This window comes from Pseudomonas sp. 06C 126 (assembly GCF_001855215.1).
GTDB lineage: Bacteria > Pseudomonadota > Gammaproteobacteria > Pseudomonadales > Pseudomonadaceae > Aquipseudomonas > Aquipseudomonas proteolytica.
On record NZ_MIFU01000092.1, the window covers coordinates 1 to 57,671 of the forward strand.

At 60.5% G+C, this 57,671-nt stretch carries 50 protein-coding genes; 32 read left to right on the forward strand and 18 right to left on the reverse strand.

Translation table 11 applies throughout. The features are described 5' to 3' along the window. Positions 1–146 precede the first annotated feature (146 nt). Positions 147–782: a response regulator transcription factor gene (locus tag BHC62_RS16950; protein ID WP_070995598.1), complete on the reverse strand. Its 636-nt coding sequence runs from the start codon at positions 780–782 to the stop codon at positions 147–149. A 213-nt stretch (positions 783–995) separates the two neighbouring features. Next, complete coding sequence (locus BHC62_RS16955) at positions 996–1,787, reverse strand: response regulator (protein ID WP_070995599.1); 792 nt, start codon at positions 1,785–1,787, stop codon at positions 996–998. A 502-nt stretch (positions 1,788–2,289) separates the two neighbouring features. Here BHC62_RS16955 and BHC62_RS16960 point away from each other — a divergent pair. The 8 genes from BHC62_RS16960 (at position 2,290) to BHC62_RS16995 (ending at position 9,986) form a co-directional block, all read left to right on the forward strand. Continuing rightward, positions 2,290–2,904 (forward strand): DUF1120 domain-containing protein, encoded by a 615-nt coding sequence (locus BHC62_RS16960; RefSeq protein WP_070995600.1) that lies wholly within the window; start codon positions 2,290–2,292, stop codon positions 2,902–2,904. Between the two features lie 32 nt (positions 2,905–2,936). Continuing rightward, positions 2,937–3,557 carry a DUF1120 domain-containing protein gene (locus tag BHC62_RS16965; protein WP_029297516.1) on the forward strand — a complete coding sequence of 207 codons (621 nt, stop codon included), beginning with the start codon at positions 2,937–2,939 and terminating at the stop codon, positions 3,555–3,557. Between the two features lie 36 nt (positions 3,558–3,593). After that, positions 3,594–4,217: a DUF1120 domain-containing protein gene (locus tag BHC62_RS16970; protein ID WP_070995601.1), complete on the forward strand. Its 624-nt coding sequence runs from the start codon at positions 3,594–3,596 to the stop codon at positions 4,215–4,217. Between the two features lie 2 nt (positions 4,218–4,219). Beyond that, complete coding sequence (locus BHC62_RS16975) at positions 4,220–4,891, forward strand: DUF1120 domain-containing protein (RefSeq protein WP_070995602.1); 672 nt, start codon at positions 4,220–4,222, stop codon at positions 4,889–4,891. Between the two features lie 38 nt (positions 4,892–4,929). Next, the gene (locus BHC62_RS16980) at positions 4,930–5,634 is read left to right on the forward strand and encodes a fimbria/pilus chaperone family protein (RefSeq protein ID WP_070995603.1); all 705 of its coding nucleotides are present in this window, start codon (positions 4,930–4,932) and stop codon (positions 5,632–5,634) included. Between the two features lie 184 nt (positions 5,635–5,818). Beyond that, positions 5,819–8,170, forward strand: coding sequence for a fimbria/pilus outer membrane usher protein (locus BHC62_RS16985; RefSeq protein WP_176770979.1), 2,352 nt, complete (start codon positions 5,819–5,821; stop codon positions 8,168–8,170). 11 nt (positions 8,171–8,181) lie between these two features. Next, positions 8,182–9,318, forward strand: coding sequence for a DUF1120 domain-containing protein (locus BHC62_RS16990; protein WP_070995605.1), 1,137 nt, complete (start codon positions 8,182–8,184; stop codon positions 9,316–9,318). Between the two features lie 23 nt (positions 9,319–9,341). Further along, a complete protein-coding gene (locus BHC62_RS16995; RefSeq protein ID WP_070995606.1) occupies positions 9,342–9,986 on the forward strand; it encodes a DUF1120 domain-containing protein in 645 nt (214 codons plus the stop codon). Here the strand turns inward: BHC62_RS16995 and BHC62_RS17000 are convergent. The 5 genes from BHC62_RS17000 to BHC62_RS17020 all read right to left on the reverse strand — a co-directional run bounded on the left by BHC62_RS17000 (position 9,983) and on the right by BHC62_RS17020 (position 15,507). Then, positions 9,983–11,239 carry a CynX/NimT family MFS transporter gene (locus tag BHC62_RS17000; protein WP_070995607.1) on the reverse strand — a complete coding sequence of 419 codons (1,257 nt, stop codon included), beginning with the start codon at positions 11,237–11,239 and terminating at the stop codon, positions 9,983–9,985. The two genes, BHC62_RS16995 and BHC62_RS17000, sit on opposite strands and share 4 nt — an antisense overlap. 98 nt (positions 11,240–11,337) lie before the next feature. Continuing rightward, positions 11,338–12,102: an amino acid ABC transporter ATP-binding protein gene (locus tag BHC62_RS17005; RefSeq protein WP_070995608.1), complete on the reverse strand. Its 765-nt coding sequence runs from the start codon at positions 12,100–12,102 to the stop codon at positions 11,338–11,340. Between the two features lie 11 nt (positions 12,103–12,113). Beyond that, positions 12,114–13,211 carry an amino acid ABC transporter permease gene (locus BHC62_RS17010; RefSeq protein WP_070995609.1) on the reverse strand — a complete coding sequence of 366 codons (1,098 nt, stop codon included), beginning with the start codon at positions 13,209–13,211 and terminating at the stop codon, positions 12,114–12,116. A 10-nt stretch (positions 13,212–13,221) separates the two neighbouring features. Further along, positions 13,222–14,403 carry an amino acid ABC transporter permease gene (locus BHC62_RS17015; RefSeq protein WP_029297937.1) on the reverse strand — a complete coding sequence of 394 codons (1,182 nt, stop codon included), beginning with the start codon at positions 14,401–14,403 and terminating at the stop codon, positions 13,222–13,224. A 72-nt stretch (positions 14,404–14,475) separates the two neighbouring features. Next, positions 14,476–15,507, reverse strand: coding sequence for an amino acid ABC transporter substrate-binding protein (locus BHC62_RS17020; RefSeq protein WP_029297935.1), 1,032 nt, complete (start codon positions 15,505–15,507; stop codon positions 14,476–14,478). Between the two features lie 343 nt (positions 15,508–15,850). On the opposite strand from BHC62_RS17020, the gene BHC62_RS17025 reads away from it, so the two are divergent. The 3 genes from BHC62_RS17025 to BHC62_RS17035 all read left to right on the forward strand — a co-directional run bounded on the left by BHC62_RS17025 (position 15,851) and on the right by BHC62_RS17035 (position 19,355). Next, entirely contained in the window at positions 15,851–16,507 is a 657-nt protein-coding gene (locus BHC62_RS17025) for an alpha/beta hydrolase (protein ID WP_070995610.1), read from the forward strand. A 96-nt stretch (positions 16,508–16,603) separates the two neighbouring features. Beyond that, positions 16,604–18,079 carry an ATP-dependent RNA helicase RhlB gene (gene rhlB, locus BHC62_RS17030; RefSeq protein ID WP_070995611.1) on the forward strand — a complete coding sequence of 492 codons (1,476 nt, stop codon included), beginning with the start codon at positions 16,604–16,606 and terminating at the stop codon, positions 18,077–18,079. Between the two features lie 148 nt (positions 18,080–18,227). After that, entirely contained in the window at positions 18,228–19,355 is a 1,128-nt protein-coding gene (locus BHC62_RS17035) for an FAD-binding oxidoreductase (RefSeq protein WP_070995612.1), read from the forward strand. Positions 19,356–19,422: 67 nt separating this feature from the next. Here BHC62_RS17035 and moaE read toward each other — a convergent pair whose 3' ends face one another. From moaE to BHC62_RS17060, 5 genes are all read right to left on the reverse strand, one after another. Beyond that, entirely contained in the window at positions 19,423–19,875 is a 453-nt protein-coding gene (gene moaE / locus BHC62_RS17040; protein ID WP_029297926.1) for a molybdopterin synthase catalytic subunit MoaE, read from the reverse strand. 2 nt (positions 19,876–19,877) lie between these two features. Beyond that, positions 19,878–20,120: a molybdopterin converting factor subunit 1 gene (gene moaD / locus BHC62_RS17045; protein WP_029297924.1), complete on the reverse strand. Its 243-nt coding sequence runs from the start codon at positions 20,118–20,120 to the stop codon at positions 19,878–19,880. Beyond that, positions 20,117–20,590: a cyclic pyranopterin monophosphate synthase MoaC gene (gene moaC / locus BHC62_RS17050; protein WP_029297921.1), complete on the reverse strand. Its 474-nt coding sequence runs from the start codon at positions 20,588–20,590 to the stop codon at positions 20,117–20,119. The genes moaD and moaC overlap by 4 nt, the downstream gene beginning before the upstream one ends. Positions 20,591–20,740: 150 nt before the next feature. Beyond that, positions 20,741–22,135 (reverse strand): PhoH family protein, encoded by a 1,395-nt coding sequence (locus BHC62_RS17055; protein ID WP_029297919.1) that lies wholly within the window; start codon positions 22,133–22,135, stop codon positions 20,741–20,743. A gap of 339 nt (positions 22,136–22,474) precedes the next feature. After that, positions 22,475–23,599 (reverse strand): polysaccharide deacetylase family protein, encoded by a 1,125-nt coding sequence (locus tag BHC62_RS17060; protein ID WP_070995613.1) that lies wholly within the window; start codon positions 23,597–23,599, stop codon positions 22,475–22,477. A gap of 514 nt (positions 23,600–24,113) precedes the next feature. On the opposite strand from BHC62_RS17060, the gene BHC62_RS29360 reads away from it, so the two are divergent. From BHC62_RS29360 to BHC62_RS17130, 15 genes are all read left to right on the forward strand, one after another. Continuing rightward, on the forward strand, positions 24,114–24,479 hold the full coding sequence (locus tag BHC62_RS29360; RefSeq protein ID WP_371128924.1) for a hypothetical protein: 366 nt from the start codon (positions 24,114–24,116) through the stop codon (positions 24,477–24,479). Positions 24,480–24,523: 44 nt separating this feature from the next. Next, on the forward strand, positions 24,524–25,426 hold the full coding sequence (locus BHC62_RS17065) for an EamA family transporter (protein ID WP_070995614.1): 903 nt from the start codon (positions 24,524–24,526) through the stop codon (positions 25,424–25,426). A 470-nt stretch (positions 25,427–25,896) separates the two neighbouring features. Then, on the forward strand, positions 25,897–26,676 hold the full coding sequence (gene yaaA / locus BHC62_RS17070; protein WP_070995615.1) for a peroxide stress protein YaaA: 780 nt from the start codon (positions 25,897–25,899) through the stop codon (positions 26,674–26,676). Between the two features lie 875 nt (positions 26,677–27,551). Continuing rightward, positions 27,552–28,868 carry a nucleotide sugar dehydrogenase gene (locus BHC62_RS17075; RefSeq protein WP_029297911.1) on the forward strand — a complete coding sequence of 439 codons (1,317 nt, stop codon included), beginning with the start codon at positions 27,552–27,554 and terminating at the stop codon, positions 28,866–28,868. Between the two features lie 148 nt (positions 28,869–29,016). Further along, entirely contained in the window at positions 29,017–30,498 is a 1,482-nt protein-coding gene (gene alg8 / locus BHC62_RS17080) for a mannuronan synthase (RefSeq protein ID WP_371128922.1), read from the forward strand. 38 nt (positions 30,499–30,536) lie between these two features. Beyond that, positions 30,537–31,706 carry an alginate biosynthesis protein Alg44 gene (locus BHC62_RS17085; RefSeq protein ID WP_029297907.1) on the forward strand — a complete coding sequence of 390 codons (1,170 nt, stop codon included), beginning with the start codon at positions 30,537–30,539 and terminating at the stop codon, positions 31,704–31,706. A 98-nt stretch (positions 31,707–31,804) separates the two neighbouring features. Beyond that, a complete protein-coding gene (algK, locus tag BHC62_RS17090; protein WP_070995617.1) occupies positions 31,805–33,250 on the forward strand; it encodes an alginate biosynthesis TPR repeat lipoprotein AlgK in 1,446 nt (481 codons plus the stop codon). Further along, positions 33,247–34,734 (forward strand): alginate export family protein, encoded by a 1,488-nt coding sequence (locus tag BHC62_RS17095; protein ID WP_070995618.1) that lies wholly within the window; start codon positions 33,247–33,249, stop codon positions 34,732–34,734. Before algK ends, BHC62_RS17095 begins: the two co-directional genes overlap by 4 nt. After that, positions 34,734–36,323 (forward strand): mannuronan 5-epimerase AlgG, encoded by a 1,590-nt coding sequence (algG, locus tag BHC62_RS17100; RefSeq protein ID WP_032867246.1) that lies wholly within the window; start codon positions 34,734–34,736, stop codon positions 36,321–36,323. Before BHC62_RS17095 ends, algG begins: the two co-directional genes overlap by 1 nt. Before the next feature lie 11 nt (positions 36,324–36,334). Beyond that, positions 36,335–37,783 carry an alginate O-acetyltransferase gene (locus BHC62_RS17105; RefSeq protein ID WP_029297898.1) on the forward strand — a complete coding sequence of 483 codons (1,449 nt, stop codon included), beginning with the start codon at positions 36,335–36,337 and terminating at the stop codon, positions 37,781–37,783. Positions 37,784–37,791: 8 nt separating this feature from the next. Beyond that, entirely contained in the window at positions 37,792–38,892 is a 1,101-nt protein-coding gene (locus tag BHC62_RS17110) for a mannuronate-specific alginate lyase (protein ID WP_070995619.1), read from the forward strand. A 217-nt stretch (positions 38,893–39,109) separates the two neighbouring features. Continuing rightward, the gene (locus BHC62_RS17115; RefSeq protein WP_029297894.1) at positions 39,110–40,642 is read left to right on the forward strand and encodes an MBOAT family protein; all 1,533 of its coding nucleotides are present in this window, start codon (positions 39,110–39,112) and stop codon (positions 40,640–40,642) included. An 11-nt stretch (positions 40,643–40,653) separates the two neighbouring features. Further along, positions 40,654–41,844, forward strand: coding sequence for an alginate O-acetyltransferase (locus BHC62_RS17120; protein ID WP_029297893.1), 1,191 nt, complete (start codon positions 40,654–40,656; stop codon positions 41,842–41,844). A 16-nt stretch (positions 41,845–41,860) separates the two neighbouring features. Continuing rightward, entirely contained in the window at positions 41,861–42,514 is a 654-nt protein-coding gene (locus BHC62_RS17125) for an alginate O-acetyltransferase AlgF (protein WP_029297892.1), read from the forward strand. Between the two features lie 220 nt (positions 42,515–42,734). Further along, entirely contained in the window at positions 42,735–44,186 is a 1,452-nt protein-coding gene (locus BHC62_RS17130) for a mannose-1-phosphate guanylyltransferase/mannose-6-phosphate isomerase (protein ID WP_029297891.1), read from the forward strand. Between the two features lie 78 nt (positions 44,187–44,264). Here the strand turns inward: BHC62_RS17130 and BHC62_RS17135 are convergent, their stop codons facing one another. After that, positions 44,265–47,066 (reverse strand): dermonecrotic toxin domain-containing protein, encoded by a 2,802-nt coding sequence (locus tag BHC62_RS17135; protein WP_070995620.1) that lies wholly within the window; start codon positions 47,064–47,066, stop codon positions 44,265–44,267. 202 nt (positions 47,067–47,268) lie between these two features. On the opposite strand from BHC62_RS17135, the gene BHC62_RS17140 reads away from it, so the two are divergent. Next, the gene (locus BHC62_RS17140; RefSeq protein ID WP_070995621.1) at positions 47,269–47,733 is read left to right on the forward strand and encodes a multidrug transporter; all 465 of its coding nucleotides are present in this window, start codon (positions 47,269–47,271) and stop codon (positions 47,731–47,733) included. Positions 47,734–47,757: 24 nt separating this feature from the next. Next, a complete protein-coding gene (locus BHC62_RS17145; protein ID WP_070995622.1) occupies positions 47,758–48,570 on the forward strand; it encodes an SDR family oxidoreductase in 813 nt (270 codons plus the stop codon). Between the two features lie 77 nt (positions 48,571–48,647). Here BHC62_RS17145 and BHC62_RS17150 read toward each other — a convergent pair whose 3' ends face one another. Beyond that, positions 48,648–49,556 carry a LysR family transcriptional regulator gene (locus BHC62_RS17150; RefSeq protein WP_050492959.1) on the reverse strand — a complete coding sequence of 303 codons (909 nt, stop codon included), beginning with the start codon at positions 49,554–49,556 and terminating at the stop codon, positions 48,648–48,650. Between the two features lie 112 nt (positions 49,557–49,668). Here BHC62_RS17150 and BHC62_RS17155 point away from each other — a divergent pair, with 112 nt between their 5' ends. The 4 genes from BHC62_RS17155 to BHC62_RS27465 all read left to right on the forward strand — a co-directional run bounded on the left by BHC62_RS17155 (position 49,669) and on the right by BHC62_RS27465 (position 52,817). Continuing rightward, a complete protein-coding gene (locus BHC62_RS17155) occupies positions 49,669–50,850 on the forward strand; it encodes an MFS transporter (protein ID WP_070995623.1) in 1,182 nt (393 codons plus the stop codon). Next, on the forward strand, positions 50,850–51,254 hold the full coding sequence (locus BHC62_RS17160) for a hypothetical protein (protein WP_029297885.1): 405 nt from the start codon (positions 50,850–50,852) through the stop codon (positions 51,252–51,254). The genes BHC62_RS17155 and BHC62_RS17160 overlap by 1 nt, the downstream gene beginning before the upstream one ends. A 188-nt stretch (positions 51,255–51,442) precedes the next feature. After that, positions 51,443–52,366 carry an NAD synthetase gene (locus tag BHC62_RS17165; RefSeq protein ID WP_070995624.1) on the forward strand — a complete coding sequence of 308 codons (924 nt, stop codon included), beginning with the start codon at positions 51,443–51,445 and terminating at the stop codon, positions 52,364–52,366. Further along, positions 52,356–52,817: a hypothetical protein gene (locus BHC62_RS27465; protein ID WP_224791122.1), complete on the forward strand. Its 462-nt coding sequence runs from the start codon at positions 52,356–52,358 to the stop codon at positions 52,815–52,817. The genes BHC62_RS17165 and BHC62_RS27465 overlap by 11 nt, the downstream gene beginning before the upstream one ends. On the opposite strand, the gene BHC62_RS17170 is transcribed toward BHC62_RS27465, so the two are convergent. From BHC62_RS17170 to BHC62_RS17185, 4 genes are read right to left on the reverse strand one after another with little or no spacing between them, the layout of a single operon-like run. Further along, positions 52,814–53,674, reverse strand: a complete 861-nt coding sequence (locus BHC62_RS17170; RefSeq protein WP_070995625.1) for an HlyD family secretion protein — start codon at positions 53,672–53,674, stop codon at positions 52,814–52,816. The genes BHC62_RS27465 and BHC62_RS17170 overlap by 4 nt on opposite strands. A gap of 10 nt (positions 53,675–53,684) precedes the next feature. After that, the gene (locus BHC62_RS17175; RefSeq protein ID WP_029297878.1) at positions 53,685–53,885 is read right to left on the reverse strand and encodes a DUF1656 domain-containing protein; all 201 of its coding nucleotides are present in this window, start codon (positions 53,883–53,885) and stop codon (positions 53,685–53,687) included. Beyond that, entirely contained in the window at positions 53,875–56,058 is a 2,184-nt protein-coding gene (locus BHC62_RS17180) for an FUSC family protein (protein WP_070995626.1), read from the reverse strand. Before BHC62_RS17180 ends, BHC62_RS17175 begins: the two co-directional genes overlap by 11 nt. Before the next feature lie 11 nt (positions 56,059–56,069). Further along, positions 56,070–57,581: an efflux transporter outer membrane subunit gene (locus BHC62_RS17185; protein ID WP_070995627.1), complete on the reverse strand. Its 1,512-nt coding sequence runs from the start codon at positions 57,579–57,581 to the stop codon at positions 56,070–56,072. Positions 57,582–57,671 lie beyond the last annotated feature (90 nt).

Below are 57,671 nucleotides of genomic sequence, written 5' to 3' on the forward strand. Positions count from 1 at the left end.
CCTCCTGACCATGCGTATTAACCTGTAAACCATGTCCCCGGTTAGAAATGTAAACGATGTCCCCGGTTTGTACCGGGACAAGCCCCCTCGCCACAAAAAGCCCCTATTCCCCCCTTCAGCACAACAGCAGGCTTGCCAAGATCCACCTAAGGCACCATCCCGCAATTACGCGCATAGGCGAACAAATCCACATCGGTGGAAATGCACAGGCGTTGCATCGCGGTACTTTTCTGTTTGCTGATCGTGGAAATACTGCGATTGACCCGTGCGGCGATCTGGCTGACGGTCAAGCCGCTGGCCAGCATCCGCACCACTTCCCGCTCTTTGCCCGACAACTGCGGCAGTTGTGACTGGTCCCCCGTCCCGGCTTCCACCAGTTGCACCCGCAGGCACTCGCTGGCAAAGGTCTGGCGGCCGATCACGGCGTTGATGGCCTGTGGCAACTCCCTGGCCGAAGCGCTCTTGGCAACGATGGCGCGGGCGCCATGGGCGAGGGAGGCCCGCAGGGTGGCGACATTGGCGAACATGGTCACCAGGATGACCGGCAAGTTGGGATACTGCCGAGCCAGCAGGCTCAACAAACCATAACCATCTGCCTGCTGCCCTCCAGGCATGGCGAAGTCGGTGACCAGGACATCGCACGGCGTGGTACTCAATAACCTGAGCAGCGCGTCGGGGCCGTCGGCCTCCCCCACCACTTTGCAGCGACCATTGGCCTCGATCACCACTCTCTGCCCGATACGCACAATGGGATGATCGTCAGCAATAATTACTCGAAGCATAGATACCCACGGATGATGGCAACTTGAATCCGCGCAAAATAACCCCGCTGGCGATCCTCAACAACCGTCCAGGATAAGCCCCACAAGGCGGCGCCCCCTGTTTGGTAGTTACCAGTTCTTACCCTACATAACAAAAGGAAAACCCCTACAGCCAAAAACCAGACAGCCAGATTGCCAAATGCATCTCGACACAAGTCACTCCGTCCACTGCGCTTACACACTGCGCAAATATTCCAGACACCGCCGCAAGTCCGCCCGGAATGCCTGCAACGCCGGAGCGTGGGCCAATACGCCATTGGCGTGAACCAGCTCAATCAACTTCACCCCTCTTAACTCAAGGTCCGTCCCGCCCAAAAACGCCAGGCTGCCTACCAGGCGATGCAAGCGCTGCGCGGTCAATAAAGTACTCAGGGTGCAACAGGCTTGTTCCAGGATCGCGAAGTCTTCCCAGGCTTCGTCCAGCAGGCCGGGGAGCATCTGGTCGACGACCTGCTCATTGCCGAAGGTTTGCACAAGCTGCGCACGCGTCGGCCATGTCCCGGCAGAGCGCCGGCCCCATGCCGAAAAAGTACCCGGCAGCCAGCGCACCAACACCGCATGCAATTGCTCCAGCGCCAGCGGCTTGAGCAACCAGGCATCCATGCCGGCGTCGCGGCAACGTTGTGGGTCGTCGTTTTGCAGATTGGCGGTCAAGGCAATGATCGGCACGCGCTTGAGCCCCCTGCGCAGTTCATGCTGGCGAATGGCGCGAGCCATGCGGTAACCGTCCATCTCCGGCATTTGGCAGTCGCTGATAATCAGGTCCGAAGGCCGGTTGATAACGGCCAACAGGCCCTGGCGGCCATCGGCCACGGACTGATGGGCAACACCCAATTTTTGCAGGAAGCAGCCCAGCATCGCGCGATAGGCTGAATGATCATCCACGACCAGTACGTTCAGGTGCGGTGCGGGGGGTGGCTGCGACGCTCGGCCCTCGCCGGTGGTTGAACGTACCACAGAGCCCATGGGCACCCCTTGTGCGCGATCGGACTGGAGGCAGGCAGCCCCGAGTCACCTCCGGCAGCGCTGGCGTAATAGTCAGGAGGGCACTGTGCAGCGCCTTAAGTGACACCGGTGACTATCATCGCGGCAAAAATATATCCTTTTGGATACTCCGACGCCGATACAACAACTACGAAAAACAACTTTCCTACGTCACTGAAAACCTATTCTTACGGACTTGCCGCGGATTTCCGTACGACCGCCCATTGTCGTATTTTTTGTATTTGCCCCCCGCCCTGCCCTCGCTAAATTGCGCCCCACCCCAGAGAGGGACGGCTCGCCACTCGGCGTGCCAGCCACAACAAACAACGCCTCGCACACTGCCAGCCCATTGGGGGCCAGGCATTGCCGTGCATCTTTTTTATCGATCAGCCTTGCAATGGACAATTGAAATGAACGCCTCCCGACACCTGATGAGCACCACCTCCCAAGCCTTCCCAACAGCCGCAAATCAGGTCCTGTAACCATGAAAAACTTTGCCTCGCGCCTCATGCTCACCTTGCTGTTCACGCCTTCGGTATTTGCCGCAAGCTCCATCGAACTGGCCGTCAGGGGGACTATCACCCCGAGTGCCTGCACACCCGCATTCGCCGGTGGCAACGTCGTCGAGCACGGCAAAATATCGGCCAAGGATCTAGTACAGAACGGCTCTACACACCTGCCTAAAGCCACCATGCAATTGTCGATCACTTGCGAAGCCAGCACGCTTTTCGCGATCAAGCCCATCGACAATCGTAGCGGTACCTCCACCAGTTCCAGCGATTTCGGCCTGGGATTTGTCAACGGCAACAAAAGACTCGGCGAGTTCTATCTGACCGCCCAGAACATGCTTGCCGACGGCGTCAGTGCACAGCCCATCGCTTCGATGGACGGGGGTAGTAACTGGCATGCCGACATGTCATGGGAACTGGGAACCCTGTGGGGCGCTGGAGCCATGGACGACGCGACCACCCTGCTGCCGTCCAGGCTGCTGGTAATCGACCTTGACGTCGGTACCACCATCGCCCGCGCCGATCAATTTGACTTGAGCGATGAGGTTGCCATCGACGGCTCCGGCACCCTGGAAGTGCTGTACCTGTAGTTCCCGTTTCACCCACAAGGAAGGTCCATCGAATGAAACTCTCCAGCGCAGTACCTCTGGTTGCACTGTTGTACGCCACCGCCTCAGTGGCGTTGGCCGCCAGTGACACAGAGCTGGCCATCAAGGGCTCGATCACCCCCAGCGCTTGTGAGCCGCTGGTCTCCAGTGATGGGATGGTCGACTTCGGAAAAATATCTGCCAAGCAACTCAACGGCAGTTCTTACACCTCCCTGCCCGATGAAAGGCTGCTGTTGAATGTGCACTGCGATGGGCCGACCTTTTTTACGCTCAACAGCATTGATAACCGCTCGGGCTCCTCGGCTCACCACGACATGTATCACGGCCTGGGCATGACCCCCGACGGTGAAAAGCTGGGGGGCACAGGTTTTGGTTTCTACGAACTGATGGCCGACGGCGTAAGCCGGCACTCGATTATTTCAACCGACGGCGGCGTGACCTGGAAACCCGCCGCCGTGATAAGCCCGATGTCGCTGACGGCCGTCGCAGCAGGCCACGATTGGGTCCCCATTGCCGTGCAGAATCTGGACGCGAAATTGACGCTTTACACCCACATCGCCCCCGCCGACGGCCTGACGCTTATTGACGAAGTCCCTCTGGATGGCCACGTCACCGTGCAAGTCAATTACCTCTGATGGCTTGAACAGGCCCATTTAAAAGGAGCTCCTCCGATGAAAATCCTACTGACCACGCTTGCCACCAGCGCCCTGCTGCTGGGTAGCGCCACCGCCTTTGCCGCCTCGACCGTCGACCTGGTCGTCAGGGGCAAGATTATTCCTGCCGCCTGCGTTCCCGGCCTCTCCAGTAGCGGGGTGATCGATCACGGCAAGATTTCCGCCAAGGACTTGCGAGCGGACAACCCAACGCTGATCGGCACGCACCTGCTGAACATGACGGTCAACTGCGACGCCCCCGTCTTGTTCGCCCTGCATGCCATCGACAACCGCGCCGCCTCGGCAGCGATGCCCAGTGACTACGGCCTGGGCTTTATCAACGATAACCAGAAACTCGGTTGGTACACCCTGAGCCTGCTCAACCCGGTGGCTGAAGACGGCGTGGTGGTGCAACCGATTGCCTCCGGCGATCAGGGCAAGACCTGGTACCGGGAAAGTGCCTGGGAGCCGACCCTGTACATGTCGGTCGCCTCGATGGACGACGACACCCAGCCGCTGCCGGTCAAGGAGCTGCGGGTAGGCCTGGAAGTACGCACGTCGATCGCCCGCACCGACTCCCTGGACTTGAGCAATGAGGTGACCATCGACGGCTCGGCCACCCTCGAAGTGAAGTACCTGTAACCATGGCCGCCCATGCCCTGGACACTTGCGGGCATGGGCTGCGCGTACCTGCGCCAGTGATCGCCCACGTTGCAGCCGTGCTGCTGTGTATGGCAATCACGACACAGGCCAATGCGCTGTCCCATGTCGACCTCACGGTGACCGGTCGCTTGACGCCGGATGCCTGCCATATCGAGCTGTCCGACCTAGGCACCATCGAGCATGGAGAGATCCCGACCCACCAGCTAAATACCCACGAACCCACGGTACTGCCCAGCCAGAAGCTGGACCTGACGGTGATCTGCGAAAGGCCGATGCTGTTTGCGCTGGTGGGCATCGACAACCGCCAGGACTCCGCGCCGGCCCCCGACACGTTCGGCCTGGGCGTCAACATTTATGCCCCGGACCAGATGCTGGGGGCCGTGAAGCTTTCCTATCGCGCAGCCCTCGGCGATTTACAGCCGATGCAGGTGCTGGCCTCCAGCGACAACGGCGAAACCTGGACACCCCAGGCTGGCGCCCATCCCCACGCGTACATGGGCTTTGCCCTGCCGGGCGACCGCCAGCCGGATTTCATCAGCCAGCTGTTCACCCAGTTGTGGGTCGACACCTCCATCAATGCCGCACGCCTCCTGACCCTGGATCAGGAAGTGCCGCTGGATGGCTCCATCGTCCTGGATCTGCGCTACCTCTGATTCGCGCCCTTTTTGTTGCACCAACGGAACCTGCTGTCATGACCACGACCTTCTCAACAACCGCTGTCGGTCTCATTGCCCTGCTGCTTGTACTCGGCAATCACGTCAAAGCCGACGGCATGGTGCCCGACACCTCGGTGGTGATCGTTCACGAAGCCGATGGCGAAGTCGCCGTGTCGGTGACCAATACCGACAGCAAGCTGGCGCTGCTGCACGTCACCTTGCAAGACATCCCCGAAGACACCGAGCCGTTGCTGGTAGTGACACCGCCGTTATCGCGGGTGGAAGCGTCCAAGTCGCAGCTGGTGCGTTTCATCCTGCAAAACCAGACACCGCTGCTCACCCAACGGCTCAAGCGCGCGGTGTTCGAAGGCATGCCCCAGGGCCGCGCCGCCCCTGCTGCCGGGCACGCCCGCGTCGGCGTGACCGTGCGCCAGAACCTGCCGGTGATCGTGCATCCCAAGGGCCTGCCACTCAACCGCACGCCCTGGACCGACCTGACCTGGACCCTGCGCGACGGCAGGTTGCACGTGCGCAATGACACCCCCTATGTGGTGCGCCTGGCCCAGGATCTGCGGCTGCTGCCCGGCGACGGCAAGGCGATGCTGCCGCGTACCTATGTGTTGCCGGGCGAAAACCTGAGCGTCCCGGCCACTGGCGGCCCGGCCACTAAAGTCAGGCTGCAACCGGCCACGGTGTACGGCTTTGCCGTCAAGGCCTACGAAGCACCTCTGAGCCTCTGATTGGTCACCTGCAGGCGCCTGCCACGAAGCGGCGCCTGGCTTAAGCAAGTGACGGCGCATCGACCGTCACCGCAATGCCCGCAAGCACCGGAACAACCGGGCCGGGACGTTGAACATTTGAGTGCCTTGCGTGAAAACAGTATTGAATTACCGTGACGGCGTAGCCGTGCCCGCAGCACCTGCAATGGCGTTGCTGCTGTGGGGGCTACTGCCGAGTCAAACCTGGGCCAGCGGCTTCGACGCCCAGACCCTGCATCAGCGTGGCATTGATCCGCAGTTGGCCAGCCTGCTGCTGGACGCCCCGCGTTTTGCCGCCGGGCAGCATGCAGTCAGCCTGCGGGTCAACGGCCAGGGGCGTGGCCGGCTGGAGGTCAGTTTCGATCAACAGGGCAACCTGTGCTTCGACCGGGCCTTGCTCGACGCCGCAAACCTGAGAATCCCGGACGACGCCGAGCGCTGCCACGCCTTCCTCGCGCAATTTCCCCAGACAGTGGTGGAACCGGACCCGGCCACACTCAGCGTGGCGCTGGTGGTGCCCACCGAAGCCTTGCGTCCGGTGCTGCAAGACATATCAGGCTATGAAACCGGCGGCTTCGCAGGCTTGCTCAACTACGACCTCACGGGCTTCTACAACCGCTATGGCGATGACGCCAGCCGTTTTGGCTCGGCCAACACCGAAGTGGGATTCAACGCCGGCGACTGGATCGTACGCAGCCGCCAAGTGCAGACCTGGCAGGAGGGCCAGTCCCGCAGCACGCACCTGGAGGCCTACGCCCAACGCACGTTCGCCAGCCATCAGGCGGTGCTCCAGGCCGGGCAGATCAGCCTGTACAACCCAGTGTTATCCGGGGCGCAGATCACCGGGGTCCAGGTCCTCACCGAGCACGCCCTTCAAGAGCAAGGCCAGAGCGCCGTGATCGAAGGTATCGCCAACAGCCCGGCGCAAGTGGAGGTGCGGCAGAACGGCGTGCTGATTCATTCCACCGTAGTGCCCGCCGGGCCTTTTTCGCTGAACGATGTGCGCCGTCTCAATACCCGTTCGGACGTCGAGGTCACGGTCAAAGAAAGCGTCGGTGGCGAGCGGCGCTTCAACGTGCCGGCGGCCATGCTCGGCCTCGGGTTGCCGGCGCCGGGCTACTCGGTGGCCGCCGGGCGGGTTCGCAATGTCGGCGATGCCCAGGGTGACGACCCGTGGGTGGTGAGCGCCGGCTGGACAGCGGCCGTGCATCCGCAACTGACCCTGGGCAGCGGCGTCTTGGCTGCCAGCGAGTACCGCTCCGCAGGCTTGAGCCTGGGCTGGCTACCGTGGCTGGACAGCCAGGTCCAGCTGTCGACGCAACTGTCCAATACCAATGGGCGGGAAAAGGTGTCCGGGGTGCAGACGGATCTTGCCTGGGCCCAGCGCCTGAATGACCAGTGGTCCTTCAGCACCAGTAACTCCTGGCGCAGCGCAGGCTATCGCGAGCTGGAAGAAAGCACCTACGCGCGCAACCAGCACTCGCAACGCTCACGCTATCGCGATCAACAAAGCGTCAACCTGGGCTGGTCCCATCCCTGGCTGGGCGCATTCAGCGCCGGACTGTCGCGCTCGGCCAACTTTGCCGGGGACAGCAGCAGCCGGGCCCTGATGTCCTGGGGCAGCAACATCGGCGCAGTGTCGCTATCGGCCAGTGCCGAATGGCAAATGGGCGGGGCCCAGCAACAAGACAACGCGGTGTACCTGAACATCAGCGCACCGCTGGGCGAGCAGCGCCGGGTGCGCGGCTGGGTACGCCACAGCGCTGGCGAAAACCGCACCGGCCTGGGGCTGACCGAACAGATCGACGAGCAACTCAGCTACCGGGTCAGCGCCGAGCGCGACTCGCGCGATCGTCAGGTCGAAACCAGCGTTGGCCTCTCGGCATTGCCGCGCTACAGCCAGTTGGATTTGAGCTACAGCCGCTCCGATGCACAGCGTTCCAGCTACCAGGGCGGCGCGCGCGGTGGGGTGGTGATGCATGACGGTGGCGTCACGTTTTCCCCGTATCCGGTGCGCGATACCTTCGCCCTGGTGACGGTGGGCCAGATGAGCGGCATCCGCATCAGTACCCCCAGCGGCCCGGTGTGGACCGACTGGCAAGGCCAGGCCGTGGTACCGCAAGTCAGCGCCTATGGCCGCAGCCCTGTGGAAGTCCAGACCCGCTCGTTGCCGCGCAACGCCGACATCAGTAACGGCCTGGCGATGATCCAGGCCGGGCGCGGCGCAGTGGACCGGGTGGACTTTGGCGTCAGCCTGACCCGCCGCGTCTTGCTGACCGTCAGCACTGACCACGGCGCGCCACTGCCCTCGGGCGCGTCAGTGAGTACTGCCGAGGGCGAGTTCGTCACCCTGGTCCAGGAAGGCAGCCAAGTATTCCTGCCCAATGTGCTCGATCAACCGCCCCTGTGGATAACCTCGCCGGGAGGTCAACGCTGCCTTTTGCGCTACACGCTGGCGCAAAAGGCCGACCCCTCGGTGTACTTCGAAACTGCCCCGGCCCGTTGCCACGCGCCTTGAGGACGACTGCCATGCCCCTTCCCCGCTTGCACCACCTGAGTTTATGGCTATTGATCGGCATTGCCGGCGCCGCCCATGGGCTGGAGGAATGCCAACTCAACCTCAGCGAACCCACGGTGGATTTTGGCTTGATGAGCCGCCTGGCCCAAAACGACAGCGCGCCCGAACGCCTGCTGGGCGAGCGGCGGCTGAACTTGACCTTCAGTTGCCCCCAGGCCGACGACTTGAGCCTGTTCTACCGTGCCCTGGCGGCCTCCGCTGAACGCCTGCAGTTTACCGAGCACGGCAGCTACGAAATCGAGGTCAGTCACGGCGTACTCGACGGACAGGCAGTGGAGCTGGGGCTGATTGCTGCCATGGGCCAGCCGCCAGTGAGTAGCGCCAGCACGCTCACCTGGCGCACCGGGCATGGCATCGCGCCGATAGAACACGGTGCCGTGCGCATGGGCAAAACCCTGTCGCTGCAATTGACCTTGCGCGCCTGGGCCGACCCCGAAGCCACCCGGGTGCGCGATGCCACCACCTGGGAAGTCCCCGGCATGCTCTACAGCGCCAGTCATGGGCGTTACCGCGAGATGACGCTGCGTGCGCACTTTGCCCCCGTCGCCTGCCAGCCGGCGTTGTCGGACCAGGGAGTAGTGGACTACGGCACCCTGTTTGCCAAGAACCTCAACCCCACCACCGAAACGCCATTGCCCATCCGCACCCTGCGCTTGAGCGTCACCTGCGATGCACAGACGCGCTTCGCCCTGCGCATGCATGACAACCGCGACGGCTCGGCCACCGGCGGCACCGATGAAACCGCCTATGGCCTGGACCTGGACGCCAGCCATAACAAAATCGGGCGTTTTTACCTGACCATCGACCCCGCCGAGTTCAGCGCCGATACCCTGCGCACCTTGTACCGGACCGACTCCACCAGCAACGGCGCCGCCTGGAGCAACTCCAGCGCACGCCAGATCCCGATGGCGGCCAACAGCTACATGGGCTTTACCGACAAAAGCGGCCTGAGTAGCGGCCCAGTGGCTATCCAGACCCTGGCCGGCACCGTGCGGATCAAGACTTACCTGGCTCCCATGCAGTCGCTGGACCTGCGCCAGGTGGTCCATATCAACGGCTCCGGCACCATCGAAATCATCTACCTGTGACTTGCCCCTGCGAGGTACGCGCCATGAAAACCGTTGCCCTTTCCAGCCTGCTGTTTCTGACCTGCGCTCAATCGGCGGTGGCCGTGTCGATGATCGACCTGAGCGTCCAGGGCCAGATCATTCCCCGCGCCTGTACGCCGCAGTTATCCGGCAGTGGCCTGATCGACTACGGCAAGATTTCCCGCCAAGACTTGAATCTGGAGCAAGGCACGCGTCTGCCGCTCAAAACCCTGCAGGTCAGCATCGACTGCAACGGGCCTAGCCGCTATGCCTTGCGCATGCGCGACAACCGCGACGGGTCGGCCACGGTCAACAGCGAAATCTACTACGGCCTGGGATTCGACACGGCGGGCAATCGGCTCGGCCTCTACTCCATGAGCTTCGACCCGCGCCAGACCCAGGCGGACAGCAGCGCGCAGATTTACGGCACCGAGTCCACCACCGGCGGCCTGGGCTGGCGCACGGCCAACCTGAACCCTGTCGACATCGGCGCCACCAGCTACCTGGGTTTCACCGACACCGAGGGCAGTACCGCCGGGCCGACGGCAATCGCCACCCTCAACACCACCGTGCAGATCCGCACGGTTATCAATGCCCGGCAGAACCTGGACTTGAGCGTTGAAACCGACCTCGATGGCTCGGCGACTCTGGAAGTGGTGTACCTCTAGAGTCTCTCGCTGGCGACGTGAACATAACGGGCGCGCCCGGCACCGAGGCCAGCGATGATCGCCCCCACACCCAGCAGCGCGAAAATCCAGCCGGTTGCCGCCCAGCCACCGGTCCAGTCGTGTACCAGACCGACCGCCAGCGGGCCGAGGGACGCCAGGGTGTAGCCGACGCCCTGGGCCATGCTCGACAGGTTGGCGGCCACATGGGCGTCGCGTGAGCGCAGCACGATCAGGGTCAGCGCCAGGCTGAACGTACCGCCCTGCCCCAGGCCCAAGACAATCGCCCAGCCCCACAGGCCGTCGAGCGGCGCATACAGGCAACCGAACAGGCCGCCGAGGGTCAGCAGCATCACCACCACAATGGCCAGGCGCTGATCCTTGCCGCGGGTGGCCAGCCACGGTGCCGCAAGGGAACTGGCCAGTTGCACGATCACCGATCCCGACAGCACCAGCCCGGCCTGGGTCGCGCTCAAGCCACGGTCGATCAGGATCGACGGCAGCCAGCCAAACACGATGTAGGCCAGGGAGGATTGCAGGCCCATGTACAACGTCACTTGCCAGGCCAGGGGATCACGCAGCAAACCGCGCACCCGATAGGCCACTTGATGGCTACCCTGTTTCTGTCCGACCTGAGGCAACCAACATAGCGCCGCCAGCAGTGCCGGCACCATCCAGAAGCCCAGGCCGATTTTCCAGCTGTCGCCAAAATGCTGGCTCAACGGCACCGTAGCCCCGGCGGCGAGCGCCGCGCCCAGGCACAGGGCCATAGTGTAGACACCGGTCATGACCCCTGCATGCCGGGCGAAATCACGCTTGACGATCCCGGGCAACAGCACGCCGATGATGCCGATGCTGGCCCCGGCCAGCAGGCTGCCGGCGAACAGCCCGACAGCGCCCAACGAACTGCGCAGGATGATCCCCGCCGCCAGTGTCAGCAAAATCCCCAGCACCACCCGTTCGGCGCCGAAGCGCCGGGCCAGGAACGGCGCCAGCGGCGCAAACAGGCCCAGGCACAGGACCGGCAGCGTCGTCAGCAACCCAGCCCTGGCCGCCGAGAGGCCGAGGCTTTCGGACACGTCGTTGAGCAACGGCGCCATGCTCGACAATGCCGGGCGCAGGTTCAACGCCACCAGCACCAACCCCAGCAGCAACAGCCAGGCCCGGTTGACGACCGGCTGACTGTGCTGCACCTGGTCATCATCGGCTTCGGCGTCGATCAGCAATTCTTCAAGTGCGTTTTCTGGGCGGGGCATGGTGCTCTCGGGTTCAAGGCGGGATTGTGCGCGAGAGAGCCATGGTAATGCCCTGCACCACCTTGTGGCGAGCAGGCTCACCACAGTGGGGGGGCGGGTTAATGCAGGATCTGGCTCAGGAACAACCGGGTCCGGTCGTTCTGCGGGTTGTCGAAGAAATCGTTCGGCGCCGCCTGTTCGACGATTTCGCCCTTGTCCATGAAGATCACGCGGTTGGCCACGGTGCGCGCAAAGCCCATCTCGTGGGTCACGCAGAGCATGGTCATGCCGTCTTCGGCCAGGCCGATCATGGTGTCGAGGACTTCCTTGACCATCTCCGGGTCGAGGGCCGAGGTCGGCTCATCGAACAGCATGATCTTGGGCTTCATGCACAACGCCCGGGCAATCGCCACGCGCTGTTGCTGGCCGCCGGACAATTGCCCCGGAAACTTGTGGGCCTGCTCCGGGATGCGCACGCGCTCCAGGTAGTGCATGGCAATTTCCTCGGCCTTGCGCTTGGGCATCTTGCGCACCCACATCGGCGCCAACGTGCAGTTCTGCAGGATGGTCAGGTGTGGGAACAGGTTGAAGTGCTGGAACACCATCCCCACTTCGCGGCGCACGGTTTCGATCTGCTTGAGGTCGTTGGTCAGCTCCACGCCATCGACCACAATGCGCCCCTGCTGGTGCTCTTCCAGGCGGTTGAGACAGCGGATGGTGGTGGACTTGCCCGAACCCGACGGGCCGCACAGCACGATGCGCTCGCCCTGCTTGACGTTGAGGTTGATGTCTTTCAGTACATGGAACTGGCCGTACCACTTGTTGACGCCCTGCATCTGGATAATGCCTTCAGGGCTCATCGGCTGTTTGATCGCTTCGCTCATAACAACAACTCCTAACGCTTGTGGCCAGTGTCGAGCTTGTGTTCCAAATGAATGGAATAGCGCGACATGCCAAAACAGAAAATCCAGAACACCAGGGCCGCGAACACATAGCCCTCAGTAGCCATGCCCAGCCATTTCGGGTCGGCGGCGGCTTGCTTGACGCTGTTGAGCAGGTCGAACAGGCCGATGATGATCACCAGGCTCGTATCCTTGAACAGCGCGATAAAGGTGTTGACGATGCCCGGTATCACCAGCTTCAACGCTTGCGGCAGGATCACCAGGCCCATGCTGCGCCAGTAACCCAGGCCCATCGCCGCCGCGGCTTCGTACTGGCCTTTGGGAATGGCCTGCAAGCCACCGCGCACCACTTCTGCCACGTAGGCCGACTGGAACAGGATCACGCCGATCAACGCCCGCAACAGCTTGTCGAAGTTCATGCCTTCAGGCAGGAACAGCGGCAGCATCACCGACGCCATGAACAGCACCGTGATCAACGGCACGCCGCGCCAGAACTCAATGAAGGTCACGCAGATCACGCGAATCGCCGGCATATTGGAGCGCCGCCCCAACGCCAGCACGATACCCAGCGGCAAGGCGCCTGCGATACCGACGGTGGCGATCACCAAGGTGAGCATCAGGCCGCCCCATTGGCTGGTCGCGACGTTGGTCAGGCCAAAGATCCCGCCGTGCAGCAGGAAGAAGGCAATGATCGGGTACATCACCAGAAAGCCCAGGCCATAGATCGCCTTGGGTTTAAAACGCGAGATGAACAACGGCGCCACGCCGACGATCGCCAGCCACACGGTCAGGTCTACGCGCCAGCGCAGGTCGCCGGGGTAATAGCCGTACATGAATTGCCCGAAGCGCTGCTGGACAAACACCCAGCAGGCGCCCTCCTTGGTGCAATCGGCCTGGGTGGTGCCGACCCAGTTGGCGTCGAGGATCGCCCAATGCAAAATCGGCGGCACCACCAGATAGACCAGGTAGATCGCCAGCAACGTCAGCAGGGTGTTGAACCAACTGGAGAACAGGTTGGCGCGCATCCACGCCATCGGCCCGAACACTTTGTTCGGTGGCGGCATGTCAGGTTTGAAAATATGGGAAGTCATGCAGGTTTCCTCACCGCTCGATCAGCGCAATGCGCTTGTTGTACCAGTTCATCAACAGGGAAATGCTGATGCTGATCGCCAGGTACACGCTCATGGTGATGGCAATGACCTCAATGGCCTGGCCGGTCTGGTTGAGCACCGTGCCGGCAAACAGCGAGACCATTTCCGGGTAGCCGATGCCGGCGGCCAGGGATGAGTTTTTCGCCAGGTTCAGGTATTGGCTGGTCAGCGGCGGGATGATCACCCGCAGCGCTTGCGGGATGATGACCTTGCGCAGCGTAGGCCCCGGACGCAGGCCCAGGGAGCGCGCGGCTTCGGTCTGGCCGTGGCTCACAGACTCAATGCCCGAGCGCACGATCTCGGCAATAAACGCGGCGGTGTAGACGGTAAGCGCCAGGGTCAGTGCCAGCAGTTCGGGGATCAATACCCAGCCACCGACAAAGTTGAAACCCGCAAGCCTTGGCATTTCCCAGTGCAGCGGCACACCGAAGATCAGGACGCACAACGCCGGAATCACGATGAACAGCGCCAGGCCCGCCCAGAACTTATGGAACGGTACGCCGGTGGCTTCAAAGCGCTTGTTAGCCCAACGCGCCATCAGCACGATTGCCACGATGGCCGCCCCGACACTGGCCACAAACGGCCAGAAACCGTCAGCCGCCAGCGCCGCCGGCATATTCAGGCCCCGGGCGCTCATAAAGAATGTATCGCCCAAGTTGTGGCTGTTGCGCGGCAACGGCATGGTCAGGAAGACCGCGAAGTACCAGAACAGGATCTGCAACAACGGCGGAATATTGCGGAACACTTCCACATACACCGTCGCCAGTTTGTTGATCATCCAGTTCGGTGACAGACGCGCCACCCCAATGATGAAACCGAGCAGCGTCGCCAGGACCACACCGATCACGGTCACCAGCAACGTGTTGAGCAGGCCGATCACAAAGACCCGGGCATAGCTGTCCGATTCGGTGTAGTCGATCAAATGCTGAGCGATGCCAAACCCGGCACTGCGCTCCAGGAAGTCAAAGCCGGAGGTAATGCCCCGGTGCTGAAGATTGGTTTGCGTGTTGTTGAACAGATACCAGCCCAACGAAACCACCGCGACGATGGTGATGATCTGAAATAGCCACGCGCGCACTTTGGGATCGCTGAAGCTGAGCTTCTGCTTGGGTGCGCCGATTTGAGTTTGCATTGAGTGCCCCAGAAATAATGGAACAGAACATCACCCGGCGGTTGGCCCACCGGGTGATAGAACCATCAGCGATCAGCGCACAGGGGGTGCGTATTGAATGCCACCGTTGTTCCACAGCGCGTTCAGGCCACGGTCGATTTCCAGGGGAGTGCTCTTGCCCAGGTTGCGCTCGAACACTTCGCCGTAGTTACCGACCTGCTTGACGATCTGTACGACCCAATCCTTCTTCACTTTCAGGTCTTTGCCGTATTCGCCGTCAGCACCGAGCAGACGCGCGACGTCCGGGTTCTTGGTGGCCTTGGCTTCGGCTTCAACGTTTTTCGAGGTGATACCGGCTTCTTCAGCGTTGAGCATGGCGTAGCCTACCCAGCGCACGATGGCCAGCCACTCGTCGTCGCCATTACGCACGACCGGGCCCAGGGGCTCCTTGGAGATGGTTTCCGGCAGCACCACGTAGTCCTTCGGCGCGGCCAGCTTGCTGCGCTGGGCGAACAGTTGCGACTTGTCGGAGGTCAGCACGTCGCAGCGCCCGGACTCCAGGGACTTGGCGCTTTCATCGGAGGTGTCGAAGGTGATCGGGGTGTACTTGAGGTTGTTGCCACGGAAGTAGTCGGAAACGTTCAGCTCGGTGGTGGTACCGGCCTGGATGCAGATGGTTGCACCGTCAAGTTCCTTGGCACTTTTTACGCCCAGCTTGCTGTTGACCAGAAAGCCGATGCCGTCGTAGTAGGTGATAAAGCCCGGGAATTTCAGGCCCATGCCCGCATCGCGGGAGCTGGTCATGGTGGTGTTGCGCGACAGGATGTCGACTTCGCCCGATTGCAGCGCGGTGAAACGCTCCTTGGCATTCAACTGGCTGAACTTGACCTTGGTCGCATCGCCAAACACGGCTGCGGCCACGGCGCGGCAGTAGTCAGCGTCGATCCCGAGGATCTTGCCGCTGGCATCCGGCACCGAGAAACCCGGCAGGCCGTCGCTGACGCCACATTGCACAAAACCTTTCTTCTGCACTGCATCCAGGGTGGCGCCGGCCTGGGCCAGGCCACTGATCCCTAATACGGTCGCCGCGGTCACGATGGCCAGGGTGGACTTCAATACCTTCATTCAAACCTCCAGTTGCTCTTGTTGTGTCGGAGCTCGAACCCCTGCCCACCCTTATGAGGCGATATCGACCCGTGTTGGCTTTTTTTGGGGTCAAGCAGCAGAGGCTGTCGCTGTCATTGCAGCGGCTATCCCAGAGGCGGCAGTCACTGATAGTGTTACCGTCCCGGATAGTTCTGACATCGACCTACACATAGCAAGCGCCGTACCAGAGTGTCGGCTGAGCCGTTTGCGCCCAGGATCTGTCGCAAAACAGTCAACCATGCGACATCCTGTTAACTGATCCACCGTCCACGCACTGCCCCGACGCCTCCCATCGGCGCGCACGCACATTTTTGGAGCACACATGACCGACCCCTTGATTCTTCAGCCCGCCAAGCCCGCAGATGCCTGCGTCATCTGGTTGCATGGCCTGGGTGCCGATCGCTACGACTTCCTGCCGGTGGCCGAAGCGCTGCAGGAAACCTTGCTGTCCACACGCTTCGTATTGCCCCAGGCACCGACCCGCGCGGTGACCATTAATGGGGGCTACGAGATGCCAAGCTGGTACGACATATTGGCCATGAGCCCGGCGCGGGCCATCAGCCGTGAGCAGCTGGATGAATCGGCCAAAATGGTCATCGATTTGATCGAGCAACAAAAAGCCAGCGGGATAGACGCCTCGCGAATTTTCCTCGCCGGTTTTTCCCAGGGTGGCGCCGTGGTCCTGCACGCCGCGTTTGTGAAATGGCAAGGGGCCCTGGGTGGCGTGCTTGCCCTCTCCACCTATGCACCCACTTTCAGCGATGAGCTGGAACTGTCCGCCAGCCAACAGCGCATTCCGGCCCTGTGCCTGCACGGCCAACACGATGAAGTGGTGCTCAACGCCATGGGCCGCAGCGCCTATGAGCATTTAAAGCAGCGTGGTATCACCGTGACATGGCAGGAATACCCAATGGGTCACGAAGTGTTACCCGAAGAAATCCGCGACATCGGCACCTGGTTGGCCGGCCGCCTGGGCTGAAAACCGACCATTGTGTAGCCGCATGACCAACGCACTACGCCGCGCCCGATTCTTGCATTACACTGGCCGGCGTACATTCCTTAACCAATTGATGAGATGACCGTGCTCAAAGCACTCAAGAAGATGTTCGGTAAAAGCGAGGCTGAACCACTCGCCCCTGTTCCCAGCGCCCCTGTCCAGACGTCAGGCAGCCGCAACGACGGTAAACAGCCTGGCCGAACAGCGCCTGTTGCCTCGCCAAAATCGCCGCCCGTAAAGCCTGCTGTCCCGGCACCCGTCGCCGCCCAGCCCGCAGAAGAACCCGCGCGTGTGGAAAAGCCGCGCCGCGAACGCGCGCCAAAACCGGTGGTAAAGCCGTGGAAGCTGGAAGACTTCGTGGTCGAGCCCCAAGAGGGCAAGACGCGCTTTCACGACTTCAAGCTGGCCCCGGAACTGATGCACGCCATCCAGGACCTGGGCTTCCCGTACTGCACGCCGATCCAGGCACAGGTATTGGGCTTCACCCTGGCCGGCAAAGACGCCATCGGCCGCGCCCAGACCGGTACCGGCAAGACCGCTGCGTTCCTGATCTCGATCATCACCCAACTGCTGCAGACCCCGCCGCCCAAAGAGCGCTACATGGGTGAACCTCGGGCCCTGATCATCGCCCCGACCCGGGAGCTGGTGGTACAGATCGCCAAGGACGCCGCCGACCTGACCAAGTACACCGGCCTCAACGTCATGACGTTCGTGGGCGGCATGGACTTCGACAAACAACTCAAGCACCTGGAAGCGCGGCACTGCGACATCCTGGTCGCCACCCCGGGCCGTTTGCTGGACTTCAACCAGCGCGGCGACGTGCATCTGGACATGGTCGAGGTGATGGTGCTGGACGAAGCCGACCGCATGCTCGACATGGGTTTTATCCCGCAAGTGCGCCAGATCATTCGCCAGACCCCACCGAAAAACGAGCGCCAGACCCTGCTGTTCTCCGCGACCTTCACCGAAGACGTGATGAACCTCGCCAAGCAGTGGACCACCGACCCGTCCATCGTCGAGATCGAAGCGCTGAACGTCGCCAGCGAAAACGTCGAACAGCATATCTATGCCGTGGCCGGTGCCGACAAATACAAGCTGCTCTACAACCTGGTCAACGATAACGGCTGGGAGCGGGTCATGGTGTTTGCCAACCGCAAGGACGAAGTGCGGCGCATTGAAGAACGCCTGGTGCGCGATGGCGTCAATGCTGCGCAGTTGTCCGGTGATGTGCCGCAGCACAAGCGGATCAAGACCCTGGAAGGCTTTCGCGAAGGCAAGATCCGCGTGCTGGTGGCCACCGATGTGGCAGGCCGTGGGATTCATATCGACGGCATCAGCCACGTCATCAACTTCACCCTGCCGGAAGTACCGGACGATTACGTGCACCGGATCGGCCGTACCGGGCGTGCCGGCGCGGCGGGTGTGTCGATCAGCTTTGCCGGGGAAGATGACTCGTACCAGTTGCCATCGATCGAGACGCTGCTGGGCCGCAAGATCAGTTGCGAAACGCCGCCGACGCACCTGTTGCGGGCCGTGGAGCGCAAACGCCCTTAAAACGGGTGCAGGAGCGGGCTTATGTGGGAGCGGGCTTGCCCGCGATAGCGGTGTGACAATCACTGAAGTGATTGACTGACACACCGCATTCGCGAGCAAGCCCGCTCCCACATTTGCCTTCAGCGCTTTCAAATTCAAGGAGGACCACATGAACCAGGCTGATTACCTCATCATCGGCGGCGGTATTGCCGGTGCCAGCGCCGGTTACTGGCTGTCCCGACACGCCCGCGTCATCGTGCTGGAGCGTGAGTCCATGCCGGGCTATCACTCCACTGGCCGCTCCGCCGCCCTCTATATCGCCGCCTATGGCACGCCACAAGTGCGCGCCCTGACCCTGGGCAGCCGCGACTTCTTCGATCACCCACCTGCAGGTTTTACCGAGCACCCTTTGCTCACGCCCCGTGGCGAAGTGCTGGTGGACCTGCTTGGCGACCCAGAAGAGCTGCAGCGCCAATACCTGAGCGCCAAGGCGCTGGTACCCGAAACACGCCTGCTGGACACCGAAGAAGCGCTGCAGATGCTGCCGATCCTGCGCCGGGAAAAAGTCCATGGCGCGATCTACGACCCGACCGTCTGCGATATCGACACCGATGCGTTGTACCAGGGCTATTTGCGCGGCATTCGGCGTAACGGCGGGGCTATTCATACCGACAGTGAAGTGCAAAAGCTCAACCGTGACAGTCAGGGCCAGTGGCAAGTGCGCACCTCACAACAGCGCTACAGTGCGCCAGTGATCATCAACGCCGCCGGGGCCTGGGCCGATACCATCGGCGAGCTGGCCGGTGCACAAAAAATCGGCCTGCAGCCCAAGCGCCGCAGTGCCTTTGTGTTCGCCCCGCCTGCCGAAATGAATATCCATGGATGGCCGGAGTTGGCCGCCCTCGACGGTTCGTTCTATATGAAGCCCGACGCGGGGATGTTCCTCGGCTCACCGGCCAACGCCGACCCAGTCGAGCCCCACGACGTGCAGCCCGAAGAGCTGGATATCGCCACGGGCATCTATCACATTGAAGAGGCCACGACCCTGACCATCCGCCGCCCAGCCCGGACCTGGGCGGGGCTGCGCAGTTTTGTCAGCGACGGCGATCTGGTCTGTGGCTTTGATCCGCAGGTAGAGGGTTTTTTCTGGATCGCGGCCCAGGGCGGCTACGGGATCCAGACCTCGCCGGCGATGGGTCAGGCCAGCGCGGCGCTGGTGCGTGGGCTCGGATTGCCCGAGCCTTTGCAGCGCGCCGGGCTGACCGAGGCGATGTTATCGCCTGGTCGCCTGGGTTGATCGTGCTGCTGGACTCGTCCAATACAGCGGCCAGACGATAGGGTGTGACGGGCACACGGAAGGCCACTCACGCCTTCCAGCGATCAGCCGCCCTATGATCACTGGCCCGCCCTTCCACCCAGCGCGCCCCTTCGCTGGTATTTTCCTTCTTCCAGAACGGCGCTCGGGTCTTCAGGTAGTCCATCACAAACGCACAAGCATCAAACGCGGCCTGTCGATGGGCACTGGCGGCGGCGACGAACACAATAGGTTCGCCGGGCTCCAGGGCGCCGATGCGGTGCAACACCTCGAGCTTGAGCAACGGCCAGCGTTGCTCGGCCTCAACCGCGATCTTGGCCAGGGCCTTTTCGGTCATGCCGGGGTAGTGCTCAAGGAACATTCCCGCCACGTCGAGGCCATCGTTGAAGTCGCGCACATAGCCAACAAAACTCACCACGGCGCCCACACCCACATTGGCGGCGTGCATGGCGTTGACTTCGGCGCCGGGATCGAACGGTTGGGTTTGTACACGAATGGCCACGGTCAGCCTCCGGTCACGGGCGGGAAAAATGCCACTTCGTCGCCGGCCTGCAGAGGCTCGTCGAGGCCACACAACTCCTGGTTGCGCGCGCACATCAGGCTGGTCTCGTTGAGCACCGCAAAGTCTGGGTCACTGGCCAGCGCCAGGCGTACGGCGTCGACCGTGGCGAAGTCGCCTTCGACCTCCAGGGAATCGAGGCCCACCGCTTCGCTGTAACGGGCAAAAAACAAAACGTTGATACTCATGCCTGGTCCGCCTTGAAATGCCCGCTCTTGCCACCGAGTTTTTCAAGCAGGCGAATGTTTTCGATGGTCATGCCACGGTCCACCGCTTTGCACATGTCGTAGATGGTCAGCGCGGCGACACTGGCCGCCGTCAACGCTTCCATCTCCACGCCGGTTTGCCCGGACAGCTTGCAGCGCGCGACGATATGCACGGTATTTTCCCCTTCGGCGGCCAGCTCGACCTTGACCCCGGTCAGCATCAGCGGATGGCACAGGGGGATCAGATCACTGGTCTTTTTCGCGGCCTGGATCCCGGCAATGCGGGCCACGGCGAACACGTCGCCCTTGGGGTGGGCGCCGTCGACGATCATTTGCAGGGTCTGGGGCAGCATGCGCACCCGCGCTTCGGCCACGGCTTCACGGAACGTCACGCTTTTGTCGGTGACGTCGACCATATGGGCACGGCCCTGGGAATCGAGATGAGTCAGCACGGGGATACTCCTGATCAGAAGCCCCGATTGTAAACCCAACGCCGATCAAAATGTGGGGGCTGGCTTGCCTGCGATAGCGCTGTGTCAATCAACCTATCATCGACTGAACCACCACTATCGCGGGCAAGCCCGCTCCCACACTGAACGCGGTTACAGATGGGATTCGGCGTATTCGGCCAGAATCGAGCGTGGTACCCCTTGCAGCGCAATGTGCACGCCGTTCGGGAAGTCCTTGAAGCGTTCCGTCAGGTAGGTCAGCCCGGAGCTGGTCGCGGACAGGTAAGGGGTGTCGATCTGTGCCAGGTTGCCCAGGCACACCACTTTGGAACCGGCGCCGGCACGGGTGATGATGGTTTTCATCTGGTGCGGTGTGAGGTTCTGGCATTCATCGATCAAAATCAGGCTCTGCTGGAAGCTGCGACCTCGGATGTAGTTGAGGGATTTGAACTGCAACGGCACTTTGCTGAGGATGTAGTCGACGCTGCCATGGGTGTTTTCGTCATCCATATGCAGGGCTTCGAGGTTGTCGGTGATCGCCCCCAGCCACGGCTCCATTTTTTCTGCTTCGGTGCCGGGCAAAAAGCCGATTTCCTGGTCCAGGCCCTGCACGCTGCGGGTGGCAATGATGCGGCGATAGCGCTTGGTGACCATGGTCTGCTCGATGGCAGCCGCCAGGGCGAGGATGGTTTTCCCCGAGCCGGCAGCCCCCGTCAGGTTGACCAGGTGGATGTCCGGGTCGAGCAGCGCGTACAGCGCCAGGCTCTGGTAGATATCACGCGGTTTCAGGCCCCAGGCTTCCTGGTGCAGCAGGGGTTCCTGATGCAGGTCGAGGATCAGCAGCTTGTCGACCTGAATCTCTTTGATCCAGCCCACAAAGCCCTGTTCGTCGATGATGAATTCGTTGATGTGCACGGCCGGCAGGTTGTCGGTCAGCTGCACCTGGTGCCAGGTGCGGCCATGGTCCTGGCGGGTCTCGACCTTGCTGACGCGGTCCCAGAACGAGCCGGTCATGGTGTGATAACCACGGGACAGCATCGACACGTCGTCGACCAGTTGGTCGGTACTGTAGTCCTCGGCAGCGATCCCACACGCTCGTGCCTTGAGGCGCATATTGATGTCTTTGGTCACCAGCACCAGGCGCAGGTCCTTGTCGCGCGCATGCAGGTCGATCAATTGGTTGATTATCTTGTTGTCGTTGAGGTTTTCCGGCAGCAGGCTGTTGGGTTCGCTGCGCTTGCTCATCAGGATCGACAGCAAGCCCTTGGGCCCGCTCTTGCCACGCTGGATCGGTACGCCGACCTCAACATCCTCGGGCGAGGCTTCACCCAGGGTCTTGTCGATCAGGCGGATCGCCTGGCGGCATTCGGCGGCGACGCTGTGGTGCCCACTTTTGAGTTTGTCGAGTTCCTCAAGCACGATCATCGGGATGGCGACGTGGTGTTCTTCGAAATTGAGCAACGCGTTTGGATCGTGGATCAAAACATTGGTATCAAGCACATAAAGGATTGGCTGGTCGGAAGAAGGGGTACGTCCATGATCATCCATACTCGGTCACCTTTGTGGGAGCCAGTCGACGCAATACCACAACAGTGCTGCGCCTCGATTCGACCACCGAATGCACCTGAGGGACGTCAAGTGCATTGCCCACCTGAGGAGTCTGGGAAGACGCCACCTGTGGTGCAGGTTTCGGCGATCTGTCTTCGTAATACCGCAAAACCCATGACAGGAAAAAGCACTTTGACGCTTTTTTGAAGTTTATTTTTCAGGATGACGAATAGCACTGGCGGGGCGCCACGCACACCGCTAAAGTCGGAAGTCCGCCTGCATCGAAATGTCGCAGCAAATCACCCCGAAAAACCCTCATCCCCAGCAGGGCCGGGCACTTCAGCGAAATGCCTCGCGACACTCCTGCCAACCCAAGCCACTCTGCGCCGTTGCCTGCAACAACATCGGCAATGCCACCCGCGCCTTGTCCTGGGTGTCGTGGAACACAATCACCCCTTTGCGCCACAACAACATCAGCGTCAGCACCCGCTGGGCCGACTCGTCGGCCTTGAGCTGGCCGGGCTCATCCTGGGAGTCGATATCCCACAACGCCACTTGCAGGCCCTGGACCTGGAAGAAGCCCTGGCTGTCGGCCCGGCGCTGGCCATAGGGCGGACGGAACAGCGGCACATAGTTTTCCGGCAGCAGGTTCTGGGTCAGTGATGCACTGCGGGTGATCGAACTCTGCCAGTCGACCCAATGGCTATGGGAGCGATACTGCCAGCCCTGGATGCCCACGCACTGGCCTTGATACAACGCCTGCACATCAGCGGCCGACGTTTTCTCCAGGCGGGTTTGCAGGCTGTTGCCCAGGGCAAAGAAGGTGGCCGTCATTTTCTGCTTGCGCAGGTAATCGGCCAGCCAGCCGGTTTGGCCGTTAAGTGGCGCCGGGCCGCCATCGAAGGTCAATAGAAACAGGCGGTCGTTGAGTTCATCGCCATTGCGCTCGAAATCACCAAACCGTGCGACTTCGCTGCTGATCTGCGGGAACAGAGCCGCCTTGCGCAGCAACTCGTCCAGATAGCGCTGGTGAAAGGTGCGGCTAGGGCCGGCCCAGCCTATGTAGAAGGATTGGTCGCTGACCTCGAATTTGCCGGCCTGCTCGCGCAGGTCGTCCATGTTGTCCACCAGGTAGCAGAACGAGGCGTCCTGTTCGCAACTTTGCTGAGCAAATCCGTAGTTCTCCAGCAACCGTTGCCAGAGGTGGCGACGCAGGTCGTCGATGGCGCCCTGGTTGATGATCTTCAGCCCCAGGCGTTGCTTGAGGGCCGCCTCATCCAAGGCCTCGCTGGCCAGCAGCGTGTGGGCGAACATGAGGATTTCGGCGCGTGACGCCACATCGAACAGCGCCGGGCTGCTGAGTTTTTCCGGCCAGGTGCCACGGTCGAGGCTCGCGACATCTACCGGGGCGGCGTGGACATTCAGGCACAACAGGCAAACCGATAATAAAAGCGTTATTCGCACGCGGGGTCTTCCTCTGCAGAATTACCGGCCATGATAGCGGACTGTCACCGTTGCCGTTGTCCTGGCTTGGAATCGCTTCGTTAAACACATTGGCCGAACTCAAGCGCATTGCTGATTTGTAACGACGCCGCAAAAGTATCAAAGGCGTGTTCCGTCATACACCTACCTAGCCGAACGGACAGTTGTGCAGTCTGCGCTGCCTATGCAACAAATAAATACGATGTATTTATCGCAACCCGAACAAAATAAAAGAATAGCAAGCACAGACCCAAAGAACGCGAGACAGGTGTCAAGGGGGATTAATGAATATAAGTAAAATAGAATCCTACTTAACAAGCGCAGAGATAGAATCAGCCCACAGATGTGCTACGAGGCTAATTTTATCACTGCCGAATAAAGTGAAAATGAATAACAATCGAGTACTCCTTGGCTATGGTGGAGGAAAAGACAGCAGCTACACTGTAGCCTGGGTCAGATATATACAACATATCACGCTGACGGCATCTCTAACCCCCTGCACACCGATAATATATTACGCGATGGGAGCGGCTCAGGACTTGCCGTCACCGCAATCAAACACCAACTAAGTTGTGTCGTTTGCCTACAAGAATGCACTCAAGGCGGCAGGCTGCGTATCCATCAAAAAATATGGGACCCGTCTCATGAGCGTTTTAAAGTTAAAGGGGAGCTGGGATATCGTGAAGATGTGATCAGCGGTAGCAATGCCTGTGACTACTCCCCTAGGCGAGGCGATATCTACGCATTCAATCCCAATCATTACCATCAAATCCTTGCTGTTTCAGGTACGACCCGTATCACAATGGGGTTTTTCCTAGGCAACGTTGATGACGATATGAAAAAAGCTATTGCGTGGAGTTAGGCAGCAGGTACTTACGCCCACCCTGCAGTACTGAGGAAGTCAACATGTTCATTAAGGATATTTTTTTAGCGATCAGCGTAATGCTCATTTGGGGGCTGAATTTTGTTGTAATCAAAATAGGCCTAAACCATATGTCACCCTTTTTTTTGGCCGGTTTGAGATTTGCGCTTGTCGTATTCCCGGCCGTTTTCTTCATACCGATGCCCAGAGCCCCCCTCAAATGGCTAATCATTTATGGGGTAACGATCAGCTTTGGCCAGTTTGCGTTACTATTTTTAGCAGTCCAGTTAGGCATGTCTGTTGGCGTAGCATCACTGGTGATACAGAGCCAAGCATTTTTTACAATGTTTCTCGGTGTTTTATTGTTATCTGAGAAACCAGGAAAGAGCCAGATGATCGGTGCGTTGGTTGCGTGCATGGGTATAGCATGTCTGGCCAAAGACGCCGTGGGCGGTGATTTTCGAGTTGGAAACGTCTCTCTATTGACATTATTTTTAACGATTGGCGCAGCGGCGTGTTGGGCAATGGGAAATATCGCCAACAAGATAATTCTACGCCGATGGCAAGTGCCCACTCTTTCGTTAGTAGTGTGGAGTGCATGGGTGCCTATTGTTCCATTTTTTGTCTGCTCATGGATGTTCGAAGGGGATATTTCTATGCTGACTCGCGTAATGGAAATAAATACTCAGACGATTCTGTCACTGATCTACTTATCTTTTTTCGCGACGATCATTGGCTATGGTATCTGGGGAGGGCTGCTCAAGCGTTATGAAACTTGGCGCGTTGCACCCTTTTCACTATTGGTCCCAGTGGTCGGCCTGACGAGTGCGTCGTTGATATTGAAGGAAGTGCTATCGGCAACCCAGATGCTCGGAGTGGCAATTGTCGTGATCGGCCTACTCATCAATACTTTTGGTGGATATTTACATATAAGTAAAAAATCTTAACCAACTAGCGAGACCTCATAAACTTTTTACGACATCTGCCCCCCCCCCAACTAAAGCTTCAGGTATTAACATGTTAATCCCCAACTGCATGTCCTCTTGGCTACCGAACTGAGCTTTGAAAAGGTCCGTCGGCTAGTAGGGCAGAACCTGATCGGAGAGATGACCTGACCCTCCTTTTGCCGACGCCTGATTTGGAAACTCTTGGCGCTTTCGAATTGATCCAAATTCCGTCGGCTCGAACGCCGCTATCGCAGCATAAATACACGCCACAAGAGCTGGCGAGGTTTGCAAAAGAGGCCATCGGCTGGGTAGCCAGCCGGTGACTCAAAGATGCGTAGATACCTATGGCTACACAGGCAAGCCAGCCATATCAATCCGTGTCACGCCAGTTTTGGTGCCTATCGCCATCATAGGTGGAGTCAAACCGCCCTACCCCCTAGAATCCCCCGACGATTACAGGAGACGACTTCATGCTGATGGTGATTTCCCCCGCCAAAACCCTCGATTTCGAGACTGCGCCTGCGACCCAGCGCTTTACCCAGCCGCAATACCTCGACCACTCCCAGGAATTGATCGAGCAGTTGCGCGAACTGAGCCCGGCGCAGATCAGTGAACTGATGCATGTTTCCGACAAGATCGGCGGCCTCAACGCCGCACGTTTCGGCAGCTGGAGCCCGGCCTTCACCCCCGCCAATGCCAAGCAGGCGCTGCTGGCGTTCAAGGGCGACGTGTACACCGGCCTGAATGCCGAAACCTTCAGCGATGCCGACTTCAGTTACGCCCAGGACCACCTGCGCATGCTCTCCGGCCTGTACGGCCTGCTGCGCCCGCTGGACCTGATGATGCCGTACCGCCTGGAGATGGGCACCAAGTTGGCCAACGCCCGTGGCAAGGACTTGTACGCATTCTGGGGCACACGGATCAGCGAGTGGCTCAATGAAGCCCTGGCTGAGCAAGGCGATGATGTACTGCTCAACCTGGCGTCCAACGAGTACTTCTCCGCGGTCAAGCGCCCGGCCCTCAACGCGCGGATCATCAACACCGAGTTCAAGGACCTGAAGAACGGCCAGTACAAGATCATCAGTTTCTACGCCAAAAAGGCCCGGGGCATGATGAGCCGCTTCGTGATCGAAGAACGCATCAACGACCCGGCCCAGCTCAAGCAATTCGATGTGCAGGGCTACCGCTTCAATGCCGAGCAGTCCAAGCCGGATAACCTGGTGTTTTTGCGCGATCACGCACCGGAATAGGTCGACAGCACAACGCAAGTCCCATGTAGGAGCTGGCTTGCCTGCGATAGCGGTGGGTCAGCTGCACATTCAGCAACTGGCAGACCGCTATCGCAGGCAAGCCAGCTCCCACATTTTTATCCGCATTCCCCCAATGAAATCGTCATTATTTTGGCGCCAAAAATATTTCTTCAGAATTCATAACGTTTCTTTCACTCGACATCCGTCAGTTTTTTTCGTAGTGGCACCACTTTTTTCAAACAGTAGTGGCATAAAACTATATCCCCGCGCCAACTCCCTATATCCACTAGCCCAATCCGCAAGTGCTATCAATATAGTACTAGTGCCATCTTTGCTTATATTTCAAGAAATTTCGAGAAACAGGATGAGCGGCCAGGAACTATGTCTGCGAGTGCCGCTCATACCACCGGTAACGATTATCTCTGTTCTTGTGCGATATGACTTACACAGCGACCAACGAAAGTAGCAAAGTTGTCATATATAACTTTGACTGCTCGGTCTAATTACCAACTGTTTAGTTGAGGGCGGGCGATCAGGTTGCATGACCATCCCCTACAAGGCCAGGGCTAAAGGCTACCTAAATGGGTCAGTGAGACAACCCAAGGCATTGATAGATAAAGGCTAAATGCCAATATCAAGGCTTTGTGGCACTGACGCCAGACCCTTCTCACAGAAGACTGGCTGCATTTCAGGGCAAGCCCCAACAACAAGGCCAAGTTGCGCACAACTTGAGTGCATTAGTTAGTCACTCGACTTTTAACATGCCTGTACATGGCAATGCAGTGTCTATTCACGGCATTTCCTAGTGCATGAGTGACGCTTGAAAACATGAACTCCGGCCATTTAATGGCGTGATTAAGATAGAGGTAAATGCGATGCGCATCAGCATATTTGGTTTGGGTTACGTGGGCGCAGTATGTGCCGGTTGCCTGTCTGCACGGGGCCATGAAGTGGTCGGTGTAGACATTTCCAAGGATAAGATCGACCTGATCAATGCGGGCAAATCCCCCATCGTTGAACCGGGCCTGGGCGAACTATTGAGCCAGGGCATTGCCAGCGGCCGGTTGCGCGGCACCACCAACTTCGCCGACGCCATCCGCGATACCGACCTGTCGATGATTTGCGTCGGCACGCCCAGCAAGAAAAACGGCGACCTGGAACTCAACTACATCGAAGCGGTGTGCCGCGAAATCGGTTTTGTCCTGCGTGACAAGACCACCCGCCACACCATCGTGGTGCGCAGCACCGTGCTGCCCGGCACTGTGGCCAACGTGGTAATCCCGATCCTCGAAGACTGCTCCGGCAAAAAAGCCGGCGTCGACTTCGGTGTCGCGGTCAACCCGGAGTTCCTGCGCGAATCCACCGCCATCGCCGACTACGACCTGCCACCGATGACCGTAATCGGTGAACTGGACAAAGCCTCGGGCGACGTCCTGCAGTCGCTGTACGAAGAACTCGACGCCCCGATCATCCGCAAGGACATCGCCGTTGCCGAGATGATCAAGTACACCTGCAACGTGTGGCACGCCACCAAAGTCACCTTCGCCAACGAAATCGGCAACATCGCCAAGGCCGTGGGCGTCGATGGTCGCGAAGTGATGGAAGTGGTCTGCCAGGACAAGACCCTCAACCTGTCCCAGTACTACATGCGTCCGGGCTTTGCCTTCGGCGGCTCGTGCCTGCCCAAGGACGTGCGCGCCCTGACCTACCGCGCCAGCTCCCTGGATGTGGAAGCACCGCTGCTCAACTCGCTGATGCGCAGCAACGAATCCCAGGTGCAGAACGCCTTCGACATCGTCTCCGGTCACGACAAACGCAAGGTCGCCCTGCTGGGCCTGAGCTTCAAGGCCGGCACTGATGACCTGCGCGAAAGCCCACTGGTGGAGCTGGCGGAAATGCTGATCGGCAAGGGCTTCGACCTGAGCATCTACGACAGCAACGTCGAATACGCCCGTGTGCATGGGGCAAACAAGGATTACATCGAAGGCAAGATCCCCCATGTGTCGTCCCTGCTCAACTCGGACTTCGACGATGTAATCAACAACAGCGACGTGATCATCCTCGGCAACCGTGACGAGAAATTCCGCGCCCTGGCGCAGAACGCCCCGCACGGCAAGCAAGTGATCGACCTGGTGGGCTTCATGTCCCAGGCCACCAGTGTCAATGGCCGTACCGAAGGCATTTGCTGGTAACCGCGCTGATCGCCGGCAAGCCGGCTCCTACAGGTCGCGCATGTCATGTAGGAGCCGGCTCGCCGGCGATGGCGCCCCACTGTAAGCCTGCCACAACCCCATCGGGCCACCCCACAGGCTCGCCCGAGACTCCAGACGGATGCAGATTATGCACAGGCTAAAGCACGGCCTCCTTCAGGCCGCCGGTTGGCTGTTGTTTTTAAGCGTGTTGATGTGCCTGGCCCTGGCGTTGCCGGCGAGCACATTCGACTCGCAGTCGAGAAATTTCATCTTCCTGATTGGCGCCGTCGGTATCTGGCGCTACTCCATGGGCGCCACGCACTTTGTACGCGGCATGCTGTTCCTGTACGTGGTCTACCCGCACCTGCGGCGCAAAGTGCGCAAGCTGGGCAAGGCGGCGGACCCCTCCCACGTATTCCTGATGGTCACCAGTTTTCGGATCGACGCGCTGACTACCGCCCAGGTCTACAGCTCGGTGATTCGCGAGGCCATCGAGTGCGGCTTCCCTACCACCGTGGTCTGCTCCCTGGTGGAAATGTCCGATGAGCTGCTGGTCAAGAGCCTCTGGGAAAAGATGAACCCACCGGATCACGTCAAGCTCGACTTCGTGCGCATCGCCGGCACCGGCAAGCGCGATGGCCTGGCCTTCGGCTTTCGTGCGATCTCCCGCCACCTGCCGGACGACCGCGCCGTGGTTGCGGTAATCGACGGCGACACCGTGCTGGCCGAGGGCGTGGTGCGCAAGACCGTGCCGTGGTTCCAGCTGTTCGGCAATGTCGGCGGCCTGACCACCAACGAGTTTTGCGAAGTGCGCGGCGGCTACATCATGAGCGAGTGGCACAAACTGCGCTTCGCCCAGCGCCACATCAACATGTGCTCCATGGCCTTGTCCAAGCGCGTGCTGACCATGACCGGGCGCATGTCGGTGTTCCGGGCCAGCGTCGTCACCGACCCCGGCTTTATCGCCGACGTGGAAAGCGACTCGCTGCAACACTGGCGCCTGGGCCGCTTCAAGTTCCTGACCGGGGATGACAAGTCCAGTTGGTTCAGCCTGATGCGCCTGGGCTACGACACCTTCTACGTGCCCGATGCAGCGATCAACACCGTGGAACACCCCCCTGAAAAGAGCTTCATCAAGGCCAGCCGCAAGCTGATGTTCCGCTGGTACGGCAACAACCTGCGCCAGAACTCCCGAGCCCTGGGCCTGGGTATGCAGCGCCTGGGCCTGTTCACCAGCGTGGTGCTGTTCGACCAGCGTGTGTCGATGTGGTCTTCGCTGCTGGGCCTGACCGTGGCGATCCTCGCCACCTTCAAGTACGGCGGTGCGTTCATCCTCGCTTACCTGCTGTGGATTGGTATCACGCGCCTGATCCTGACCCTGTTGCTGTCGTGCTCGGGCCACAAGATCGGCCCCGCCTACCCGGTGATTCTCTATTACAACCAGATCATGGGCGCGCTGGTGAAGATCTACGTGTTCTTCCGCCTCGATCAACAGTCCTGGACCCGCCAGGACACCAAACTGACCCGCGATTTGGCCAGCTTTCAACGTTGGTTCAACACCTGGTCGTCTCGGACCATGACCTTCTCCGCCGGCAGCATTTTCGTCGCCGTGTTGCTGATGATGGTCTGACCCTGCCAAGCCTGAATTAACCTAGGAATTAGTACGCCATGAACAGCCAAGTAAACGCCAACGTTGTCCACGAATCCGAAGCCCAGCGCCAACACGCCCGTGTCAAAATCCCGGCCAAGCTGCGCTTTTTCGGCGCCGACCGCACGCCCATGGAAGTGCGGGTCATCGACCTCTCCGCCGGCGGCCTGGCCTTCAATGCCGCCCAACAACCGTTGAAAGTCGGTGATGTGCACAAGGCACGCCTGCAATTTGTGATCGACAATCTGGGCCTGGCGATGGACGTGGAGCTGTTGATCCGCTCCCACGACCGCCAGACCGGCCGCACCGGTTGCCAGTTCCAGAACCTGGATGCCCAGGATATTTCCACACTGCGTCACCTGATCACCTCGCACCTGTCCGGCGACATCGTGACCATGGGTGACGTGCTGGCCACCTTGCAGCGCGACAACTTCACCAAGGCGCGCAAGGTCAAGGACAGCGGCAGCGGCATGAGTGCCTTTGGCCGCCTGCGCGCCGTGACCTTCAGCCTGGCGATCTTCCTGGTGGGCCTGGCGGCGTTCGGGTTTGTGTTCAAGTCGGTGTACGGCATGTACTTCGTCAGCCACGCCCAGGCCGGCCTGGTCAGCGTGCCGGGGATGAACGTCACGATGCCCCGCGACGGCACCGTGCAAAGCCTGATCAAAGACAACGGCGTTGCCGCCAAAGGCGCGCCACTGGCGACCTTCAGCACCAGCATGCTTGATGTGCTCAAGGGCCACCTGGACGAAGACCAACTGCAACCGGCCAAGGTCGAAGAGCTGTTCGGCAAACAAATGACCGGCACCCTGACCTCGCCTTGCGACTGCATCGTCGCCCAGCAGTTGGTGGCCGACGGTCAATATGCGAGCAAGGGTGATGTGATCTTCCAACTGGTGCCGCGCGGCAGCCAGGCCAACGTCGAGGCGCGTTTCTCCTATCGCCAGTTCGGTGATGTGCGCCCAGGCACGCCGGTGAGCTTCCAGGTCGCCGATGAAGAACAGACCCGCACCGGCACCATCGTCAGCAGCACCAGCCTCAACAGCGCCGACCTGTCTTCGGATATCCGTGTGCAGATCAAGCCCGACGCCCCCCTGGACAGCGCCTACGCCGGCCGCCCGGTGGAAGTGACCAGCGACCGTGGCCCGTCCCTGAACTGGCTGATCGATAAAGCCATGGCTGCTGGTTTGTAAGCGAGGACATGCCTGTGAACCCTATTTCAAGAACAACACAATCCCTGTGGGAACCGCCTGTTGTGGGAGCCGGGCTTGCCAGCGATGCAGGCGACGCGATGCATCAGACAAACCGCGACGATGCCATCGCAGGCAAGCCAGCTCCCACAAAAGCGCGCTCCCACATCCGCCCTGTGGCGCTGCTGGCATTGGCGGTCAGCCTGGCCGGTTGCGCCGGCCTGCCCGACCAGCGCCTGGCCAATGAAGCGCTCAAGCGTGGCGACACCGCCACCGCTGCGCAGAACTATCAGCAACTGGCAGACCTGGGTTACAGCGAGGCCCAAGTCGGCCTCGCGGATATCCAGGTCGGCAGCCGCGACCCGGCGCAGATCAAGCAGGCCGAGGCCACCTATCGCGCGGCGGCCGATGTATCGCCACGCGCCCAGGCCCGCCTCGGTCGCCTGCTGGTGGCCAAGCCCGGTGCCACCGAGGCCGAGCACCGCGAAGCCGAAAGCCTGTTGAAAAAAGCCTTTGCCAATGGCGAGGGCAACACCTTGATCCCGCTGGCGATGCTGTACCTGCAATACCCCCACGATTTCCCCAGCGTCAACGCACAGCAGCAGATCGATACCTGGCGCACTGCCGGCTACCCCGAAGCGGGCCTGGCGCAGGTGCTGCTGTATCGCACCCAGGGCACTTACGACCAGCACCTGGATGACATCGAGAAAATCTGCAAGGCCGCGCTCAGCAGCACCGATATCTGCTACGTCGAGCTGGCCACCGTCTACCAGAAGCGCGAGCAACCGGAGCAACAGGCCGAACTGCTCAAGCAGATGGAGGCCGGCTACAGCCGTGGCACCGTCACCGCCCAGCGGGTCGACAGTGTGGCCCGTGTGCTGGGCGATGCCTCCCTGGGCAAGACTGATGAAAAAACCGCCCAGGCCCTGCTGGAAAAAATCGCCCCGGGCTACCCGGCGTCCTGGGTCAGCCTCGCGCAGTTGCTCTACGACTTCCCGGAACTGGGCGACGTCGAGCAGATGATGAAGTATCTGGACAACGGCCGTGCCGCCGACCAGCCCCGCGCCGAATTGTTGCTGGGCAAGCTGTACTACGAAGGCAAGTGGGTGCCGGCCGATGCCAAGGCCGCCGAAGAGCACTTCCAGAAAGCCCAGGGCCAGGAAGTGGCTGCCGATTACTACCTCGGCCAGATCTACCGCCGGGGCTACCTGGGCCAGGTCTACTCGCAAAAGGCCCTGGACCATTTGCTGACCGCGGCGCGCAACGGCCAGAACAGTGCCGACTTCGCGATCGCTCAATTGTTTTCCCAGGGTAAGGGCACCCGGCCCGACCCGCTCAACGCCTATGTGTTCAGCCAACTGGCAAAGATCCAGGACACCCCGCAGGCCAATGAGCTGGCCGCGCAACTTGAACAACAACTGCCGCCCGCCCAGCGCGCCGAGGGCCAGCGCCTGCTGCAACAAGAGCTGGCCGCCCGTGGCGCCTTGAGCCAAAGCACGCTGCAACTGCACGCCCTGCAAGAAGAAGACGGCGAGGAATCCCTATGAAACTCAATCCATTCGTCAAGGCCGGCATTGGCCTGACCTTCGCCCTGCTGTGGTCATGCCCGACCCTGGCCGCGCTGACCGAAGACAAAAACTTTGGCCTGGAAGTGAAAGTCACCGGCCAGTCCGAAGATGACCGCGACCTGGGCACGCAAAAAGGCGGCGACGTCAACGGCATCGGCCTGGATGTGCGCCCGTGGATCTACGGCGAAAGCGGCGCCTGGAGCGCCTACGCCATGGGCCAGGCGGTGGCGTCCAGCGACATCATCGAGACCGACACCCTGCAACAGTCCGATGGCGACACCACCGAGCAGTCGAGCAACAACGACCGCAAGACCAAGAAGAACTACCTGGCCCTGCGCGAGTTCTGGGTCGGCTACAGCGGTTTCACGCCCTACCCTGGCGAGATCCTCAAGCTCGGCCGCCAGCGCCTGCGCAATAACGATGGGCAATGGCGCGACACCAATATCGAAGCGCTGAACTGGACCTTCGACACCACCCTGCTCAAGGCCAATGTCGGCGCTGCCGAACGCTTCAGCGAGTACCGCACCGACCTCAAGGAACTGTCTCCCGAAGACAAGGACCGCCAGCACCTCTATGCCGATGCGGCCTACCAGTGGACTCCCGGCCATTGGGTCGGCGTGCGCGGGCATCACACCCACGACGACGGCAAGCTCGACTACCCACAACCGGGCGTGGCTGCCGACCCACTGGACAAGCGCCAGAACGGCGACCTGACCTGGCTCGGCCTGGAAGCCAACAGTGACGCCTACAACTGGCGCAACACCAATACCGTCAACTACTGGGCCAGCGTCACCGGTATGCAGGGCGACCGCAGCAACGTCAACGCGTTGAACGCCGACGGTAGTCGCCCCACCAACGCCAAGCGCAACACCGATGTAGACGGCTGGGCCACTGACCTCGGCGTGCGCCTGCGCCTCGACCCGCAGTGGCAAGTGGGCGCGGCTTATGCCCGCGCCAGCGCCGACTACGAACAGAACGGCCTGCAAAGCAACCGCTCGAACTTCACCGGCACCCAGTCGCGGGTGCATCGTTTTGGCGAGGCGTTTCGCGGCGAGATGAACAATATGCAGTCCATGAGCCTGTTCGGTTCCTGGCAGCTGCGCGACGACTACGACGCCAGCCTGGTCTACCACAAGTTCTGGCGCGTGGACGGCAACAAGCCGGTGGGCAGCAACGGCATCAATGCCGTGCAGAACAACTACGACGATGTCACCGGTGCCGTGTTGTCCAGCGCATCCCTGCCGCTGGTAGACGGCAACAAGGACCTAGGCCAGGAGATGGACCTGGTGGTCACCAAGTACTTCAAGAAAGGCCTGCTGCCCGCAGCCCTCAGCCAGTCGATCGACGAACCGTCGGCCCTGGTGCGCTTTCGTGGCGGCGTATTCAAACCGGGCGATGCCTATGGCAAGCAAGTCGACTCGTACATGCACCGCGCCTTTGTCGACGTAGTCTGGCGCTTCTGATGGGAGCCTGCGCAATGAATCCTCACGCCCTCAAAGGCTCGGCCCTGCTCGCTGCGGCAATGCTGCTGGCGTGCGCCCCGGCCTTTGCCAATGTCGAGCCGCAGGTCAAGGCGCCCACCATCGCCAAGGAACTGCAACAGGCCAAGACCTACACCATCACCAGCCCGCCCACCGCGCCGCTGGAGATGCCCAAGCCGGCGCTGCCGGACCTCTCGGGCTATACCGCACAAGCCGTGGCGAAGAAAATCGTGCGCAGCAAGGCCGGCAAGGTCAGCGTGCGCCGGATGATGCAGGAAAACGCCCTCAAGGACTTTATCGGCGGCGACAACAAGATGGCCGAATGGGTGGTGCGCCAGCATGGCATCCCCCAGGCGATCTTTATCGACGACGGCTACATGAACCTCAAGGACCTGCTCAAGAAGGTGCCCAAGCAATACCTGAGCGAAACCTCGCCCGGGGTATTCCTGGCCAGGCTGCCGATTGTGGTCGGCGAAAAAGGCATCCTCGAAATCGATAACCAGACCCAGGAATTGCGCCTGTCCCAGGAGGCCGGTTCGTTCCTGGTCAACGACGGCCAGCTGTTTGTGCGCGACACCAAGATCACCGGCTGGCGCGAGAAGAGCAACGGCCCGGCGACCTTCCGCTCGCCCAAGGAATTTCGCCCGTTCCTGCTGGCCTGGGGCGGCACCCAGACCTATATCGTCAACAGCAAAATGGCCAGCTTCGGCTACGCCAACAGTAAGTCCTATGGCGTGAGTATTTCCCAGTACACACCGAACATGGCCAAGGTCCTCAAGCGCCCGGAACCCACCGGCTGGATTGTCGATTCCGAGTTCTCCGACATGTGGTACGGCTTCTACTGCTACGAGACCACCGGCTTTGTGATCAAGGGCAGCACCTACAAAGACAACATCGTCTACGGCATCGACCCCCACGACCGTTCCCACGGCCTGATCATTGCCGACAACACCGTCTACGGCACCAAGAAAAAGCACGGGATCATTATTTCCCGTGAGGTCAACGACAGCTTCATCTTCAACAACCGCAGCTACGACAACAAGCTCTCGGGCCTGGTGATCGACCGTAACAGCGTGAACAACCTGATCGCCGATAACGAGATTTACCGCAACCACACCGACGGCATCACCCTCTATGAGAGCGGCGACAACCTGCTGTGGGGCAACAAGGTGATCAGCAACCGTCGCCACGGCATTCGGATCCGTAACAGCGTGAATATCCGCCTCTACGAGAACCTCGCCATGGCCAACGGCCTGACCGGCGTCTACGGCCATATCAAGGACCTGACCGACACCGACCGCGACATTGAGCTCGACCCGTTCGACACCAAAGTCTCGCTGATCGTGGTCGGCGGCGAACTGGCGGCCAATGGCAGCGGGCCGCTGTCCATCGACTCGCCGTTGAGCATCGAGCTGTACCGCGTGTCGATGCTCGCGCCGACCAAATCCAGTGGCATCAGCTTCTCCGGCGTTCTTGGTGAGCGCCAGGAAGAGATTCTCGACTTGCTGGTACGCCAGAAAAAAGCCGTGCTGATCGACCCTGTCGAACGCCAGACCCAATTGCAGGACTGAGGATGACCTTTATGCACCCACACATGATCAAGCTGCTCAGCCTCTCGGGTTTGACCCTCGGCATCCTGGCCGCCAGCAGCGGCGTGCGCGCCGATGAAGCCAAGGCGCCGAGCTTTACCGCCGAGCCGTGCTGCAACCTGTGCCCCGAGGCTCACGACGCAAAGAACTACACCACTCGCTACCAGCAGAACTTCACCACCCTGGTACAGGCCCAGGGCGACTGGCTGTTCCGTACCCAGGAAGACCTGCGCACCGAATTCGACACCACCCCGGCCGGCTACAAGCGCATGCAGCAACTGCACGATGCGTTCAAGAGCAAGGGCGTGGAGTTGGTGGTGGTCTACCAGCCGACCCGTGGCCTGGTAAACCGCAACAAGCTCAACCCGGCAGAGAAAGCGCGCTTTGATTTCGACAAGGCCCTGGGCAACTACAAAACCATGCTTGGGCGTTTTGCCAAGATGGGCTACGTGGTGCCGGACCTGTCGCCGCTGACCAATGAACAACTGCCGGACGAACTGCCGGCCCACGACTTCTACTTCCGCGGCGACCAGCACTGGACCCCCTATGGCGCCCAGCGCACCGCGAAAATCGTCGGGGCCAAGGTGCGCGCCATGCCTGAATTCGCCGGGATCCCCCAGCGTGAATTCGAGACCAAGAAATCCGGACGCATGGGCAAGACCGGCACCCTGCACAACATGGCAGGGCAGTTGTGCGGCACCAGCTACGCGATCCAATACATGGACCAGTTCAGCACCGAGCCCAAGGGCGAGGCCGCGGACGGCGACCTGTTCGGCGATTCCGGCAACCCGCAGATCACCCTGGTGGGCACCAGCCACAGCGGCAAGAACTACAACTTCGCCGGCTTCCTGGAACAGGAAATCGGTGCCGACATCCTTAACGTCGCCTTCCCCGGCGGTGGCCTGGAAGGCTCGATGATCCAGTACCTGGGCAGCGAAGAATTCCAGAAAAGCCCACCGAAGATTCTGATCTGGGAGTTCTCGCCGCTGTATCGCCTCGACCAGGAAACCATCTACCGCCAGATGATGGCCCTGCTCGACAACGGCTGCGAAGGCAAGCCGGCGCAGATGAGCGCCAGCACCACCCTCAAGCCCGGCAAGAACGAGCTGATGGTTAACAGCAAGAACATGGACCTGCGCAATAGCCGCCATCAGGTCGACATTCGCTTCGCCGATCCTTCGGTGAAAACCCTGCAAGCCACCCTCTGGTACATGAACGGTCGCCACGAGGACATCAAGATCGACAAACCCGAAACATCCGAGACAGACGGGCGTTTCGCCTTTGAACTGCGCACCGATGAAGACTGGGCCTCGCAGAACCTGCTGGCCGTGGAAGTGCAGGGCCCCGAAGCGGGCGCTGCCGCGCAGAAAGTCGAAGCGAAAATTTGCACACGCAACGTGTTCCCAAGCGGCGGTCAGCAGACCGCGCAACTTGGACAATGAGGTTACCTATGCACAAGTTACTGATTCCAACGCTGCTGGGCCTGGCGATGTTTGCAGGCCAAGTCAACGCCGCCGCGCCGCTGCGCCCGCCCCAGGGCTATTTCGCGCCGATTGAAGCGTTCAAGACCGGCGACTTCAAGAACGACTGCGACGCCATGCCGACGCCCTACACCGGCTCACTGCAGTTTCGCAGCAAATACGAAGGTTCCGATAAAGCCCGTTCGACCCTGAACGTGCAGTCGGAAAAAGCCTTTCGCGACAGCACCGCCGATATCACCAAACTGGAAAAAGACACCAGCAAGCGGGTGATGCAGTTCATGCGCGACGGTCGCCCGGAGCAATTGCAATGCACCCTGAACTGGCTGGTGAGCTGGGCCAAGGCCGATGCGCTGATGTCCAAGGACTTCAACCACACCGGCAAGTCCATGCGCAAATGGGCGTTGGGCAGCATGGCCTCGGCCTATGTGCGCCTGAAGTTCTCCGAGTCGCAACCGCTGGCCAAGTACCCGCAGGAGTCGCAACTGATCGAAGCCTGGTTCAACAAACTGGCCGAGCAAGTGGTCAGCGACTGGGACAACCTGCCCCTGGAAAAAACCAACAACCACTCGTACTGGGCCGCCTGGTCGGTGATGGCCACGTCCGTCGCCACCAACCGTCGCGACCTGTTCGATTGGGCCGTCAAGGAATACAAGGTCGGCGCCAATCAGGTCGACGCCCAGGGCTACCTGCCCAACGAATTGAAGCGCCAGCAACGGGCCTTGGCCTACCACAACTACGCCCTGCCGCCGCTGGCGATGATCGCCAGTTTTGCTCTGGTCAATGGCGTGGATGTGCGCGGTGAGAACAACGGCGCGCTCAAGCGCCTGGGCGACAAGGTGCTGGCCGGGGTGAAGGATCCGGACATCTTCGAGCAGAAGAACGGCAAGGAGCAGGACATGCATGACCTGGAGCAGGACTCCAAATTCGCCTGGCTCGAACCCTTCTGCACCCTCTACACCTGCGCCCCGGAAGTGATCGAACGCAAGCACGACATGCAACCGTTCAAGACCTTCCGCCTGGGCGGCGACCTGACCAAGGTCTACGACCCGGCGCACGAAAAAGGCCGTTGATGGAACGGGCTCCCAATGTGGGAGCGGGCTTGCTCGCGAAAGCGGTCTGACATTCAGCATTGATGTCACCTGACACACCGTTATCGCAGGCAAGCCAGCTCCCACATTTCGAGCCGGTTTCGACAGTGAAAAAGTAGTACCGCCCTCCCCGTTTTTTCGTGGGGGGTTTGGGGGGGCCGTTGGCCCTTGACTGTTGGTTAAACATGGAGAGATCGGGATGGTTTTCTCGTCCAATGTGTTCCTGTTTCTGTTCTTGCCGATCTTTCTCGGCTTGTACTATTTGAGCGGGCAACGCTATCGCAATCTGCTGCTGCTGATTGCCAGTTACGTGTTCTACGCCTGGTGGCGGGTGGACTTCCTGGCGCTGTTCGCCGCCGTGACCCTGTGGAACTACTGGATCGGCCTCAAGGTCGGTGCAGCAGGCGTGCGCACCAAGCCGGCGCAGCGCTGGCTGCTGCTCGGGGTGGCGGTCGACCTGTGCATCCTGGGCTACTTCAAGTACGCCAACTTCGGCGTCGACAGCATCAACCTGATGATGAAATCGGCGGGGTTGGAGCCGTTTATCCTGACCCACGTGCTGTTGCCGATCGGGATCTCGTTCTACATCTTCGAGTCCATCAGCTACATCATCGACGTGTACCGCGGCGACACTCCGGCGACCCGCAACCTCATCGACTTTGCGGCGTTCGTGGCGATCTTCCCGCACCTGATCGCCGGCCCCGTGCTGCGCTTTCGCGACCTGGCCGACCAGTTCAACAACCGCACCCACACCCTGGATAAATTCTCCGAGGGCTGCACGCGGTTTATGCAGGGCTTTATCAAGAAGGTGTTTATCGCCGACACCCTGGCGGTGGTGGCCGACCATTGCTTCGCCCTGCAAAACCCCACCACGGGCGATGCCTGGCTCGGCGCACTGGCGTATACCGCGCAGCTGTATTTCGACTTCTCCGGCTACAGCGACATGGCCATCGGCCTGGGCTTGATGATGGGTTTCCGCTTCATGGAAAACTTCAAGCAGCCGTATATCAGCCAGTCGATCACCGAGTTCTGGCGGCGCTGGCATATCAGCCTGTCTACCTGGTTGCGCGACTACCTGTACATCACCCTGGGTGGCAACCGCAAAGGCACGCTGACCACCTACCGCAACCTGTTCCTGACCATGTTGCTCGGCGGCCTGTGGCACGGCGCGAACATCACCTACATCGTATGGGGCGCCTGGCACGGCATGTGGCTGGCGATTGAAAAAGCTATCGGCCTGAACACCTCGCCACGCAGCTTCAACCCGGTGCGCTGGGCCTTCACCTTCCTGCTGGTGGTGATGGGTTGGGTGATCTTCCGCGCCGAAAACCTGCACGTTGCCGGGCGCATGTACGGCGCGATGTTCAGCTTTGGCGAGTGGTCGCTGTCGGAACTCAACCGCGCCAACCTCACCGGCCTGCAAGTGGCAACCATGGTGGTGGCCTACGCCACACTGGCGTTCTTCGGCCTGCGCGACTTCTACAGCAATCGCCCGGCCGACAAGGCCAAGCCGGCTGACCCGAGCCTGATCAAGGCGGTGCCTGGCGATACCCCCGGCAGCATCCAGGAACCCGGCTTCAGCGTCGGCAGCAACGCCGCCGTGCAACCGGCCTACTGGACTGCCGACTGGCCACGCTATGCCATGCGCGCGGTGATCCTGCTGCTGTTCGTGGCTTCGATTCTGAAACTCTCGGCGCAAAGCTTCTCGCCGTTCCTTTACTTCCAATTCTGAGGGAGCCGACCATGACCCGTTCATTCCGCATCCTCTACGCCGCGCTGTTCATGGCCCTGCTGCTGGCCCTGGGCGCGTGGTCGGTGCGCAGTTTCTTCGGTTTCAATACCAACGCCGACGCCACCGTGCTCAACGGGCGCTGGGCCAAGGCGGTCGAAACCCATTACGACGATGAGTTCCCGATCAAACGCCTGGGCACCAACCTCTGGGCGGCCCTGGACTACAAGCTGTTCAACGAGGGCCGTCCCGGCGTGGTGCTGGGTCGCGATCACTGGCTATACAGCGACGAGGAGTTCAACCCCGCCGTCAACGAAGAGCAGAACCTGCAAGACAACTACGCCCTGGTCGAAGGCGTGCGCCAGACCCTCAAGGCCAAGGGTGTGCAATTGGTGATGGCAATTGTCCCGGCCAAGGTGCGCCTGTACCCCGAGCACCTGGGTGAAGTGCAACCAGCGAGTATTCATGCCGGGCTCTACCAGGACTTCCATGCCCGGGTGGCCGCCGACAAGATCATCGCCCCCGACCTGCTGGGCCCGCTGCAACAGGCCAAGCTCCACGGCCAGCAAGTGTTCCTGCGCACCGACACCCACTGGACCCCGGATGGCGCCGAAGTCGCCGCCAAGCAACTGGCCAGCGTGATCAACGCCAAGACCCTGCTCAGCGGCGAGCCCCAGCGGTTTGTCACCGACGCCGAAAGCATCGCCCCCCACAGCGGTGACCTGCGCCTGTTCCTGCCCCTGGACCCGCTGTTCGAAAACCTGATGCCGCCCAAGGAACCCCTGCAAAAACGCGTGACCCACGCGGTGCAGGCCCAGGCGGCGGGCGATGATGCGTTGTTTGCCGACAGCGAGATGCCGGTGGCCCTGGTGGGCACCAGCTACAGCGCCAACCCCAACTGGAACTTCGTCGGTGCCCTCAAGCAAGCCCTGGGCAGTGAAGTGGTGAACTACTCCGAGGACGGCCACGGCCCGATCCTGCCGATGCTCAGCTACCTGAAAAGCGATGACTTCAAGAACAGCCCGCCGCAGGTGCTGATCTGGGAGTTCCCGGAACGCTATCTGCCGGTGAACAACGAAATCGGCGACGCCGACCCCAAGTGGGTTGCGCAACTCAAGCAAGCCGGTACACGCCAACAGAACATGGCAATCAACACACCCGTTAAAACCCAGAAATCCGAGACGCCCGACCGGGCGCAAAACTGAAAGAGAGGTAACTCACATGACTTTCACTACTACTCCTCGTCGTCTCGCCAAGACCCTGGCCCTGGCCGCCGGCATGAGCTTCGTGTCGATGTCCGCCTTCGCCGGCGACGCCGCCCTCTACGGGCCCATCGCGCCGAAAGGCTCGAGCTTCGTGCGCCTGTTCAACGCCAGCAACCAGGAAGTCAGCGCCAGCGTCGGCAACACCGCGTTGAGCGATGTGGCGCCACTGGCCAGCAGCGACTTCAGCTTCCTGCCGGGCGGTGACTACAGCGCCAAGGTCGGCAGCCAGAACGTCACGGTCAAGCTGGCCGCCGATCACTATTACACCCTGGTCAACAGCGGCACCGGCCAGCCGCAACTGATCGAAGAACCACCGTTCAAGAACAAGCAGAAATCCCTGGTGCGCGTGCAGAACCTCAGCGACAAGGCCCTGACCCTGAAGACCGCCGACGGCAAGACCGACGTGGTCAAGGCCGTGGCCGCCAAGGGCCGTGGCGAGCGCGAGATCAACCCGGTGAAGGTCAGCCTGGCGCTGTATGACGGCGATAAAAAAGTCGGCGACGTGAAGCCGGTGGCGCTGGAGCGTGGTGAGGCGGCGGTGCTGTATGTCACCGGTTCCGGTTCGAGCCTGTCGCCAGTGTGGGTCAAGCGCCCCGTGTCGACCCGCTAATTATTTCCTGAACTGACGGCTACCCACTGTAGGAGCGAGCTTGCTCGCGAAAATCGCCAACGATAACGCGAGCATTCTGAATGAACGCGGTGTCTGGAAGTGCTTCGCGAGCAAGCTCGCTCCTACAGGGGATCAAGGCGTCAGTTCGGACCGAGACAAAAACAAGAGTGAAACGACTGAATTTCGTTGCTCTAACCCATACAGATTCAAGGAGAAACCCATGATCCCAGTAATCCTTTCCGGTGGTAGCGGCTCACGTCTTTGGCCGCTTTCGCGTAAACAGTTCCCTAAGCAGTTCCTGGCCCTGACCGGCGAGCACACGCTGTTCCAGCAAACCCTGGAGCGCCTGGTGTTCGAAGGCATGGACAGCCCGATCATTGTCTGCAACAAAGACCACCGCTTCATCGTCAACGAGCAGTTGAGCGCCCGCAAGCTGGAAAGCCAGCGCATCCTGATGGAGCCATTTGGCCGCAACACCGCGCCGGCCGTGGCCCTGACCGCGATGATGCTGGTCAATGAAGGCCGTGACGAACTGATGCTGGTCCTGCCCGCCGACCATGTACTGGACGACCAGAAAGCCCTGCAACGCGCCCTGGCCCTGGCCACCGTGGCCGCCGAGCGTGGCGAGATGGTGCTGTTCGGCGTACCGGCCACCCGCCCGGAAACCGGCTACGGCTACATCAAGTCCACCAACGACTCACTGCTGCCCGAAGGCGTCAGCCGCGTGCAGCAGTTCGTCGAGAAGCCGGATGAAAAACGTGCGGTGGAGTTCGTCAAAAGCGGTGGTTATTTCTGGAACAGCGGCATGTTCCTGTTCCGCGCCAGCCGCTTCCTCGAAGAGCTGAAAAAACACGACCCGGACATCTACGACACCTGTGTGCTGACCCTCGAGCGCAGCGAGCATACCGCTGATACCGTGACCTTCGACGAAGCCACCTTCGCCTGCTGCCCGGACAATTCCATCGACTACGCGGTGATGGAAAAAACCCAGCGCGCCTGCGTGGTGCCGCTCAGTGCCGGCTGGAGCGACGTGGGCTGCTGGGCCTCGCTGTGGGCGGTCAATGACAAAGACGCCAACGGCAACGTGACCAAGGGCGACGTGGTGATCCAGGACAGCAAGAACTGCATGATCCACGGCAACGGCAAGCTGGTGTCGGTGATCGGCCTGGAAAACATCGTGGTGGTGGAAACCAAGGACGCGATGATGATTGCCCACAAGGACAAGGTCCAGGGCGTCAAGCAGATGGTCAACACCCTCAACGAACAAGGGCGCAGCGAGACCCAGAACCACTGCGAAGTCTACCGCCCGTGGGGCTCCTACGACTCGGTGGACATGGGCGGGCGCTTCCAGGTCAAACACATCTCGGTCAAGCCGGGTGCGTGCCTGTCGCTGCAGATGCACCATCACCGCGCCGAACACTGGATCGTGGTCAGTGGTACCGCTGAAGTAACGTGCGACGAGAACGTGTTCCTGCTGTGCGAGAACCAGTCCACCTACATCCCGATTGCCTCGGTGCATCGCCTGCGCAACCCGGGCAAGATCCCCTTGGAGATTATCGAAGTGCAATCGGGCAGCTATCTGGGCGAGGATGATATCGAGCGGTTTGAAGATATCTACGGGCGCTCGACGCCGGTTGAGCGTGGCGTGTCGGTGAAAACTATCGCGCAGTAGACCCCGCAAAAAACAGCCGCCTATCACCCTCTGCGTCCCCTATCCGCAGCGAGTGATGGGCGGTTTGTCTATTGGCGGTCAAGCGGTGTACGGCGTCTCGCCGCGAGAAATGACGCGACTCACCAGTTCACCGCTGGCGCCATCCCTGTATTGCAACGGAATGGAGAAAGGGGTATCCACATAAAAAATATGTGGATGTCCGGGGACTTCCACCAACTTCAGACCGGTGGTGTTTATCTCAAAGTAATCGGTCATCTTATTCAGCGTTTTGCCATATTTGTTACGCCCGAAAATCATCTGGGATATGACCTCCGTAGGCTTATCTTCAGGCGCCAAATCGGTGAAGTAATGCCTGCCCTGCCCTCTAGGCAGCGGGCCACCTTTTAAATCGGTAGAGGACGGTGAAAAAGAGCGGTCAGCGACGAAAGCGGAATGACGACTTCGGTTGTTGTATTTGTAGAAGACGTTCTTTCCTTTGATGGGAGGTTCCAGGGTGGCTTTTTCACCGGGAAAGGCTTCAGGTAACTTGGGGCGTTTTACGGTGGATTGCCCACCGGAAGTGGATGGACCCGAAGAACGGTCTGGCTCAGCAAGGCGTTTTCGACCCGTGCTCACATCCCTATCGGTACTTTGGACCCCGCCCAGCATTCTGCTCGAACGCCATTGGCCATTAGCCACAGCGTCGACTGTCAATACAGGCTTGCCGCTCTGGGGATCGATAATCTGGACATAGTCGTTACTGAGTTTGAAATCACTCTTGATCTCATACGTGTTGGCGATACCTGTCTGGTCGGTATAACGGATAAACCAACGGTCTTTTCCCAGCTCATCCTTGAATTGATAAATACCTTTGGCATTAACTGTACTTTTGGCAAGTAATGACTCGCCGTCCGCAACAGCGTAGATGCTGATATTGCCCGCTTGTGACGGCAGCAGGCGATTGGGTATGTCGAAACTAGCGTATTCAGGGCCGGATGCCGGCTCAAGGATTGGCGGCTCTTTTTCCGGCAGTACGAACGGATCTTCAGCTTTTGAGCCGACACCTACAGAAGAGAACAACACGTTGAGCATTCCATCGAATACCTTCGCCGCCCCGTCATGACGTTCAGCCTGAGTATCGCCCGTGATCTCTTTTTCAGTGCCCAGCGCCACTTCGGTGAGCCCCGTGATAACTGCGGCTGCGGCGATCGGAGCCGCCAGCGGGGCCAGCTTGGTCAGCAACCCTGCGCCGACCGAGATGTCATTGAGCCAAATATCACGAGTGACCTCGCTGTTGGACTTGATCGCGGTGTCTGCATCACTTTTCATGCGCTGTTGGCTTAGATGCGCCATGTGGCTGAACACATCGCCCTTGATCGCAAAGTTGCCGCGGTCGATGACCCTGCCCTCTTGATTACTGACGGTTCCTGCACCGAGGTATTCCAACGATGTATCGACGCCGTCTTTCGGACGGACTTCAGCCAGGAAGCTTAGCTGCACTATTGTGTTAAATAATACGGCCCCCGCCCCGGTTTCACTGTTCTGCCGATCAGCCAGCGAGAAGTGCGACTCCAGGGCTTTACGCAAGGAGGGCGTGCTGGCCTGATCGCTGACCCATCGATCCATTTTTTCCAACGAGTCGAATTTCAGAAAGGCTGGCTGGGCGTCAGGAATGTAGAGGATTTGCACGCCGTCCAGACGACCGTGGACGTATTTTTTGGGCAGCTTGCCAGGTAGGGTAAAACGCACAATGTCATTTGACGGGAAGCCATTGATATCGAAAGCATGGGCCTGGACAGCACCTGTTACCGGGGATGTTGCCTGCAATTGTGCAAAGGTCAGGGGCTGGTTTTCAGATACGCCCTCACCACAAACAGCCGTCATCAGCTGTTTATAGTCGCTCCTGGTGAGCTGATGCTCGGGCGGCTGCAGCGCTCGTTCAGCAGGTAACTTGGCCTCCTGGGACTTGAGTTGTTCACTTGCCTTATGGATGAACACCCCCTTCTGGACAGTCCGATAGTTATCGGCGTGGTGTTCCCAGAAGTCGTCGATTTTTTCCGACATTACCGTTTGGAAGTCGACTTTCCAAAGAGCCTTCATAAACTGGGAAGGCGCCAGGGGAATTTGGTTATGAGCGCCGTAGCCTGCTTTTTTGCTTTGTCCGGGGCCGTCTTTATACAAGCCCGCTTCCGAGTCCAGATTGCCGGGAACCCCGTCGTTTTCGGAGAAGTTCTTCAATACCGCATCGGTCAAAGTGATTGAAGAGGAAGGTTCTTCCTTCATATGCTCCCAACCGGTAGCGGTTGTAGCAGATTGCGTGCCGTTAAAACGATTCAGATACGTCTTATCGGCGTCTACATGGATGCCGGTCAACTTGAACACGATGTCTTGCGCGCACTTTTTGGCTTCTGCGCGCACATCTGGAAATGCCGCAGCCGTGCCTAAGGCAATATTGTTGAATTTGGCTTTCTCGACATTGGCCTTGGCCACTTGCTCGGTAATGACTGCATAGGCATTGGAAGTGCTTTCCGGTGCCTGTGAAGACACGATGTGCCTGAGTTGGGTGAGTTCTTCACGATTTTTCGGAATGTTCCAGCCGTTGGCTGTGATGTATTGCCATAGGCTGACTTCTATGACCGGGCCTGCATCTTTCGTATCGGGCTCCAGTTGGATCTTCGTGGTTTGCAAGACCGGAAAAATAGGCTCATTGGTTGTGCGACCCGTTGTGATGCCTTGCTCCAGGCCTACCAGTGTCTGAGTCAGCGAGTTACGGTTGTCCAGATCACTGGAGCCTGCGCCGGTGGTTGGTTGCGTATTGGATGTGGGCTTTATAGAGCTGCTCTCTTGGGTAACCTCGTATTCGTAGGCTCCGGAAGAAAGATTCTGTATCGATATACTCATGATGTTTATCCCCGACAGATACAAGAAAGCCCGCAGAACAACAGTTATCAGTCTGTGGCTGTATCTATGTAAGTGATGCGAACAACGCCATCCATTCCAGTGAAAAGGTAACGGGGGATATCTCCGGAGCGTACTCGCAACCCGATAGGCAACCGTACCCCGCCAACGGTACGATGGTTCCCCCATCCGCGAGGCTGCCTCCATGTTCTTCGGCGTTCTACTGATCATCACCTGGCTGATCCTGCTGCTGCGCTATCCCGCCAAGGCGTTGCCTGTATCCCTCGTAGCAGCAGTGGGTCTGGGTTTCGTGGCGATGTGGGTGGTATGGCTGGACAACCGCGAAGCCGCGCAACTGGCGCGCCTGGAGCTACGCATCAGCTACGCCCCCGAGCAATGCCCTGCCGATCGCCCCTTGCAGCTCAAACTCAACAATGGCAATGACGTCCCCCTCACCGAATTGCGCTGGCGCGTCGCCGCCTATGCGCCGGGCGATACGGTCAACCTGGCCGACAACGTCTATGCTGCCCCACGCTATCGCGGCCCCGGCGAATTGCAGGCCGGCGCCACCTGGGAAGATTGCCTGCCGATGCCGCCGCTGCGCCCCGGCTATCGCCCGCAAACCCTGGAGTTTCGTGCCGAACGCTTGCAAGGCAGCTTCTGCGACTAATTAATAACGACAAAGGATTGAGCCATGCCCAACGTGCTTATCACCGGTTGCTCCAGCGGCATCGGCCGCGCCCTGGCCGATGCCTTCAAGGCTGCCGGCTATGACGTGTGGGCCAGCGCCCGCCGTCCCGAAGACGTCGCGACCCTGGCGGCAGCCGGCTTCAAGGCCGTGCAACTGGATGTCAACGATGGGGCGGCCCTGGCGCAACTGGCCGGGCAAGTGGGCGAGCTGGATGTGCTGATCAACAACGCCGGCTACGGCGCCATGGGCCCGTTGCTCGATGGCGGTACCGCGGCGATGCAGCGGCAATTCGAGACCAATGTGTTCTCCATTGTCGGCGTGACCCAGGCGTTGTTTCCCGCGTTGCGCCGTAACAAAGGGTTGGTGGTCAATATCGGCAGCGTGTCCGGGGTATTGGTCACCCCGTTTGCCGGCGCCTACTGCGCCTCCAAAGCCGCCGTCCATGCCCTGAGCGATGCCCTGCGCATGGAGCTGGCGCCGTTTGGCGTGCGGGTCATGGAAGTGCAGCCGGGGGCAATCAACACTAGTTTCGCCAAGAACGCCGGCACCCAGGCCGAACGGCTGATCAACGAACAATCGCCATGGTGGCCGTTGCGCGAAAGCATCCGTGCGCGCTCCCAGGCGTCCCAGGACAAGCCAACCCCAGCCAGCGTGTTTGCGGCGGACGTGCTCAAGGCCGCGCAACAACCTGAACCACCGCGCCTGTTGCGCTCAGGCAATGGCAGCCGCGCGTTGCCGTGGATGGCGGCGCTGTTGCCCAAGGCGTTGCTGGAGAAGGTGTTGAAGAAGCGGTTTGGGTTGGGTGGCAAGTTGTAGGTTTATTCCGAGACCGAGGCGCCTGTATCGCGAGCAAGCCCGCTCCCACACTTACAGAGTACATCCTTGAAATACGGTCAACCTGTGGGGGCGGGCTTGCTCGCGATGGCGTCCCAGCCAGCAACATAACCCTCCTTCATGAAATCAATAAACGCCCGCACCTTGAGCGGCAAATGCCGCGTGTCCGGATACAGCGCATACACCCCTTGGGGTACGAAGCGATGATCCGGCAACAGGTGTACCAATCGCCCGGTGTCCAGATCCTCCTGTACCAGCCACTGCGGCAGGATTGCCACGCCATGGCCGCGCACGGCAAATGCCTGGAGCACGGCGGCACTGTCAACCATAAGCGCACTGGGGCCGGAGCGATATTGATGCTCGCGACCAGCCGGGTCGATCACACTCAACTCGTTCAATCGGCCGTGCCCCAGCTTGGGCAGTTGTTCAAGTTCATCCAGCGTATGGGCGCTACCAAAACCAGGCGCCGCGACGGCGAATATCGGGTACGTGGATAACTGCACCGCACGATGATTGGAATCCAGCAGGCGCCCGAGCCGAATCGCCACGTCAAAGCGTTCGGAGATCAGATCGGCATGGGTGGAGGATGTGGATAAGTGGACATTCAGATCCGGGTGCAAACGGCCAAAGGCCTCCACCGCAGGGACGACCACGGCCAGCGCATATTCCACGGTGGTGGTGATGCGTAGGGTGCCTTTGAGCTGGGTGTGCTCCGAACGCGCCTCTTCCACCGCCAACTGCGCTTCTTCGAGCATGCGTGTACAGCGCAGGTAAAACCGCTCGCCGGCATCGGTCAACGCCAATTGCCGGGTGTTGCGCGTCAGCAGGGTGACACCGAGTTCAGCCTCCAGGCGCTTGAGATTAAAGCTGACCACGGCGCGGGTCTGCCCCAGTCTATCGGCCGCGGCAGTCAGCGAGCCGGCCTCCACCACCGTCTTGAACGTCTCGAAACGATCCAGGCTGACCATGGGCCACCGCCTCCACTTGTCAAAATATTTTTGACAAACTAACAGTCAAACCAGCGTTCCCCAAGTATCCGCAGCACTCTACCCTGCCGGGATTGAATGCAGGAACGCCCCAATGACCTACCGCTCGAAAATCGCCTGGATCTTTTTACTGGGTTTCGCCCTCGATCTGGTGAACATGTTTGTCGCCACCGTCGCCTACCCCGATATCGCCCACGAACTGCAGGCTTCGGTCACGCAATTGGCGTGGGTCAGCAATGCCTACCTGCTCGGCCTGACGCTGATCATCCCCTTGAGTGTGTGGCTGGCGGCGGTCATGGGGGAGCGCCGCCTGATCACCGCCAGCCTGCTGATCTTTGCCGGTGCTTCGGTGCTGGTGGGCCAGGCGGGCTCCATCGAAACCCTGATCGGCTGGCGCGCCCTGCAAGGGCTGGGAGGCGGCTTGCTGATTCCCGTGGGCCAGGCCATGGCCTACCGACACTGCCCAGCAGCAGAGCGCAGCCAATTGACCGCTCGTGTGATGTCCGTGGCCCTGCTGGTGCCGGCGCTGTCACCGGCGTTAGGCGGGTTGCTGGTCGATAGCGTGTCCTGGCGCTGGATCTTCTACGCCAACTTGCCGTTGGCGTTGTTCACCCTGCTGCTGGCGTGGCTGTGGATAAAACCGGACGCGCCGGCAACTGCGCGCCCCTCTCTGGAGATGGGCAACCTGTTCAAACAGATCGGCAACCCGATGCTGCGCATCGCGATGCTGATCTACTTGTGCGTCCCCGGTGTGTTTATCGGCACCAGCCTGATCGCCATCCTCTACCTGCGCGGCCTGGGCTATGACGCCGCGCACACCGGCGCGCTGATGCTGCCCTGGGCGCTGGCATCGGCGCTGGCCATCTTCCTCAGCAAGACCTTGTTCAACCGCTACGGCCCCAAGCCCTTGCTGCTGGCGGGCATGGGGCTGCAATGCAGCGGTATTGTGTTGCTCAACGAGCCTTCCCTGATCATTCTCGCCTACGGCCTGATGGGCCTGGGCGGCAGCCTGTGCAGCAGCACTGCGCAGACCCTGGCCTTTCTCGATATCCCCGCCCCGCGCATGGGCCACGCCAGCGCGCTGTGGAATATCAATCGGCAGCTGAGCTTTTGCCTCGGTGCAGCGGCACTCAGCGCCGTGCTATCAGCCTCGGATTCCTTCACCATGACCTTCTTGATCGCGGCAGCCCTGACACTACTGCCGCTTTTGGCGGTGCTGAGCCTGGATACCTCCAGGGTTCGCGCACTGCTTCACCCAGCCAGCGAGCCTCAATGATGATTGATTACAGCGACTTTTTTGAAGAAGTGATCCAGACCCACATCGAGATCGAGCAATGGTTTGCCGGCGTCGCGCCGGATGGCACCTTGCAAAACCTGCTGGCGCGCTTCTCCCCGGAGTTCAGCATGATCGCCCCCGCCACCGGCGCACGGGTCAACACAGCCGGGGTCAACGCCCTGTTCACCCGCCTGGGCGGCATGCGTCCTGGGTTGAAAATCACCTTGAGCGAACTGACCGGCATTGACCGACATGCACGGGGCGCCACGGTGACCTACCGTGAACACCAGATCGATGACAGCGGCACCCAAACGGACCGCCGCGCCACCGTGGTGTTCGAGAAACAGGCAAGCGGCGCGTTGCTGTGGCGGCATTTGCATGAGACCTATATCCAGGGCCAATAACTCTCCCCTGTAGGAGCCGGCTTGCCGGCGAAAATCGTCAACGCTAACGCGGAGCATCAGGCTCCCCGCGTTGCTCTCAGGTTCTTCGCCGACAAGCCGGCTCCTACAGTAAACCGCGAACTAGCTGACATCATTCGACGGACTCAGTCTTCAGGCTCTTTCACCTCTGCCCACGGGAAGGTGAATGGATGCTCAAGGATTTCCTCAACAGCGGCGTGCCCAACGCTCATACAACCACCCGCCAGCGACTGACCAGCCTGCTGGATTTGCCAAAACTCTATCGAACCATTGACGCCAACCCTGCCATCGTCGGCGCCGGCGTGGTGCACATCGGCAGTGACTATCGGGTAACGGTGCTGCGCGAGTTTTTGCCGTTGTGCAGTCTCATGCCCAAGCGGGTGATATTGCGGGAAGTGGCGGGGGCAATGACAGCCAATCAATATGCTGAGCTGGCGACCAGTTCGCCTCGTGAGTCAAAGCTACTTGTAGAAGCAACGGGGATGACTTTCGCTTGCGCAGGAGCCGTTATCGGAATAGCCGTCGCAGCTACCGGTGTTGCATCCACGCCATTAAGTGGGGGCGCCAGTCTTGCAGTTACCCGTATCGCCTATACAGCTGCAGCCGCCAGCGGCTTGCAGTGCATCAACGGTGCCTGGAGGACTTATACAGAATTAACTAACCCTGCTGAGAATGACTATTACGATTCGCTGAGTTGGTACCAATCCATGAGCGTTGCGCTGGATGGTATTTCATTGGTCGGCGCAGGTAGCACTACGTTTGTCACGGTCAGAACAGTGATGACGATCAAAAAGTCGACGGGCAGAAACCTGGCAGACATCCTGAGGAGCCTAAGCCGCCGAGAGCGTGCAAAGTTGACGGATGAAGTCCTGCGACTGAAAAACCCTCGCCATCCCCGCGAAATACTCCGGTTAAAACAGCTAGCTGGAACACTTCCAAAACGCTATAGCAACAGCCAATTACGCCAAGACATTCTCACTCAAATAGCAGATCAGGTGGGTGCAGCTCTCGCACTCACAGGCAGCAGCATTTCCGGAAACATTAACCACATTGTCATCGCGATTTATGAAGAGTTCAGCAACCATGACCAATAACGGCAATCCCGCGCGCGCGCCGCGAACAGTGCGTAGTTACACCCACCGTTTTGCTTTCACGGTGGGCACCGCAGTATCAGTGAGCTTAGTGAGTATCTCAGGCAACCTGTCACACAGCCTGTCGTATTACGCCCGAATTAACTATCTGACTAGCGAATACGCTGTGATGGCGAGCCTGGTACTGTTGTTGGCCATGTGTATCGGGTTGGCTCTGCTGGTGGCGGGATTTCGTTCAGGCCCCGCTGTACTTGTAGGCGTCGCTGCTCTGAATGCTCTGCTTGCGACAGGCTACTTGGTTAGTCACCCCGTGACTCTGTTTGCGCTATTTCCTCTGTTTCAATCACTGATCTGCCTGATCATGCTCAATACAAAAAACCACCGCCGCTACACCAGCATGCTAAGGGTCAAACGACGGCGCAAAATCAGGGCAAGAACACCCACCGCTGGTTAGTTTTGAGCCTGGTTGACGATCACGGTGCAGGTAATCCCCGCCGCCAACAACACGCCCTCCGGCACTTCATCGATATGGATCCGCACGGGCACGCGCTGGGCCAAACGCACCCAGTTGAAGGTCGGGTTCACATCGGCAATCAGTTCGCGGCTCTCGGGGTTGTCGCGGTCGTAGATGCCACGGGAGATGCTTTCTACGTGGCCCTTTAACGTCTCGCCGCTCATCAGTTGCATATCGGCTTTGTCGCCAACTTTGACGTGGGGCAGCTTGGTTTCTTCGAAAAAACCGTAGACCCAGAACGAGTTCATATCGACCACGGCCATCTTGGCTTCGCCTATGCGTGCGTAGTCGCCGCGATGCACGTTGAGGTTGGTGACGTAACCATCCACCGCAGCCAGCACTTGCGTGCGTTTCAAATTCAACTCCGCCGCTTCCAACTGCGCCAGCGCGTGTTGGTAATCAGCCAGAGCGGAATCAGCAATGTTGCTCGCGTCGTCGCGGTTTTCCTTGGAGATCACCAGTGCATCAAGGTCCGCACGGCGATGGGCGTTGACCTTGCGCATTTCCCAGGTGGCTTTGCGCGAGGCCACCAATGATTGCGCCTGCTTGACTGCGATGCGGTAGTGCTCGGGGTCGATCTGCATCAGCAGGTCGCCCTTTTTCACCAACTGGTTATCCCGCACCGGCACGTCGACCACTTCGCCGGTGACGTCGGCGGCGACGTTGATGATATCGGCGCGTACCCGGCCATCGCGGGTCCACGGGGTTTGCATGTAATGCACCCACAACGTACGGCCAATCCAGATCGCCAGGGCCAGCACCAGCAGGGTTGCGAGCAGGCTGAAAAACTTTTTCATCGGGGCATTCTCAACGGTAGACGGTCAGCGCCATGGCGCCGAAAAGACAGGTGAACAGGCTCAGGCGCAGCAACGCCGGGTGCCAGAAAAAACGGTACAGGTCAAAGCCGGCCAGGAAGCGATCCAGGGCCCAGGCCAGTCCCGCGGCGATAAAAAACATCAGGGTCATGGTCGGCATGTAGATGCCATGGAAGGCGATTTCACGCGGCATGAACGGTTCCTTCAAGCTTGAGAGCAGCCAGGGGCGATTGCGGGTCCAGCAGGGACGTGCGGATAAAGTGCAGGTAGCTTTTGACGCGGCGCAGGGCCGAGGTATCGAAGTGCGGGGCGAAGGGTTCGTCGGTGGCCTGTACACGGCTGATGGCGTGGTCCACCGCAATCAAGGCGCGCTCAAGGTTGCTCTGGCTCGGTTGCAGGAACAGCCGCACCAGCGAACGCCCCATCACCCGGATCGCCTGGCGCCACGATTGGGACTCGGCATACGCCGGATGCACCGGCAGGATCGCCTGCTCTTTGCGCAATTCAATAATGGCGTGGCCGACTTCCAGCACCACGAACATCCAGCGCAACAGGTTGCGTTGCACCTGCGGCTGGCCGGCGGCCAGGCCATAGGCCTGGTGCAGCAGGTCTCGGGTGCGGCTCTCGAACCCCGAGGCCAGGCCCTTGAGCTTGCCGCTGATGGCATACACCACTTGCTCGCGCAGGTCGCGCTCCAGGCGGCGCCACAGCCAGGGGCTGTTGGGCGGCAGGATGATCGCCCCCGCCGCTGCGCACACCAGCATGCCGATGATCATGGCGATGTAGTCGTTGATAAAGGTGTAGGGGTTGTAGATCGTCAGGTTATCCGGCACCGAACCGGTGCTGAAGAAAATCAGCAGGCCCAGGCCGACCCCAGCGTATTGCGGGCGCGAGGACAGGAACGCGCCGAGCACGATCACCGGGGCGAGCATCACACAGAGCAAAGGGAACCCGTCGATCCTGGGAAACACGAAGAACATCTCGACGAACCCCACCAGGGCGCCGATCAAGGTGCCACAGGCCATTTGAAACGCCATGCGCTTGGGGTTCGGCGTGGCAGCCGACAGGCCAACGGTGGCCGCCGCGATCAGGGTCATGGTGGCGCCACTGGGCCAGGCGGTGGCCACCCAGTAACTGCCCAGCACCACCAGAATGAACGACGCGCGAATCCCCGACGCGGCGCAGGCCAGCCAGTTGGTTTTCGGCGTGTAGGCCTCATCCCAGTGCTCACGCGCGTGGCTGTGTTCGGCCAGGGAGGCGTGGGTCTGCGCGTAGTTGTGCAGGTCGTCGACAAAGCGGTACAGCAGCTCATAAGCGGTGTGGAAATCCAACTGCTCGGCATCGCTGGGGCTGCTCTGCTGGAACTGCGCCCGCAGGCTGCGGACCTTGGCGGGCAGGCTCTCTTTATAGGCCGTCAGTTGGCTGACCAGGCGCGTGGCATCGGGGCTGGTCAGGGCGCGCCCGCTGAAGCCATCGAGCAACTCGGCCAAGTCCTGCAGGCCGGGTTTGATCGCGGCCACCACATGGTCGGCAGCATCGCTGCGCAGGCGTTCAAGCAACTGGTGCAGGGCGTTGAAGCGCGTGGTGATGCCCATGAATTCGCTGTTCAAGCGGCTGAGCCGGCCATTGCGCCGACGCATATGCGGGTCTTCGAACACGGTGACACTGCGCAGCCCTTCAAGGCCCACGGCTTCGGCGATAAAGCGCACGTTGCTGCTTTCAAAACCTTCGCGCTGGCTACGGCCACGCAGGCCGTCGGTAACGAACAGGGCGAACGTGCCGAAACGCTGGTACAAGGCGTTGCGCATGGCCGCGCTGCTGGTCTGCGGGAGGATCGCGGCGCTGACCAGGGTCGCGCAGAGAATCCCCAGGGAGATTTCCAGCACCCGCCACACCGCCGCCATAAAGGCGCCGTCCGGGTGGGCCAGCGCCGGCAGGCCCACCATCGCCGCCGTGTAGCCCGCCAGTACAAAACCATAGGCGCGGAAGTTGCGGTTGCGCGTGGCACCGGCCGTGCACACGCCCACCCAGATCGCCAGCGCGCCCAAAAACAACTCGGTGTTCTGCGCAAACAGCGCGATCAACAACACCATCACCGCCGACCCCGCCAGGGTGCCGAGGAAGCGGTAGAAGCTCTTGGCAAACACCTGGCCGCTTTGCGGTTGCATCACGATAAACACGGTGATCATCGCGGTACGCGGTTGCGGCAGCTCCAGGCGCATGGCCAGCCACAGGGTGAGGAACGCGGCGATCAGCACTTTGAAGATGTAGACCCAGGTCACGCCGTCACTGCGCGCCCAGTCGAAGAAGCCACGGCGCCATTCCAGGGAATGCAGCCAACGCAGCGGTGCAGGCAAGGGAGTCATGGGAAACCTGATCAGTGATCGAATACGGCCAACGCCGCCGGGGTCTTGCTCGCGAGGGTGGTGCCTGCTGCCGGCGCATCGTTGCCCGCGCCCAGACCGCCGCCCAGGGCAGTGACCAGTTCGGCATGGGCACTCAGGCGCGCGGCCTGGACCTGCTGCTCGACCTGTTGCTGGCGAAACAGCAAGGTCTGGGCATTGAGTACGTTGAGGTAATCGGTCAGGCCGCGCTGGTAGGCGATCATCGCGATGTCATAGGTTTTCTGCGCCGAGGCCACCGATTCGGCGGCGAAGGTCTGCTGCTTGGCCATGGACTCACGGCGGATCAGTTGGTCGCTGATGCCCTTGAGCGCATTGACCAGGGTCTGGTTGTAGCGGGCCACGGCAATGTCGTAGCCGGCGCTGGCTTCGCCCAATTGCGCGCGCAGGCGGCCACCGTCGAAGATCGGCAGGGTGATCGCCGGGCCGACGCTGTAATTGAGCTTCTTGCCGGTAAGGAATTCCAGCATGCCGCCACCGGTAGCGACGTAGCCGAGGCTGCCCACCAGGTCGACATTGGGGTAGAAACCGGCGTGGGCCACGTCGATGCCGCGGGCCTGGGCCGCCACTTGCCAGCGGCTGGCGACCACATCCGGACGCTGGCCGAGCAGTTGCGCGGGCAGTGCCGATGGTAATTTCAGGGGCGCAGCGAGGGCCAGGGTCGGCCGTTGCAAGGTTGCGCCCTCCCCCGGGCCCTTGCCGGCCAAGGCCGCCAGTTGGTTGCGGGTCAGGGCGATCTCTTCGTCGAGGGCGTCCAGTTGCCGATGGGTTTCGGGCAATGGGGTCTGGGCCTGGCTGACTTCAAAGTGGGTGCCGATGCCGCCATCCAGGCGCTTTTGCGCCAGGTCGAGGATCTGCTGTTGCTGGGCCAGGGTGGCGGCGACGATATCGCGCTGGGCGTAATGCAGCGACAGTTGGATGTAGGCGCGTACCACGTTGTTCTGCAGCTCCAACTGGGCCTGGCGCGCCTGGGCGACGCTCATATGGGCCAGGTCGAGCGCGCGCTCAGTGGCGTTGCGCTCACGCCCCCACAGATCGAGGGCGTAGCTCAGGCCCAGGGCGGCGTTGTTGTCCCAGGTCGTGGAGTTGTCCAGTTTTCCAGGGCCGTAGAACTGATCGCTCGGCCAGTTGTGGCGCTTGAGCGTGGCATCCCCGTTGATCTGCACAGCCTCGGCAGACTCGGCCAGCCCAGCCATGGCCCGCGCTTCACGTACCCGGGCGGCGGCTTCGGCCATGCTTGGGCTGCCTTGAACGGCGAGGTCGACCCAAGCATTGAGTTGCGGATCGCCGTAGGCTTGCCACCACTGGGTGGTCGGCCAGTGGGCATCCCGGGCGGCGCTCTGGATTGCGTCGTCGGTGGCCAGGTTATTGGCGGCGAGGCTCTTGCCTTGGGGGGCAATTCCACCGGTTCCGATGCAGCCGCTGATTGCTAACGATAAAGCCCAAACACTGAGAGTCTTCAGCTCTCTGCTGATGCGACGCGGCACTGCTGCGAATTCCTGAGGTGGTGTTGCGGGGACGGTGCGGCAATTCTAGGGGGCGCGAGGAATGGCGATAAGGTGGGATTCCTGTGAATC

Excerpts from the sequence above, each read along its gene's own strand:
- BHC62_RS17095 (WP_070995618.1), top strand. The coding sequence starts at position 33,247 with ATGAAACTCAATCCATTCGTCAAGGCCGGCATTGGCCTGACCTTCGCC.
- BHC62_RS17065 (WP_070995614.1), top strand. The coding sequence starts at position 24,524 with ATGTTCATTAAGGATATTTTTTTAGCGATCAGCGTAATGCTCATTTGG.
- BHC62_RS27465 (WP_224791122.1), top strand. The coding sequence starts at position 52,356 with ATGACCAATAACGGCAATCCCGCGCGCGCGCCGCGAACAGTGCGTAGT.
- BHC62_RS17180 (WP_070995626.1), bottom strand. The coding sequence starts at position 56,058 with ATGACTCCCTTGCCTGCACCGCTGCGTTGGCTGCATTCCCTGGAATGG.
- BHC62_RS16955 (WP_070995599.1), bottom strand. The coding sequence starts at position 1,787 with ATGGGCTCTGTGGTACGTTCAACCACCGGCGAGGGCCGAGCGTCGCAG.
- BHC62_RS17120 (WP_029297893.1), top strand. The coding sequence starts at position 40,654 with ATGACCCGTTCATTCCGCATCCTCTACGCCGCGCTGTTCATGGCCCTG.
- BHC62_RS17085 (WP_029297907.1), top strand. The coding sequence starts at position 30,537 with ATGAACAGCCAAGTAAACGCCAACGTTGTCCACGAATCCGAAGCCCAG.
- BHC62_RS17125 (WP_029297892.1), top strand. The coding sequence starts at position 41,861 with ATGACTTTCACTACTACTCCTCGTCGTCTCGCCAAGACCCTGGCCCTG.
- BHC62_RS17035 (WP_070995612.1), top strand. The coding sequence starts at position 18,228 with ATGAACCAGGCTGATTACCTCATCATCGGCGGCGGTATTGCCGGTGCC.
- BHC62_RS16965 (WP_029297516.1), top strand. The coding sequence starts at position 2,937 with ATGAAACTCTCCAGCGCAGTACCTCTGGTTGCACTGTTGTACGCCACC.
- BHC62_RS16960 (WP_070995600.1), top strand. The coding sequence starts at position 2,290 with ATGAAAAACTTTGCCTCGCGCCTCATGCTCACCTTGCTGTTCACGCCT.
- BHC62_RS17110 (WP_070995619.1), top strand. The coding sequence starts at position 37,792 with ATGCACAAGTTACTGATTCCAACGCTGCTGGGCCTGGCGATGTTTGCA.
- alg8 (WP_371128922.1), top strand. The coding sequence starts at position 29,017 with ATGCACAGGCTAAAGCACGGCCTCCTTCAGGCCGCCGGTTGGCTGTTG.
- BHC62_RS16995 (WP_070995606.1), top strand. The coding sequence starts at position 9,342 with ATGAAAACCGTTGCCCTTTCCAGCCTGCTGTTTCTGACCTGCGCTCAA.
- BHC62_RS17010 (WP_070995609.1), bottom strand. The coding sequence starts at position 13,211 with ATGACTTCCCATATTTTCAAACCTGACATGCCGCCACCGAACAAAGTG.
- BHC62_RS16950 (WP_070995598.1), bottom strand. The coding sequence starts at position 782 with ATGCTTCGAGTAATTATTGCTGACGATCATCCCATTGTGCGTATCGGG.
- rhlB (WP_070995611.1), top strand. The coding sequence starts at position 16,604 with ATGACCGTGCTCAAAGCACTCAAGAAGATGTTCGGTAAAAGCGAGGCT.
- BHC62_RS17170 (WP_070995625.1), bottom strand. The coding sequence starts at position 53,674 with ATGAAAAAGTTTTTCAGCCTGCTCGCAACCCTGCTGGTGCTGGCCCTG.
- BHC62_RS16975 (WP_070995602.1), top strand. The coding sequence starts at position 4,220 with ATGGCCGCCCATGCCCTGGACACTTGCGGGCATGGGCTGCGCGTACCT.
- BHC62_RS16985 (WP_176770979.1), top strand. The coding sequence starts at position 5,819 with ATGGCGTTGCTGCTGTGGGGGCTACTGCCGAGTCAAACCTGGGCCAGC.
- BHC62_RS17000 (WP_070995607.1), bottom strand. The coding sequence starts at position 11,239 with ATGCCCCGCCCAGAAAACGCACTTGAAGAATTGCTGATCGACGCCGAA.
- BHC62_RS17015 (WP_029297937.1), bottom strand. The coding sequence starts at position 14,403 with ATGCAAACTCAAATCGGCGCACCCAAGCAGAAGCTCAGCTTCAGCGAT.
- algG (WP_032867246.1), top strand. The coding sequence starts at position 34,734 with ATGGGAGCCTGCGCAATGAATCCTCACGCCCTCAAAGGCTCGGCCCTG.
- BHC62_RS17160 (WP_029297885.1), top strand. The coding sequence starts at position 50,850 with ATGATTGATTACAGCGACTTTTTTGAAGAAGTGATCCAGACCCACATC.
- BHC62_RS17150 (WP_050492959.1), bottom strand. The coding sequence starts at position 49,556 with ATGGTCAGCCTGGATCGTTTCGAGACGTTCAAGACGGTGGTGGAGGCC.
- BHC62_RS16980 (WP_070995603.1), top strand. The coding sequence starts at position 4,930 with ATGACCACGACCTTCTCAACAACCGCTGTCGGTCTCATTGCCCTGCTG.
- moaD (WP_029297924.1), bottom strand. The coding sequence starts at position 20,120 with ATGAGTATCAACGTTTTGTTTTTTGCCCGTTACAGCGAAGCGGTGGGC.
- BHC62_RS17145 (WP_070995622.1), top strand. The coding sequence starts at position 47,758 with ATGCCCAACGTGCTTATCACCGGTTGCTCCAGCGGCATCGGCCGCGCC.
- BHC62_RS17135 (WP_070995620.1), bottom strand. The coding sequence starts at position 47,066 with ATGAGTATATCGATACAGAATCTTTCTTCCGGAGCCTACGAATACGAG.
- BHC62_RS17025 (WP_070995610.1), top strand. The coding sequence starts at position 15,851 with ATGACCGACCCCTTGATTCTTCAGCCCGCCAAGCCCGCAGATGCCTGC.
- BHC62_RS17115 (WP_029297894.1), top strand. The coding sequence starts at position 39,110 with ATGGTTTTCTCGTCCAATGTGTTCCTGTTTCTGTTCTTGCCGATCTTT.
- BHC62_RS17155 (WP_070995623.1), top strand. The coding sequence starts at position 49,669 with ATGACCTACCGCTCGAAAATCGCCTGGATCTTTTTACTGGGTTTCGCC.
- BHC62_RS16990 (WP_070995605.1), top strand. The coding sequence starts at position 8,182 with ATGCCCCTTCCCCGCTTGCACCACCTGAGTTTATGGCTATTGATCGGC.
- BHC62_RS16970 (WP_070995601.1), top strand. The coding sequence starts at position 3,594 with ATGAAAATCCTACTGACCACGCTTGCCACCAGCGCCCTGCTGCTGGGT.
- BHC62_RS17130 (WP_029297891.1), top strand. The coding sequence starts at position 42,735 with ATGATCCCAGTAATCCTTTCCGGTGGTAGCGGCTCACGTCTTTGGCCG.
- BHC62_RS17105 (WP_029297898.1), top strand. The coding sequence starts at position 36,335 with ATGCACCCACACATGATCAAGCTGCTCAGCCTCTCGGGTTTGACCCTC.
- BHC62_RS17020 (WP_029297935.1), bottom strand. The coding sequence starts at position 15,507 with ATGAAGGTATTGAAGTCCACCCTGGCCATCGTGACCGCGGCGACCGTA.
- BHC62_RS17140 (WP_070995621.1), top strand. The coding sequence starts at position 47,269 with ATGTTCTTCGGCGTTCTACTGATCATCACCTGGCTGATCCTGCTGCTG.
- BHC62_RS17175 (WP_029297878.1), bottom strand. The coding sequence starts at position 53,885 with ATGCCGCGTGAAATCGCCTTCCATGGCATCTACATGCCGACCATGACC.
- BHC62_RS17165 (WP_070995624.1), top strand. The coding sequence starts at position 51,443 with ATGCTCAAGGATTTCCTCAACAGCGGCGTGCCCAACGCTCATACAACC.
- BHC62_RS17055 (WP_029297919.1), bottom strand. The coding sequence starts at position 22,135 with ATGGATGATCATGGACGTACCCCTTCTTCCGACCAGCCAATCCTTTAT.
- BHC62_RS17005 (WP_070995608.1), bottom strand. The coding sequence starts at position 12,102 with ATGAGCGAAGCGATCAAACAGCCGATGAGCCCTGAAGGCATTATCCAG.
- BHC62_RS17075 (WP_029297911.1), top strand. The coding sequence starts at position 27,552 with ATGCGCATCAGCATATTTGGTTTGGGTTACGTGGGCGCAGTATGTGCC.
- yaaA (WP_070995615.1), top strand. The coding sequence starts at position 25,897 with ATGCTGATGGTGATTTCCCCCGCCAAAACCCTCGATTTCGAGACTGCG.
- algK (WP_070995617.1), top strand. The coding sequence starts at position 31,805 with ATGCATCAGACAAACCGCGACGATGCCATCGCAGGCAAGCCAGCTCCC.